The sequence below is a fragment of the Pseudomonas sp. P116 genome, from assembly GCF_020149425.1.
Classification (GTDB): Bacteria; Pseudomonadota; Gammaproteobacteria; order Pseudomonadales; family Pseudomonadaceae; genus Aquipseudomonas; species Aquipseudomonas anatoliensis.
Genome location: NZ_JACVHB010000003.1, coordinates 1 through 57,671 on the forward strand (window position 1 = coordinate 1; position 57,671 = coordinate 57,671).

The 57,671-nt window shown below is 59.0% G+C and carries 51 protein-coding genes and 1 pseudogene (1 of these 52 running past the window's edge); 27 read left to right on the plus strand and 25 right to left on the minus strand.

The features are described from left to right. Positions 1-160 precede the first annotated feature (160 nt). A complete protein-coding gene (tyrS, locus tag ICA15_RS10435; protein WP_210553561.1) occupies positions 161-1,360 on the minus strand; it encodes a tyrosine--tRNA ligase in 1,200 nt (399 codons plus the stop codon). A gap of 212 nt (positions 1,361-1,572) precedes the next feature. Between tyrS and ICA15_RS10440 the strand changes: the two genes are divergently transcribed. Together ICA15_RS10440 and ICA15_RS10445 are read left to right on the plus strand one after the other, a co-directional pair. Next, positions 1,573-2,997: a peptidoglycan DD-metalloendopeptidase family protein gene (locus tag ICA15_RS10440; protein WP_150617717.1), complete on the plus strand. Its 1,425-nt coding sequence runs from the start codon at positions 1,573-1,575 to the stop codon at positions 2,995-2,997. A 3-nt stretch (positions 2,998-3,000) separates the two neighbouring features. After that, the gene (locus ICA15_RS10445; protein WP_210553560.1) at positions 3,001-4,092 is read left to right on the plus strand and encodes an anhydro-N-acetylmuramic acid kinase; all 1,092 of its coding nucleotides are present in this window, start codon (positions 3,001-3,003) and stop codon (positions 4,090-4,092) included. A 75-nt stretch (positions 4,093-4,167) separates the two neighbouring features. Here the strand turns inward: ICA15_RS10445 and erpA are convergent, their stop codons facing one another. Next, entirely contained in the window at positions 4,168-4,518 is a 351-nt protein-coding gene (erpA, locus tag ICA15_RS10450) for an iron-sulfur cluster insertion protein ErpA (protein ID WP_042561358.1), read from the minus strand. Positions 4,519-4,686: 168 nt separating this feature from the next. Then, positions 4,687-5,721, minus strand: coding sequence for an N-acetyl-gamma-glutamyl-phosphate reductase (gene argC, locus ICA15_RS10455; RefSeq protein ID WP_042561359.1), 1,035 nt, complete (start codon positions 5,719-5,721; stop codon positions 4,687-4,689). 135 nt (positions 5,722-5,856) lie between these two features. Here argC and hemJ point away from each other — a divergent pair, with 135 nt between their 5' ends. The 6 genes from hemJ (at position 5,857) to coq7 (ending at position 10,383) form a co-directional block, all read left to right on the plus strand. Next, a complete protein-coding gene (hemJ, locus tag ICA15_RS10460; protein WP_150601813.1) occupies positions 5,857-6,285 on the plus strand; it encodes a protoporphyrinogen oxidase HemJ in 429 nt (142 codons plus the stop codon). A 33-nt stretch (positions 6,286-6,318) separates the two neighbouring features. Continuing rightward, a complete protein-coding gene (locus tag ICA15_RS10465) occupies positions 6,319-7,287 on the plus strand; it encodes an NAD(P)H-dependent flavin oxidoreductase (protein WP_210553559.1) in 969 nt (322 codons plus the stop codon). Positions 7,288-7,366: 79 nt separating this feature from the next. Then, on the plus strand, positions 7,367-8,317 hold the full coding sequence (locus ICA15_RS10470) for a DUF805 domain-containing protein (protein WP_210553558.1): 951 nt from the start codon (positions 7,367-7,369) through the stop codon (positions 8,315-8,317). A gap of 61 nt (positions 8,318-8,378) precedes the next feature. Continuing rightward, positions 8,379-9,167: an SDR family NAD(P)-dependent oxidoreductase gene (locus ICA15_RS10475; protein WP_210553557.1), complete on the plus strand. Its 789-nt coding sequence runs from the start codon at positions 8,379-8,381 to the stop codon at positions 9,165-9,167. An 80-nt stretch (positions 9,168-9,247) separates the two neighbouring features. Next, entirely contained in the window at positions 9,248-9,586 is a 339-nt protein-coding gene (locus tag ICA15_RS10480) for a histidine triad nucleotide-binding protein (RefSeq protein ID WP_122594836.1), read from the plus strand. Between the two features lie 149 nt (positions 9,587-9,735). Next, positions 9,736-10,383 (plus strand): 2-polyprenyl-3-methyl-6-methoxy-1,4-benzoquinone monooxygenase, encoded by a 648-nt coding sequence (gene coq7, locus ICA15_RS10485; protein ID WP_047303750.1) that lies wholly within the window; start codon positions 9,736-9,738, stop codon positions 10,381-10,383. A gap of 111 nt (positions 10,384-10,494) precedes the next feature. Here coq7 and speD read toward each other — a convergent pair. Then, positions 10,495-11,289, minus strand: a pseudogene (gene speD, locus ICA15_RS10490) (adenosylmethionine decarboxylase). 237 nt (positions 11,290-11,526) lie between these two features. Beyond that, complete coding sequence (locus ICA15_RS10495; protein ID WP_210553556.1) at positions 11,527-11,949, minus strand: OsmC family protein; 423 nt, start codon at positions 11,947-11,949, stop codon at positions 11,527-11,529. A gap of 236 nt (positions 11,950-12,185) precedes the next feature. On the opposite strand from ICA15_RS10495, the gene crp reads away from it, so the two are divergent. Then, the gene (gene crp, locus ICA15_RS10500; RefSeq protein WP_150601818.1) at positions 12,186-12,830 is read left to right on the plus strand and encodes a cAMP-activated global transcriptional regulator CRP; all 645 of its coding nucleotides are present in this window, start codon (positions 12,186-12,188) and stop codon (positions 12,828-12,830) included. 9 nt (positions 12,831-12,839) lie between these two features. Here the strand turns inward: crp and ICA15_RS10505 are convergent, their stop codons facing one another. From ICA15_RS10505 to ICA15_RS10520, 4 genes are all read right to left on the minus strand, one after another. Continuing rightward, the gene (locus ICA15_RS10505; RefSeq protein ID WP_411959653.1) at positions 12,840-13,538 is read right to left on the minus strand and encodes a biotin/lipoate A/B protein ligase family protein; all 699 of its coding nucleotides are present in this window, start codon (positions 13,536-13,538) and stop codon (positions 12,840-12,842) included. A gap of 136 nt (positions 13,539-13,674) precedes the next feature. Continuing rightward, positions 13,675-14,511 (minus strand): indole-3-glycerol phosphate synthase TrpC, encoded by an 837-nt coding sequence (trpC, locus tag ICA15_RS10510; RefSeq protein WP_150601820.1) that lies wholly within the window; start codon positions 14,509-14,511, stop codon positions 13,675-13,677. Beyond that, positions 14,508-15,557 (minus strand): anthranilate phosphoribosyltransferase, encoded by a 1,050-nt coding sequence (gene trpD, locus ICA15_RS10515; RefSeq protein WP_150601821.1) that lies wholly within the window; start codon positions 15,555-15,557, stop codon positions 14,508-14,510. Before trpD ends, trpC begins: the two co-directional genes overlap by 4 nt. Before the next feature lie 9 nt (positions 15,558-15,566). Further along, positions 15,567-16,160 carry an aminodeoxychorismate/anthranilate synthase component II gene (locus ICA15_RS10520; protein WP_150593733.1) on the minus strand — a complete coding sequence of 198 codons (594 nt, stop codon included), beginning with the start codon at positions 16,158-16,160 and terminating at the stop codon, positions 15,567-15,569. A gap of 408 nt (positions 16,161-16,568) precedes the next feature. On the opposite strand from ICA15_RS10520, the gene estP reads away from it, so the two are divergent. Beyond that, entirely contained in the window at positions 16,569-18,479 is a 1,911-nt protein-coding gene (estP, locus tag ICA15_RS10525) for an esterase EstP (RefSeq protein ID WP_210553554.1), read from the plus strand. Between the two features lie 171 nt (positions 18,480-18,650). Here estP and trpE read toward each other — a convergent pair whose 3' ends face one another. From trpE to ICA15_RS10575, 10 genes are all read right to left on the minus strand, one after another. Further along, positions 18,651-20,132, minus strand: a complete 1,482-nt coding sequence (gene trpE / locus ICA15_RS10530; RefSeq protein WP_150601823.1) for an anthranilate synthase component I — start codon at positions 20,130-20,132, stop codon at positions 18,651-18,653. A 70-nt stretch (positions 20,133-20,202) separates the two neighbouring features. Beyond that, positions 20,203-21,021 (minus strand): phosphoglycolate phosphatase, encoded by an 819-nt coding sequence (locus ICA15_RS10535; protein WP_042561370.1) that lies wholly within the window; start codon positions 21,019-21,021, stop codon positions 20,203-20,205. Next, positions 21,018-21,692 (minus strand): ribulose-phosphate 3-epimerase, encoded by a 675-nt coding sequence (rpe, locus tag ICA15_RS10540; RefSeq protein WP_150617725.1) that lies wholly within the window; start codon positions 21,690-21,692, stop codon positions 21,018-21,020. The genes ICA15_RS10535 and rpe overlap by 4 nt, the downstream gene beginning before the upstream one ends. Before the next feature lie 114 nt (positions 21,693-21,806). Then, a complete protein-coding gene (locus tag ICA15_RS10545) occupies positions 21,807-22,955 on the minus strand; it encodes an iron-containing alcohol dehydrogenase (RefSeq protein ID WP_042561372.1) in 1,149 nt (382 codons plus the stop codon). 235 nt (positions 22,956-23,190) lie between these two features. Continuing rightward, the gene (locus ICA15_RS10550) at positions 23,191-24,015 is read right to left on the minus strand and encodes an ABC transporter permease (protein WP_008084123.1); all 825 of its coding nucleotides are present in this window, start codon (positions 24,013-24,015) and stop codon (positions 23,191-23,193) included. A 12-nt stretch (positions 24,016-24,027) separates the two neighbouring features. Then, on the minus strand, positions 24,028-25,275 hold the full coding sequence (locus tag ICA15_RS10555; protein WP_210553553.1) for an ABC transporter permease: 1,248 nt from the start codon (positions 25,273-25,275) through the stop codon (positions 24,028-24,030). Between the two features lie 282 nt (positions 25,276-25,557). Then, the gene (locus tag ICA15_RS10560) at positions 25,558-26,601 is read right to left on the minus strand and encodes an ABC transporter substrate-binding protein (protein ID WP_210553552.1); all 1,044 of its coding nucleotides are present in this window, start codon (positions 26,599-26,601) and stop codon (positions 25,558-25,560) included. Between the two features lie 47 nt (positions 26,602-26,648). Then, positions 26,649-27,773: an ABC transporter ATP-binding protein gene (locus ICA15_RS10565; protein WP_210553551.1), complete on the minus strand. Its 1,125-nt coding sequence runs from the start codon at positions 27,771-27,773 to the stop codon at positions 26,649-26,651. Between the two features lie 329 nt (positions 27,774-28,102). Continuing rightward, positions 28,103-28,738, minus strand: a complete 636-nt coding sequence (locus ICA15_RS10570; RefSeq protein WP_191627718.1) for a response regulator transcription factor — start codon at positions 28,736-28,738, stop codon at positions 28,103-28,105. 80 nt (positions 28,739-28,818) lie between these two features. Further along, positions 28,819-31,212: a PAS domain S-box protein gene (locus ICA15_RS10575; RefSeq protein ID WP_210553550.1), complete on the minus strand. Its 2,394-nt coding sequence runs from the start codon at positions 31,210-31,212 to the stop codon at positions 28,819-28,821. 73 nt (positions 31,213-31,285) lie between these two features. On the opposite strand from ICA15_RS10575, the gene ICA15_RS10580 reads away from it, so the two are divergent. Then, positions 31,286-32,275: an alpha/beta hydrolase family protein gene (locus ICA15_RS10580; RefSeq protein ID WP_210553549.1), complete on the plus strand. Its 990-nt coding sequence runs from the start codon at positions 31,286-31,288 to the stop codon at positions 32,273-32,275. A gap of 111 nt (positions 32,276-32,386) precedes the next feature. On the opposite strand, the gene ICA15_RS10585 is transcribed toward ICA15_RS10580, so the two are convergent. Genes ICA15_RS10585 through ICA15_RS10595 form a run of 3 tightly spaced genes read right to left on the minus strand, consistent with a single transcriptional unit; the run spans position 32,387 to position 34,843 of the window. Continuing rightward, entirely contained in the window at positions 32,387-33,154 is a 768-nt protein-coding gene (locus tag ICA15_RS10585) for a TerB family tellurite resistance protein (RefSeq protein WP_210553548.1), read from the minus strand. 1 nt (position 33,155) lies between these two features. Continuing rightward, positions 33,156-33,827, minus strand: a complete 672-nt coding sequence (murU, locus tag ICA15_RS10590; protein WP_150617730.1) for an N-acetylmuramate alpha-1-phosphate uridylyltransferase MurU — start codon at positions 33,825-33,827, stop codon at positions 33,156-33,158. Further along, positions 33,824-34,843 (minus strand): aminoglycoside phosphotransferase family protein, encoded by a 1,020-nt coding sequence (locus ICA15_RS10595; protein WP_150601832.1) that lies wholly within the window; start codon positions 34,841-34,843, stop codon positions 33,824-33,826. The genes murU and ICA15_RS10595 overlap by 4 nt, the downstream gene beginning before the upstream one ends. Before the next feature lie 131 nt (positions 34,844-34,974). Here ICA15_RS10595 and ICA15_RS10600 point away from each other — a divergent pair, with 131 nt between their 5' ends. From ICA15_RS10600 to ICA15_RS10650, 11 genes are all read left to right on the plus strand, one after another. Continuing rightward, positions 34,975-37,773, plus strand: a complete 2,799-nt coding sequence (locus tag ICA15_RS10600; RefSeq protein ID WP_210553547.1) for an LPS-assembly protein LptD — start codon at positions 34,975-34,977, stop codon at positions 37,771-37,773. Continuing rightward, complete coding sequence (gene surA / locus ICA15_RS10605; protein ID WP_210553546.1) at positions 37,748-39,070, plus strand: peptidylprolyl isomerase SurA; 1,323 nt, start codon at positions 37,748-37,750, stop codon at positions 39,068-39,070. Before ICA15_RS10600 ends, surA begins: the two co-directional genes overlap by 26 nt. Next, on the plus strand, positions 39,067-40,056 hold the full coding sequence (gene pdxA, locus ICA15_RS10610; RefSeq protein WP_210553545.1) for a 4-hydroxythreonine-4-phosphate dehydrogenase PdxA: 990 nt from the start codon (positions 39,067-39,069) through the stop codon (positions 40,054-40,056). The genes surA and pdxA overlap by 4 nt, the downstream gene beginning before the upstream one ends. Continuing rightward, positions 40,053-40,871 (plus strand): 16S rRNA (adenine(1518)-N(6)/adenine(1519)-N(6))-dimethyltransferase RsmA, encoded by an 819-nt coding sequence (gene rsmA / locus ICA15_RS10615; RefSeq protein ID WP_150601836.1) that lies wholly within the window; start codon positions 40,053-40,055, stop codon positions 40,869-40,871. The genes pdxA and rsmA overlap by 4 nt, the downstream gene beginning before the upstream one ends. 113 nt (positions 40,872-40,984) lie before the next feature. Beyond that, positions 40,985-41,365 carry a Co2+/Mg2+ efflux protein ApaG gene (apaG, locus tag ICA15_RS10620; protein ID WP_042561385.1) on the plus strand — a complete coding sequence of 127 codons (381 nt, stop codon included), beginning with the start codon at positions 40,985-40,987 and terminating at the stop codon, positions 41,363-41,365. After that, positions 41,365-42,246, plus strand: coding sequence for a symmetrical bis(5'-nucleosyl)-tetraphosphatase (locus ICA15_RS10625; protein WP_150617735.1), 882 nt, complete (start codon positions 41,365-41,367; stop codon positions 42,244-42,246). The genes apaG and ICA15_RS10625 overlap by 1 nt, the downstream gene beginning before the upstream one ends. Positions 42,247-42,279: 33 nt before the next feature. Continuing rightward, positions 42,280-42,609, plus strand: a complete 330-nt coding sequence (gene glpE, locus ICA15_RS10630; protein ID WP_210553544.1) for a thiosulfate sulfurtransferase GlpE — start codon at positions 42,280-42,282, stop codon at positions 42,607-42,609. A gap of 294 nt (positions 42,610-42,903) precedes the next feature. After that, the gene (locus tag ICA15_RS10635; RefSeq protein ID WP_042561388.1) at positions 42,904-44,826 is read left to right on the plus strand and encodes a PrkA family serine protein kinase; all 1,923 of its coding nucleotides are present in this window, start codon (positions 42,904-42,906) and stop codon (positions 44,824-44,826) included. A gap of 121 nt (positions 44,827-44,947) precedes the next feature. Continuing rightward, positions 44,948-46,219 carry a YeaH/YhbH family protein gene (locus tag ICA15_RS10640; protein ID WP_150601838.1) on the plus strand — a complete coding sequence of 424 codons (1,272 nt, stop codon included), beginning with the start codon at positions 44,948-44,950 and terminating at the stop codon, positions 46,217-46,219. Continuing rightward, positions 46,216-47,778: a SpoVR family protein gene (locus ICA15_RS10645; RefSeq protein ID WP_150601839.1), complete on the plus strand. Its 1,563-nt coding sequence runs from the start codon at positions 46,216-46,218 to the stop codon at positions 47,776-47,778. Before ICA15_RS10640 ends, ICA15_RS10645 begins: the two co-directional genes overlap by 4 nt. 63 nt (positions 47,779-47,841) lie before the next feature. After that, positions 47,842-49,065, plus strand: a complete 1,224-nt coding sequence (locus tag ICA15_RS10650; protein WP_210553543.1) for a multifunctional CCA addition/repair protein — start codon at positions 47,842-47,844, stop codon at positions 49,063-49,065. A 90-nt stretch (positions 49,066-49,155) separates the two neighbouring features. On the opposite strand, the gene folK is transcribed toward ICA15_RS10650, so the two are convergent. Continuing rightward, positions 49,156-49,671 (minus strand): 2-amino-4-hydroxy-6-hydroxymethyldihydropteridine diphosphokinase, encoded by a 516-nt coding sequence (gene folK, locus ICA15_RS10655; protein WP_210553542.1) that lies wholly within the window; start codon positions 49,669-49,671, stop codon positions 49,156-49,158. After that, the gene (gene folB, locus ICA15_RS10660; protein ID WP_210553541.1) at positions 49,662-50,018 is read right to left on the minus strand and encodes a dihydroneopterin aldolase; all 357 of its coding nucleotides are present in this window, start codon (positions 50,016-50,018) and stop codon (positions 49,662-49,664) included. The genes folK and folB overlap by 10 nt, the downstream gene beginning before the upstream one ends. Positions 50,019-50,092: 74 nt before the next feature. Here folB and plsY point away from each other — a divergent pair, with 74 nt between their 5' ends. Further along, complete coding sequence (gene plsY / locus ICA15_RS10665; protein ID WP_042561394.1) at positions 50,093-50,662, plus strand: glycerol-3-phosphate 1-O-acyltransferase PlsY; 570 nt, start codon at positions 50,093-50,095, stop codon at positions 50,660-50,662. A 23-nt stretch (positions 50,663-50,685) separates the two neighbouring features. Here plsY and tsaD read toward each other — a convergent pair whose 3' ends face one another. Further along, positions 50,686-51,711, minus strand: coding sequence for a tRNA (adenosine(37)-N6)-threonylcarbamoyltransferase complex transferase subunit TsaD (gene tsaD, locus ICA15_RS10670; RefSeq protein ID WP_210553540.1), 1,026 nt, complete (start codon positions 51,709-51,711; stop codon positions 50,686-50,688). A 202-nt stretch (positions 51,712-51,913) separates the two neighbouring features. Between tsaD and rpsU the strand changes: the two genes are divergently transcribed. The 4 genes from rpsU to ICA15_RS10690 form a co-directional block, all read left to right on the plus strand. Next, positions 51,914-52,129: a 30S ribosomal protein S21 gene (gene rpsU, locus ICA15_RS10675; protein WP_002551877.1), complete on the plus strand. Its 216-nt coding sequence runs from the start codon at positions 51,914-51,916 to the stop codon at positions 52,127-52,129. Between the two features lie 483 nt (positions 52,130-52,612). Further along, positions 52,613-54,577 (plus strand): DNA primase, encoded by a 1,965-nt coding sequence (dnaG, locus tag ICA15_RS10680; RefSeq protein ID WP_150601843.1) that lies wholly within the window; start codon positions 52,613-52,615, stop codon positions 54,575-54,577. Between the two features lie 67 nt (positions 54,578-54,644). Beyond that, the gene (gene rpoD / locus ICA15_RS10685) at positions 54,645-56,492 is read left to right on the plus strand and encodes an RNA polymerase sigma factor RpoD (RefSeq protein WP_150601844.1); all 1,848 of its coding nucleotides are present in this window, start codon (positions 54,645-54,647) and stop codon (positions 56,490-56,492) included. A gap of 127 nt (positions 56,493-56,619) precedes the next feature. Then, positions 56,620-57,671 carry the 5' end (the start) of a bifunctional diguanylate cyclase/phosphodiesterase gene (locus ICA15_RS10690; protein WP_150617742.1) on the plus strand. It continues 2,695 nt past the right edge of the window, so 1,052 of the gene's 3,747 nt are visible here — the first part of the coding sequence; its start codon is at positions 56,620-56,622; its stop codon lies beyond the right edge, outside the window.

Genomic DNA, 57,671 nt, shown 5'->3' on the forward strand with positions numbered 1-57,671 from the left:
ACCGCTCTTTCAACTCCTTCCAGGCTTCGATGAACTGAAGCGACCCGCTCTCGAAACCTACTTAACTCATTGAATCTCAAGGAGTTTTCCGTTTCGACTGCGCCGGAAGTGGGGCGAATTATAGACGCCTGGAATCTGCCGTCAACCGCTATTTTCGATTTTATTCAGATTTCAGCGTGATACGTGCAAAAGCTTTCTTGCCAGCCTGGCAAACGTGGGTCGCACCCACTACATATATAAAGGAGCGATCAACGACCTCACCATCTATGCGTACACCGCCGGACGCCAGAAGATCACGCGCCGCCGCCGAGTTCTTCACCAGACCTGCCTTATTAAGGACGGCGGCAATCGGCATATCTTCAGCAGAAGCCAGTTCGATCTCCGGCAGATCATCCGGGAGCTCGCCATCCTTCATACGATTACCCGCCGCGCGGTGAGCGTTCGCTGCAGCCTCTTCACCATGGAAGCGCGCAACGATCTCTTCAGCCAGCTTGATTTTTACATCACGCGGATTGGCGCCTGCCGCTACATCAGCACGCAATGCATCGATTTCGTCCATCGAGCGGAAGCTGAGCAATTCGAAGTAACGCCACATCAGCGCATCCGGAATCGATACGAGCTTGCTGTACATGACGCCCGGCGCTTCCTGAATACCGACGTAGTTGCCCAGTGACTTGGACATCTTCTTCACGCCATCGAGGCCTTCGAGCAGAGGCATCGTCAGAATGCACTGAGCTTCCTGACCATAACCACGCTGCAGCTCACGCCCCATCAGCAAGTTGAACTTCTGATCGGTACCGCCCAACTCGACGTCCGCACGCAGAGCGACCGAGTCATACCCCTGAACCAGCGGGTAGAGAAACTCGTGAATAGCGATTGGCTGGTTGGTGGTGTAACGCTTGTCGAAGTCATCGCGCTCAAGCATGCGCGCGACGGTGTACTGCGAAGTCAGACGAATGAAGTCCGCCGGCCCCATCTGATCCATCCAGGTGGAGTTGAAAGCAACTTCGGTTTTCGCCGGATCGAGAATTTTGAACACCTGAGTTTTATAAGTCTCGGCGTTTTCCAGGACCTGCTCACGGGTCAACGGCGGACGAGTGGCGCTCTTGCCGCTCGGATCACCGATCATCCCGGTGAAGTCCCCTATAAGGAAGATCACCTGATGCCCCAGCTCCTGGAACTGACGCAGCTTATTAATAAGCACGGTATGACCCAAGTGCAGATCCGGAGCGGTTGGATCAAAACCAGCCTTGATACGCAGCGGTTGGCCGCGCTTGAGCTTCTCGATCAGCTCGGACTCGACCAACAGTTCTTCCGCACCACGTTTTATCAGCGCTAGCTGCTCTTCAACCGACTTCATAACAGACCCGCAAGGCTCAGATTCAAAGGGAACCAACCATACAAGATCGCGCACCAATTACAAGTTTTGCCCGGCGCACGGACACCAATCCACAGACGCGATGTCTGTAGACTTGCTTCAGAGATGATTTGGTTATATTTTATACAGTTATTTCATCTTCATCATGTCATTCATCTTTTCCAATTCATCACTTTTCAAAGTCAAAATTACCTATGACCACCGAACCGTCTAAAGCGCCGCCGCTTTACCCGAAGACCCACCTGCTCGCTGCAAGTGGAATCGCCGCCCTTCTCAGCCTGGCGCTCCTGGTATTTCCCTCCAGTGATGTAGAAGCCAAAAAGACAACCCTGAGCCTTGAACTGGAAAGTCCTGCTGAACAACTGACACAAGATCAAGACGCTGCAGACGCCGCTCAAGCCACAAATGAGCCTGTAGCCTCGCCGTTCGCCCAAATCGAAAACAGTGAAGAAAACACACCACAAACCGCTGAAGCCGCGCCCGCCCCGGCTCCGATCGCTGAAAAACCACAAGCCCCTGGCCATCGAGAAGTAGTTGTCGCAAAAGGCGATACGCTATCGACCCTGTTCGAAAAGGTCGGTTTGCCTGCAACCGCTGTGCATGACGTTCTGGCCAGCGACAAACAAGCCAAACAGTTCAGCCAGCTCAAGCGCGGCCAGAAACTCGAGTTCGAACTCAATCCTGAAGGTCAACTGACAAGCCTGCACAGCAAAGTCAACGACGTTGAAACCATCACCCTGACCAAGAATGACAAGGGCTTCACCTTCAACCGAATTACTACAAAACCTACCGTTCGCACCGCCTACGCTCACGGTGTAATCAACAGTTCGCTATCGCAATCCGCCGCTCGCGCCGGGCTTTCCCATAGCCTGACCATGGATATGGCCAGTGTCTTCGGCTACGACGTTGACTTCGCTCAGGACATTCGCCAGGGCGATGAATTCGATGTGATCTACGAACAGAAAGTGGTCAACGGTAAAGCTGTCGGCACCGGCCCCATCCTGTCAGCACGCTTCACCAACCGCGGCAAGACTTACACCGCTGTGCGTTACACCAACAAACAGGGTAATAGCAGCTACTACACTGCCGATGGCAACAGCATGCGCAAGGCGTTCATCCGCACTCCGGTGGACTTCGCCCGCATCAGTTCCAAGTTCTCCATGGGCCGCAAGCACCCAATCCTTAACAAGATCCGCGCCCACAAAGGCGTCGACTACGCAGCCCCGCGCGGCACGCCGATCAAGGCTGCCGGTGACGGCAAAGTGCTGCTGGCCGGCCGCCGCGGTGGCTACGGCAACACTGTAATCATTCAACACGGCAATACTTACCGTACGCTTTACGGCCACATGCAAGGCTTCGCCAAAGGTGTGAAGACCGGCGGCAGCGTCAAGCAGGGCCAAGTGATCGGCTATATCGGCACGACCGGCCTGTCGACCGGCCCGCACTTGCACTATGAGTTCCAGGTCAATGGCGTTCACGTCGACCCTCTGGGCCAGAAGCTGCCAATGGCCGATCCAATCGCCAAAGCCGAACGCGCCCGCTTCCTGGCGCAGAGCCAACCACTGATGGCGCGCATGAACCAAGAGAAGGCCACCATGCTGGCTTCAAGCAAGCGTTAAGCCATGGCTCTCTATATCGGTGTGATGTCCGGAACCAGTCTCGACGGGCTGGACATCGCCCTGATCGAGCAAACCACGGCGATCAAACTGATCGCCACGCACTACATTCCCATGCCTGAATCCCTGCGCGCCGAGCTGCTTGGCTTGTGCGCAAGCGGCCCCGACGAGATCGCTCGCTCGGCGATTGCCCAGCAAAAATGGGTAAGGCTCGCGGCACAGGGCATCCATGCCCTCCTCGGCCAGCAACAACTCAAACCTGAAGCTATCCGTGCGATCGGCAGCCATGGCCAGACTATTCGCCACGAGCCAGCGCGCGGTTTCACCGTACAGATTGGTAACCCTGCCCTGCTGACAGAACTGACGGGTATCACGGTGGTCAGTGACTTCCGCAGCCGCGACGTCGCTGCCGGCGGTCAAGGTGCGCCTCTGGTGCCAGCCTTCCATGAAGCTTTGTTCGAAGAGCGTACCGGCAATCAGGCTGTCTTGAATGTCGGCGGTTTCAGCAATCTGAGTCTGATTGAGCCGACCAAGCCTGTAGCCGGTTTCGACTGCGGGCCTGGGAATGTTCTGATGGACGCCTGGATTCAGCAGCAGCGTGGCGATAACTATGATCGCAACGGCCAGTGGGCAGCCTCCGGATCTGTTGAGCCAACCCTATTGAAAGCATTGCTCAGCGATCCGTTCTTCGTGACCAAAGGCCCGAAAAGTACTGGCCGGGAAGTGTTCAACCTGCCCTGGCTGGAACAACACCTTGCAAGCCTGCAGGCGTACCCAGCTGAAAACGTACAGGCAACGTTACTCGAACTGACTGCGCTGACCATTATTGAGTCGCTGAAAAGCGCTCAATCGGATACCCGCGAACTGCTGGTCTGCGGTGGCGGCGCACACAACGCGACACTGATGAATCGTCTTGCCGAGTTGCTGCCAAACGCGAAAGTCGCCAGCACCGCCACTCATGGCGTAGATCCTGACTGGGTAGAAGCCATGGCTTTCGCCTGGCTGGCTCATTGCTGCCTCGAAGGCATCGCCACCAACCGCCCGAGCGTCACCGGCGCCAAAGGCCTGCGTGTACTCGGTGCCATCTACCCCAACTGAGCAAAACGCCGGCAATAAAAAACGCCGCAGAACCGTAAGGCTCTGCGGCGTTTTATCGTGTGCAGCGAAGTGCGATCAGATCGAAAACGACGAGCCGCAACCACAAGTCGTGGAAGCATTCGGGTTCTTGATCACGAAGCGAGAACCTTCCAGACCTTCCTGGTAGTCCACCTCCGCACCGGCCAAGTACTGGAAGCTCATCGGATCAACCACCAGACTTACGCCTTCGCGCTCGACAATGGTGTCGTCCTCGGCAACATCTTCATCGAAGGTGAAACCGTATTGAAACCCTGAACAACCGCCGCCCGTAACGAATACGCGCAGCTTCAAGCGATCATTCCCCTCTTCATCGACCAGGCTCTTCACCTTGTGCGCAGCACCTTGGGTGAATTGCAAAGCCGTGGGGGTGAAGGATTCGACGCTCATGCTGACTATCTCCCGGCGTTACGCCGCCATAATGCGTGATGACGCGCATTATCCGCTTGTCCGAGAAAATCGGTCAACTATTGTTACGGTATATCAATAAAGCCGACGAGCTGTTCAGAATGCAAAAAGGCCCGTTCAACGGGCCTTTTTGCTGTGCGACTTAAAATGTTACGGCAGCATACCGGCGTGAGACAAGCCGAAACGCTCATCCAGCCCGAACAGGATGTTCATGTTCTGTACCGCCTGCCCCGAGGCGCCTTTGACCAGATTGTCGATCACCGACAACACCACCACCAGATCGCCATCCTGTGGACGGTGAACCGCGATGCGGCAGACGTTGGCGCCACGCACGCTGCGAGTCTCCGGATGGCTGCCAGCCGGCATGACATCGACGAACGGTTCGTTGGCATAACGCTTTTCAAACAGCGCCTGCAGATCAACCGAGCGATCAACCACTGTCGCGTAAAGCGTGGAGTGAATCCCACGGATCATCGGAGTCAGGTGCGGCACGAAGGTCAGACCAACATCCTTGCCCGCGGCACGACGCAAACCCTGGCGAATTTCCGGCAGATGACGGTGACCTTTCACCGCATAAGCCTTCATGCTTTCCGACGTCTCGGAGTACAAAGAACCTACAGCCGCGCCGCGACCGGCACCGCTGACACCGGATTTGCAGTCGGCAATCAAACGCGAGGTGTCGGCCAGACCTGCTTCAAGCAGCGGCAGAAAACCCAATTGCGTAGCCGTCGGATAGCACCCTGGCACTGCGATCAAACGGGCTTTCCTGATTTGCTCACGATTGACTTCCGGCAGACCGTAGACCGCCTCATCCAGCAACTCTGGTGCGCCGTGCGGCTGACCGTACCACTTGGCCCATTCCTCAGCGTCTTGCAGACGGAAGTCTGCCGACAGATCGATGACCTTCGTGCCTGCCGCCAGCAGCTCACCCGCCAGAGCGTGAGCGACACCGTGCGGCGTGGCGAAGAACACCACGTCGCAAGCGCCGAGGGTTTTGATGTCCGGCACGCTGAAGGCCAAGCCGTCGTAATGACCGCGCAGGTTCGGGTACATATCAGCCACGGCCAGACCGGCCTCGGATCGGGAAGTGATGACTGCCACTTCTGCCTGCGGATGCTGTGCCAACAGACGCAGCAGTTCGACACCGGTGTAACCCGTGCCGCCGACGATACCGACCTTGACCATAAACCTGCCCTCAACGAACCCACTGGAAAGCCGTCGATAATAGGGGCCGCGCGCGCCTGCGACAACCGTCAAGGTGACGTGCGGACGCTCAAGCCTCTACTATCCAGGCTACCGTGAACCTGGGAATAACTAAAAATGCTCTATCTGTGGATCAAAGCGTTTCATATCGTCAGCCTCGTGTGCTGGTTTGCCGGGCTGTTCTACCTGCCGCGGCTGTTCGTTTATCACGCACAGAGTGAAGACACGATCAGCAAAGAACGCTTCAGCGTCATGGAGCGCAAGCTCTATCGCGGCATCATGGGCCCGGCGATGATCGCCACGCTGATCTTCGGTGGCTGGCTGATCTACCTCAACCCGAGCATCTTCAGCATGGGTGGCTGGATTCACGCCAAGCTGACCCTTGTCGTCTTGCTCATCGGCTACCACCACATGTGCGGCGCGCAGGTAAAACGTTTTGCCCGTGGCGAGAACACCCGCAGCCATGTCTTTTATCGCTGGTTCAATGAAGTGCCGGTTCTGATATTGCTGGCTATCGTAATTCTGGTGGTGGTCAAGCCGTTCTAACTTCAACCAGTACAAATCTTTGGGGTGTTCCTAATGTCGCTGCCCGTTCTGCTCGAACAACGTCTGCGCTTGCCTGTAGTGGTGGCGCCGATGTTCCTGATTTCCAACCCGGAACTGGTACTGGCCTGCGGCCGTAATGGCGTGGTCGGCAGCTTCCCGGCGCTGAACCAGCGCGAAAGCAGCGGGTTCAAAGCCTGGCTGGAGCAGATCGAGGCGGGCCTGGCGACACTGGACAATCCGGCGCCGTATGCGGTGAACCTGATCGTTCACAACAGCAACCCGCGCTTGCAGGCGGACCTGGCTATTTGCGTCGAACATAAAGTGCCGATCGTCATCACCAGCCTCGGCGCGGTGAAAGAGTTAGTCGACGCGGTGCACAGTTATGGAGGCTTGGTCTTCCATGATGTAACCACTCGCCGCCATGCCGAGAAAGCCGCCGAGGCTGGCGTCGATGGTTTGATTGCCGTCGCAGCCGGCGCCGGGGGCCATGCAGGTACGTGGAGTCCATTTGCGCTGATCGCCGAGATCCGTCAGTTCTTCGACAAAACGCTATTGCTTGCAGGATGTTTGAACCATGGCCATGAGATTCTGGCCGCTCAATTGCTCGGTGCGGATTTGGCCTACTTCGGTACGCGATTTATCGGCACCACCGAAAGTCATGCGCCTGACGCCTACAAGGAGATGCTGCTGACAGCCAAAGCAGCCGACATCATTCATACTCCAGCGGTGTCGGGGGTGCCGGCCAGCTTCATGCGCCAAAGCCTCGAGGCTGCGGGTTTCGACCTGGCGGCGCTGCAAGGCAAAGGCGAAGTCAATTTCGGTGACAAGCTCAAGCCGATCAGCGATGAAGCCAAAGCCTGGAAGACTGTCTGGTCTGCCGGTCAGGGTGTCGGGCAGATTGATGATCTGCCCAGCGTGGATCAGTTGATCACCCGCCTCGACACTGAATACCGGCAGGCTCAGGAACGTGCCGCGCAGTTGCCGCAACGCTGGCCGCGCTAAGAAAAAATCAGGCCAGTCGCTAGCGGACTGGCTTTACACTGACGACCTTTCAATCTATCGCGACAAGGATGCCTCGGCCATGAGCGACCCCCGTTACAAGATCGTTTTCGATGGAGCTCTACAGCCCGGTGTCGATATCACCACCGCCAAGCTTAATCTCGCAGATCTATTCAAAAGCGAAGTGGCCAGCATTGAGCGGCTGTTCAACGGCAGCACCGTGGCACTCAAGCGCGATCTGTCTCACAGCGAAGCGCAGACCTATCTGCAAGCATTGAACAAAACCGGGATCGACGCCCGGATCGAAGCCGAAACAGCCATCGAGCTGAACCTCTCGGACGTACGCGAACAATCCGCTGCCGTGGCAGAGCCCATTTCGCCTTATGCGCCACCGCGGGCCAGCGTCGGTGAAACCTTCGCAGGGTTTGCACCGCTCAAACCGCTTGGTGTGGAAGGCCGGATCGGTCGTTTGCGCTTCTTGGCCTGGACGATGGTCGTGACATTGGTAAGCCTGCCGATCATCAGCATTTTCGCGCTGATTGCCGTGGGACTGGTCAGCACAGAATCCACCAGCGGACTGATCATCGGCGGCATCGTCGCGCTCTTTCTGGGTTTGGCGCTTATCGTCATCAGCATTTTCTTCACCGTGCAACGCCTGCACGATATCGGTTGGTCCGGCTGGCTGTGGTTGCTGACCCTGGTCCCATTCGTGGGCAGCATCTTTCCTTTTGTACTCATGGTCGTGCCGGGCAATACCGGTGCCAACCGATACGGGCCACCACCTCCGCCCAACAACACAGCAGTCAAGGTTTTGAGTGCACTGTGGATCGTCTTTATCGGGTTGTTTTTCTTGGGCGGGATACTCGGCGGGATTTCGGCCATCCAGCAGGAATACGAAACCAGCCTCGAAAGCAGCTACGACAGCGGCTCGATGACCACCGATGAAGTTGAAGTAGAGGTCGAACCGGCAGCGAATTCCAGCGACGAAGCAGCCGAAGCGGCGCAGGCCCCTGTAGACTCTGCGGAAGAATGAACAGCGCTCCCCGCCGTGACACCCGCGTCGCTGGCGCGGAGCTGTTGCGATGGAGAACTGCATGACCCGTTACGCTCTGATCACTGGCGCCTCCAGCGGCATCGGCCTGGCCATGGCCGAAGCGCTGGCCCGGCGCGGCCGCAGCCTGATTCTGGTGGCACGACAGCGTGATCAGCTGGAAAGTATTGCAATCGAACTGACCCAGCGCTTCGGCGTCGAGGTCCTGTTCCGTGCCTGCGATCTGGGCGAACCGCTGCGCCTGTCCGGCTTCTTGCTGGAGCTGGAAGAAGGTGACCGGCAAATCGACCTGTTGGTGAACTGCGCCGGCATCGGTACTTGCGGCCCTTTCCTGGCTCAGGACTGGATGACCGAGCAGGACCTGATCGAAGTAAACATCCTCGCCCTCACCCGCCTGTGCCATGCGATTGGCAACAGCATGGCGCTGCAGGGTGGCGGACAGATTCTCAACGTTGCCTCCGTGGCGGCGTTCAATCCTGGCCCGTGGATGAGCACCTATTACGCCAGCAAGGCTTATGTGCTGCACTTCTCCGAAGCATTGCGAGTTGAGCTCAAGCAAAGCGCGGTGAAAGTTTCGGTGCTCTGCCCAGGCCCGACCCGCACGGCTTTTTTCAGCACTGCGCAGTTGAACAGTGACAAACTCAAAGACAGCAAAATGCTGATGAGCCCCGAAGAAGTCGCGCTCTATACCGTTCGCGCGCTGGAGAAAAATCGCGCGATCATCATTCCGGGTCGGCGCAACCGCTGGGTCGCGTTTTTACCGCGACTGGGTTCGCGCTGGCTGAACCGCACCATCGTCGGCATGGTCAACAAGGCCTACTGCCCGCGCTGATCTGTCCTACGGCAAAACACTGGGCGGGTTCAGTCCCCATGAGTACACTCAGACCAGCCCAAACAACGGAGAAAACAGCAGTGGATACTCTGTTCACCAAGATCATCAACCGGGAAATCCCGGCCAACATCATCTACGAGGACGACCAGGTTCTGGCCTTCCACGATATCGCCCCTCAGGCACCGGTGCATTTTCTGGTGATCCCGAAAAAACCGGTGCGCACCCTCAATGACCTGACCGAAGACGACAAGGCACTGGCCGGGCATATCCTGTTTACCGCGCAACGTCTGGCACTGGAACTGGGCTGTGAAGAGGGTTTCCGGGTCGTCATGAACTGCAATGAAAAGGGTGGGCAGACCGTCTACCACATTCATATGCACGTACTCGGACAACGCCAGATGAACTGGCCGCCGGGCTGATCCAGCGCGACCTGTGTAGGAGCTGCCGATGGCTCGGGCCGCTCCTACATGAAGCGTCATCAAGCATGAACAGCCACAAATGACCCAGCGCAAACCTTCTCCGGCCGATTCGGTTAAACTGGCCGCCGAGATTCTTCCCGGAGGTCAGCATGACTACCCAACGTCACTACTCGCCGATTGACCGTCTTCTGCTGCAAGCCGATGCCGCGATGCGTACCTTGCTGCCCTTCAGCGGCCAGCCGTACCGTCCGTCACCGGCGATTCTGCAGCCGGAAACCCAGATGAGCGACGAAGACACCCGCCACGTCGCCGGGCTGATGCGCATCAACCACACCGGCGAAGTCTGTGCCCAGGCGCTGTATCAGGGACAGGCGCTGACCGCCAAGCTGCCACAAGTGCGCAAGGCCATGGAGCATGCGGCCGAAGAAGAGATTGACCATCTGGTCTGGTGCGAACAGCGTATTCACCAGTTGGGCAGTCATACCAGCGTGCTTAATCCGCTGTTCTATGGCATGTCGTTCGGGATTGGCGCTGTGGCCGGTCTGATCAGCGACAAGGTCAGCCTCGGGTTTGTTGCGGCGACCGAGCATCAGGTATGCAAGCACTTGAACGAGCACCTGGAGCAACTGCCAGTCGAGGACGAAAAATCCCGGGCGATCCTTGAACAGATGCGCATTGATGAAGAGCATCATGCCGAGAGTGCGCTGGATGCGGGTGGTTTCCGGTTTCCGGCACCGGTGAAGTTCGGGATGAGTCTGTTGGCCAAGGTGATGACCAAGAGTACTTATCGGATCTGAAGTTTGCATCGTCGGACAGGGACTTATCGCTGGCAAGCCGGCTCCCACAGGGTCCTGTAGCGAAACAAAAAAAAGGCGACCGAAAGGTCGCCTTTTTTGTGCCTGAAACTCTTACGTCGGCATGTTGCGCGCGTAGAAGATTTCCAGCATCTCGTGTTTCACACGATCAGTCACCTGGGCACGTTGCTCGGACGACAGATTGCTGGTGGCGTCGCCGAACAGGTAGTTGTCCAGTTCGAAGTTCTTCAGCAGCATTTTGGTGTGGAACAGGTTTTCCTGGTACACGTTCACGTCGGTCATCTGATACGCGTCGCGAGTGTCTTGGGAAAGGTAGTTCTGGATCGAATTGATCTCGTGGTCGATGAAGTGCTTGTTGCCCTCAACGTCACGGGTGAAGCCGCGCACACGGTAATCCACGGTCACGATGTCCTAATCGAACTGGTGAATGAGGAAATTGAGCGCTTTAAGCGGTGAAATGACACCACAGGTCGACACATCGATGTCTACACGGAAAGTCGCAATACCGGCATCCGGGTGTATTTCCGGATAGGTATGCACCGTGATGTGACTCTTGTCGAGGTGGGCCAGGATAATTTCGGGCAACGGACCTGGCGATTCTTCGATCTGGCTTTCAGTCGGGGTCACCGGCTCTTCCGAGATCAGAATTGTGACACTGGCACCCTGAGGCTCATAGTTCTGACTCGCAATGTTCAGAATGTTGGCACCAATGATTTCTACAACTTCCGTGAGGATCTGCGTCAGACGTTCGGCGTTGTACTCTTGATTGATGTACTCGACGTACGCCTGCTGGTCTTGCGGGGTTTCCGCGTAGCAGATGTCATAGATGTTGAAGCTCAAGGTCTTTGTCAGGTTATTGAACCCGTGGAGCTTGAGTTTGCTTTTCACCGTTAAAAACTCTCTATGTATGCGGCACAGCCGCGTGATCAAGCATGCCCGTCAAATGCGAACAACGCACCTGCGTAGGACCGTTAACACCTCTTCGCTATGGCGATTTTGGTTATCTGTTCAGGCGGATGACCTGTCGGCTGACCGGTCACTGCCCTGAAAAAAGTGGCGCATTATGCAGACGTCAGTGGGGGATCGCCAGAGTCTGCACTGCCTTTATGATAGTTGAATGTCGCTTCAACCGAGTTCGACGATTTCGTAATCGTGGGTGATCGCCACGCCAGCCGCGCCAAGCATGATCGAAGCCGAGCAATACTTCTCGGCAGACAGTTCGATGGCGCGTTTGACCTGGGCTTCTTTTAGCCCACGGCCCTTGACCACAAAGTGCATGTGGATCTTGGTGAACACCTTCGGGTCTTCGGTCGCACGCTCGGCTTCGAGGAAGGCTTCACAGCTTTCAACGGCCTGGCGGGACTTCTTCAGAATGCTGACCACGTCGAAGTTGCTGCAACCGCCGACACCCATCAGGAGCATCTCCATCGGGCGGACACCCAGATTACGACCACCGGCGTCCGGCGGGCCGTCCATGACCACGACATGACCGCTACCGGATTCGCCGAGGAACATGGCTTCGCCAGCCCATTGGATGCGTGCCTTCATCGCCCAGACTCCACTGTAAAAAAAGGGTCGCCAGCTTAGCACAGGGGATTGCCCTGACAGCGAGCAGCATTCCTAGGACGAATGCTCCAACTGTGTAGGTAATTTCTCGAATTTGCGACGAAGTGTCTGGTAAGCTGGCGCCAATTCGCTGGCGCCCATGCCAGCTGTGTAGCGACCGCCTTCAGCGCCTCATAAAAAAATCAAACATCACCGTGCAGTCTTTTCGGGATACAACCATGGTTGCTATTACCCCCACACCCAAAATCAAGAACCTCGACAAGCTGCTGATGCATTGTCAGCGTCGTCGTCATGCAGCCAAGAGCAACATCATCTGCGCCGGCGACCGTTCGGATACGTTGTACTTCATCATCAAGGGTTCGGTGACGATCCTGATCGAAGACGACGACGGTCGCGAGATGATCATCGCTTACCTCAACGCCGGGGACTTCTTCGGTGAATTGGGCCTGTTCGAACAGGCTGGCCAGGAACAGCAACGCAGCGCCTGGGTGCGGGCCAAGGTCGAATGCGAAGTTGCGGAAATCAGTTACGTGAAATTCCGTGAATTGTCGCAGCAGGATCCAGACATTCTTTACGTGCTCAGCGGACAAATCGCACAACGCTTGCGCAACACCACGCGCAAGGTCGGCGATCTGGCGTTCTTCGACGTGACCGGTCGTGTCGCCCGTTGCCTGCTGGAACTGTGCAAACAGCCGGACGCGATGACCCATCCCGACGGCATGCAGATCAAGGTGACGCGTCAGGAAATCGGGCGAATTGTCGGCTGCTCGCGAGAGATGGTCGGTCGCGTGCTCAAGGATCTTGAGGAACGCAACCTGGTCGACGTGAAAGGCAAGACCATGGTGGTCTTCGGTACGCGGTAAGCTCGAAACTCAGGCGCTGTACATCTGCGCCAGCATCAATCGAAACAGCTCATCAAGACGCGCCAATGCCTGTGGCGCGTTGAATTTTTCATGCAGGGCAATGTGGCTTTGCGCACGTACCCGCTGCTCGAGGCCACAAGCTTCGTTGAAGCGATTGACCGCCGCCACCATCGATTCGCGCTCGTCATCCATCAACATCGCACCGTGCACCAGACCCACCGGACGCTGCCCCCCCTGACTCTGACGCCAGCGTTGGGCGGTGCCGACCATTTTGCGGCCGTCGAGATTGACGTTGAAGCGACCATCGCAGAACGCCCCATCAATTTCACCCAGTGACGACGTACCGCCCAACTCATCCAGCAACTGACAAATCGGATCGCAAAGACGCCGGTAGCCCGTTTCGATGCGATTCAGATCGCCTTCGCTGCGCGGTGGTGCGTAGACCAGCGCGATGTTGATGGTCGAGGCTGATTGCGGGACAGGTTCACCGCCCGTCTCGCGAAGGAGTACTGGCCAGCCGGCGGCGGCGGAGACTTCGCAGGCGTGATCGAAACCGGGTAGACGATTGAGGCGGCGAGGCATGACCAGGGCGCGGTCATTGGGCTGCCAGAATAGAAGGCCGAACTCTGAGTCGCCGGCACAGACTGAGGCGAGCAAGTCTTGTTCGGCCTGGAGGCCCGCTTCGATGGTGAGGGAGGTTGGAGTCATCAAGTTATCCGCCAGACAGTTCAATCTGTAGAGTTTCTAATGACGGCATCGCGAGCAGGCTCACTCCTACAGGGGAACGCATTCCAAGTGTAGGAGTGAGCCTGCTCGCGATGCCGTCAACTCGGTCTAACGGTAGTCAGTCGAGGGTCGAACCGCTGATTGCGACACCGCGCTCTGGGAAGAACAGACGCTGCAATTCAGTGCCCGGGCTTTCCGCACGCATAAATGCCTCGCCCACCAGGAACGCATACACGTCGCTGATTTCCATCAACTCGACATCGGCACGATTGAGGATGCCGCTCTCGGTGATCACCAGACGATCGCGCGGAATACGCGGCAACAGATCGAGGGTGGTTTCCAGGCTGACGTCGAAGGTATGCAGGTTGCGGTTGTTGACGCCGACCAGTGGCGTGTCGAGTGTTTTCAACGCGCGCTCCAGTTCATCACCGTCGTGCACTTCCACCAGCACATCGAGACCGACGCCTTTGGCCACCGCAGCCAGTTCGGCCATTTTCACATCGTCCAGCGCGGAGACGATCAGCAGCACACAGTCGGCGCCCAGCGCACGGGCTTCGACGATCTGGTACGGATCGATCATGAAGTCCTTGCGGATTACCGGCAACTTGCACGCGGCGCGCGCCTGTTGCAGATAAGCGTCGGCGCCTTGGAAGTAATCGATGTCGGTCAGCACAGAAAGACAGGTCGCCCCGCCCTTCTCGTAGCTTTTGGCGATGTCGGCCGGAACGAAGTTCTCGCGGATCACGCCTTTGCTCGGCGAAGCCTTCTTGATTTCGGCAATGACCGCTGGTTGTTTCTTCTTGGCCTGCGCCAGCAATGCCTGGGCAAAACCGCGTGGTGCATCGGCCGCCTTGGCCAGACTTTCCAGCTCGCTCAGGCTCACGCGGGCGCTACGCTCGGCGACTTCCTGAACTTTGCGGGCCAGAATGTTTTCCAGAACCGTCGGTACACTCATCCTTCATTCTCCACTCTGAATACCGCGGTAAAGGCACCCAGCTCCTCGAGTTTCTCCCGAGCGAGGCCGGTATGCAGGGCGTCGTGCGCAAGCTCCACGCCCTGTTTCAAACTGCTGGCGACGTCGGCGGCGTAGAGCGCTGCACCGGCGTTGAGCACAATCATTTCAGCGGCTTTCTGGCCGTTTTCGGTTTTGCGTTTGCCCAGTGCATCGCGGATCAGCGCCAGCGACGCTTCCGGGCCGTCGACCGACAAGCCGTGCAGGCTCTGGCTCTTCATGCCCAGATCTTCCGGCTCGACCCAATATTCGGTGATTTCGTTGTTTTTCAGCTCGGCGACATAAGTCGGCGCGGCGAGACTGAACTCGTCCAGACCGTCCTTCGAATGCACCACCAGCACATGTTTACTGCCCAGACGCTGCAATACTTCGGCCAGAGGCCGGCACAAGGCCTGAGTGAACACGCCCACCACCTGATGTTTCACACCGGCCGGATTCGTAAGCGGGCCGAGCATGTTGAACAGCGTACGCAGGCCGAGATCGCGGCGCGGGCCGGCGGCGTACTTCATGGCTTTGTGATGGGTCTGGGCAAACATGAAACCGATGCCGACGTTGTCGATGCAACGGGCGACTTGAACCGGCGTCAGGTTGAGATAGATGCCGGCCGCTTCAAGCAAATCGGCGCTGCCGCTCTTGCCCGATACCGCGCGATTACCGTGCTTGGCTACGGTGCAACCGGCAGCGGCAACCACAAAGGAAGAAGCAGTGGATACGTTGAAAATGTTGGCGCCGTCACCACCGGTGCCAACCACGTCGACCACGCCGTCGAGTGTTTTCAGTTCGACTTGATCGGCCAGCTCACGCATGACCGACACGGCGCCAACGATTTCGTCGATGCTCTCGCTCTTCATGCGCATGGCCATCATGAACGCGCCGATCTGTGCGTCGCTGCATTGGCCGGTCATGATTTCGCGCATCACATCGCGCATTTCATCGGTGCTGAGGTCGAGGTGCTCGACGATACGGCTCAGGGCTGTCTTGATATTCATGGGAAGTCCTTAGCGCGTGCCGCCGGTTTGTTTGAGGAAGTTGGCAAACAGTTCATGGCCCTGTTCAGTCAGGATCGACTCGGGGTGAAACTGTACGCCCTCAATGTTCAGGGTCTTGTGACGCAGGCCCATGATTTCGTCGACTGAACCGTCATCGTGTTGCGTCCACGCGGTCAGTTCCAGGCAATCGGGCAAAGTATCGTGCTTGACGATCAGGGAGTGGTAGCGGGTGACTGTCAGCGGATGATTCAGACCGGCGAAAACGCCCTTGTCCTCGTGGAATACCGGACTAGTCTTACCGTGCATTACCTGACGGGCGCGCACCACGTCACCGCCGTAGGCCTGGCCGATGGACTGGTGGCCGAGGCAGACGCCAAGAATCGGCAGCTTGCCAGCGAAGTGCTTGATAGCCTCGATGGAAATACCGGCTTCGGTCGGCGTGCAAGGGCCGGGAGATACCACGATGCGCTCGGGGTTGAGCGCTTCGATTTCGGCGATGGTCAATTCGTCGTTGCGCACGACTTTGACTTCGGCACCCAGCTCGCCGAGGTACTGCACAACGTTGTAGGTAAAGGAGTCGTAGTTGTCGATCATCAGCAACATGGCGTTTCGAACCTCTTTGAATTCTGACTTGAAGACAGCCTTCAGATGACTTGCCCGCAGGGCGCTGCACGATGTCGGACGCACAAGGGGCGTCGGCAAAGCGGCAATTCAAACGAGCAAGGAAGGCAAAGCGATACAGATCCGGCCGGGCCGGCAGAAAAGATTCAGGCGCGCCAACGCCAACGGGCGTGTGCCTTGATGACTTGATCCAGAAGTTTGCTGGTGATCAACACGGGGAAGGTCTCGTTCATACGTTCGGGCACAGTAACTTAGCTGGGCGGAGCGTGCAATATGGCCGGGCCTTTGGTGGATAAATCCAGTTGAGGATTCGCGACCGATGGCAGAAGGCCGGAAGTTTTTGGTACTGTCGTTTTGTTCACCTACAACAATAAATAAACGGACTTGCTCATGATCAAACAGACGTTGTTTGTACCGCTGGCCAGCTGCTTGCTCGCACTGGCCTGTGCGCAGGCGAATGCCGCGCCCAATCCTTATTCGAATTTCATTGTTTTCGGCGACAGCCTCAATGACGCCGGCACCTTTAGCGACAGCGGCGGCCCGGACGGCGCCACGCAGCGCTACACCAACCGCACCGGCCCGGTTTATCTGGATGGCAACGGCGAATTGCGCTCGCTCAATGCGACGCAGATCCTCGGCGGCAAACTGGGGTTCTCGCCGGATCAGACGGCGTCCTCGTCATCGGCAGTACGCGCCGGCGATGGCCTGGCCGATGGTAACAACTGGGCGGTAGGCGGCTATCGTACCGACCAGATTCTTGATTCGATCACCACGCAATCCGCCACCGGCGAACGCACCCGCGCCGGTTACCTGCCGTCGAACGGTTTTCGCGCAGATCCGAATGCGTTGTATTACCTCTCGGGGGGCGGCAATGACTTCCTTCAGGGGCGTGTGACCAGTCTGCCACAGGCCAGCGCTGCGGCTGATCGCCTGGCGAGCAGCGCGCAAACCCTGCAACAAGCCGGCGCCCGTTACATCATGGTATGGCTGCTGCCGGACATCGGCTTCACCCCGGCCTTCAATGGCACTCCACTGCAAGCGTTAACGTCCCAGCTCAGCGCTCAGTTCAACACCGAGCTGGTCAGCCAGTTGCAGCGCGTCAACGCTAACGTGATTCCACTGAACATTCCGGTGCTGCTCAAAGAGTCGTTTGCCAACCCGGGCCAGTTCGGTCTGGCCACCGACCAGAACCTCAGCGCCACCTGCTTCAGCGGTAACGGCTGCACCGAGAATGCCCGGTACGGGATCAACAGTGCGACGCCAGACCCGACCAAGCTGATCTACAACGATGCAGTTCACCCCACCGAAGCCGGCCAGCGCCTGATCGCCGATTACGCTTACTCGCTGCTGGCTGCGCCGTGGGAAGCGACCCTGTTGCCAGAGATGGCGCAAGGCACCCTGCGCTCGCATCAGGATGAACTGCGTAACCAGTGGCTGGCGGACTGGCAAAACTGGCAAGGCGTTGGCCAATGGCGCGCGATTGTCGCCGGCGGCGGCCAACATCAGGACTTCGACAGCCAGGACAGCGGTGCCAGCGCCGACGGCAATGGCTACAACTTGAACATCGGTGGCAGCTACCGCCTCAACGACGCCTGGCGCGTTGGCCTGGCGGCCGGTTTCTACAACCAGAAACTCGAAGCAGGCGAACATGATTCCGACTACAAGCTGAACACCTACATGGGCACCGCTTTCGCCCAGTACCAGCAGAACCGCTGGTGGGGTGACGCGGCCGTGACCGCCGGGCACCTGGATTACGACAGCCTCAAGCGTAAATTCCAGTTGGGTACGAACGAGCGCGGCGAGAAAGGCGACACCGACGGTTATGTTTTGGCCTTCAGCGGACGCGTGGGTTACGACATCGCGCCAGAGGCGAGCAGCCCATGGCACCTGTCACCCTTCGTGAGTGCTGATTTCGCCAAGGTCGAAGTCGATGGCTATTCGGAGGACGGCGCCGACTCCACCGCGCTGACATTCGATGACCAGTCGCGCATCTCCCGGCGTCTCGGTCTGGGGATTCAAGGCAAATACCAGATCACTTCGCAAACCCAGGTGTTCGGCGAATTGGCTCACGAACGTGAGTACAACGATGACGCTCAGGATGTGACGATGAATCTCAACAGCCTGCCGGGCAACCAGTACACCCTGGAAGGCTACACCCCGCAGACCAACCTCAATCGCTTGAACCTGGGCGTGAGCCACAACCTCACCAAAGACCTGGCGCTACGTGCCAGCTACAACGTCCGCAAGGATGATGACTTTACCCAGCAAGGGATCAACGTCGGGGTGGTGTTGGATTTCTAAATCGCAGGCACAAAAAAGCGGCGCCCTCACAGGCGCCGCTTTTTTATTGGGCTACATACGACCAACTGTGGAGTGAGCCTGCTCGCGATGGCGGATTAACATTCAACAGATTTTGTTGACTGACCCACCGCTATCGCGAGCAGGCTCACTCCTACAGGGTTTTGTGTTGGCTCAGGCGTCCGGGGTTTGTTCAGCCAGGGCCACCGCGCGGAACATCGCGCGGCGCTTGTTCAGGGTTTCTTCCCATTCCAGCGCCGGCACCGAATCGGCGACGATGCCGCCACCGGCCTGCACGTGCAGCTCGCCGTTCTTGATCACGGCGGTGCGAATCGCAATCGCGGTGTCCATGTTGCCGTTCCACGCGAAGTAACCGACCGCGCCGCCATACACGCCACGCTTGACCGGCTCCAGCTCGTCGATGATTTCCATCGCACGAATCTTCGGCGCACCGGACAAGGTGCCCGCCGGCAGAATCGCTCGTAGCGCGTCCATCGCTGTCAGCCCGGCCTTCAACTGACCGGTAACGTTGGACACGATGTGCATCACGTTGGAATAACGCTCGATGACCATTTTTTCGGTGAGTTTCACCGAACCGATTTCCGAGACGCGCCCGGTATCGTTACGACCCAGATCGATCAGCATCAAGTGCTCGGCGATCTCTTTGTCATCCGACAGCAAGTCTTCTTCCAGCGCCAGATCAGCCTCTTCAGTAGCGCCGCGTGGGCGAGTACCGGCAATCGGGCGCACGGTGATCAGGTTGTCTTCGACCCGCACCAGCACTTCCGGCGAACTGCCGACGACATGGAAGTCGCCGAAGTTGAAGAAGTACATGTACGGCGTCGGGTTGAAGCAACGCAGTGCGCGATACAGGTCAATCGGCGCAGCCTTGAAGTCGATCGACATGCGCTGCGACGGCACGACCTGCATGCAGTCACCGGCAAGGATGTATTCCTTGATGGTGTCGACGGCTTTTTCGTAATCGTTCTGGGTGAAACTGGAGCGGAACACCGGGTCGGCCGACTGCTGCTTGCTGAAGTCCAGACCACGACGCGGCGTGATCGGCTGGCGCAGTTGCTCAAGCAATTGCTGCAAACGCGCCTGACCTTGTTCGTAGGCATCCGCCTGCGCTGGGTCAGCCAGCACGATCGCGTGCATCTTGCCGGCAAGGTTGTCGAACACGACGACCGCATCGGAGACCATCAGCAGAATATCCGGCACGCCCAGTGGATCCGGGTTCGGGCATTTGCCCAGACGTTTCTCGACATAACGCACGCAGTCGTAACCGAAATAACCCACCAGACCACCGTTGAAACGCGGCAGACCAGCGATGGTCGGCACGTTGTAACGGGCCTTGAAGGTTTCGACGAAGGCCAGTGGGTCTTCAACGTCGTGGCTTTCAGTCTCGACGCCATCGACGGTGATGCTGACGTGATGGTCATGCACCCGCAGCACGGTGCGGCACGGCAGGCCGATGATCGAGTAACGGCCCCATTTCTCGCCACCCTGCACCGATTCGAGCAGGTAGGAGTTGGGCTGGTCGGCCAGTTTCAGGTAGATCGACAGCGGTGTGTCGAAGTCGGCCAGGGTTTCGCAGGCCAACGGGATGCGGTTGTAGCCGTCAGCGGCCAAGCGCAGGAATTCTTCGCGGATCATAGGGTGCCTCGTGGTGTGAGGTTTTATCAGTCAGGTGTGCAAACGCGCCGGCAGGCCGGCCAGGAACAAGTCAGGCGCGCCAACGCCAACGGGCCAGGGCCTTGATGACTTTCATCCAGAGTTTGCGGGTGACCACCACGATGGCGTTTCCAGAAGGGGGTTGAACAGCGTCGGGCAACGTTATCCCACCGGCCAGATCCAGGCAACCGGGAATTAGCTTGCGCAGATCGTCGATCACCAGCGCCGGGGATTCCTCGGCAATCGGTCGGCCGTGGTTGTAGCCGTAGCTCAGCGCCACACACTTGACCCCCGCCGCTTTCGCCGCCAGCACGTCGCTGCGCGAGTCGCCGACGAACAGCGATTGCGAGGCAGGGATGTTGGCCATCTTCATCACGAAGAACAGTGCCGCCGGATCAGGCTTCTGCTGCGGCAAGGTATCGCCGCCGATGATCCACTTGAAGTAGCGGCCGATTTTCATCTGATCCAGCAACGGCGCGACGAAACGCTCCGGCTTGTTGGTGATCAACGCCATGGCCACGCCCTGCTTTTGCAGCCATTTGAGGGTGTCGCGTACGCCCGGATATACCACGGTCAGTTCATGGCTGGCGCCGTAGGCTTGCATGAAAACTTCCAGCGCGTGCTCGGCCTCGACGTCATCCACCGCCGAATGGTCGATGCCGCCGGCCAGCGCCCGACGCACCAATACCGGCGCGCCGTTGCCTACCCATTCGCGAACCGAATCGATGCCCGCTGGCTGGCGGCCAAGGCTGAGCAGCATAGTGTCCACCGCTGCCGCCAGGTCGGGAACCGAGTCGATCAACGTGCCATCCAGATCGAACATCACCAACCGTGGCAGTTTGCCCGGGAACAGCTGCTCAAAACCGCTCATGGGCGGCTCAGCGCCAGTTCGGAGCGCATCTTGTCGATGACTTCCTGATAGTTCGGCGCGTTGAAGATCGCCGAGCCAGCGACAAAGGTGTCGGCGCCAGCAGCAGCGATGTCACGGATGTTGTTGACGTTGACGCCGCCGTCGATTTCCAGACGGATATCACGGCCCGACGCATCGATGATCGCCCGCGCTTCGCGCAGTTTGTCGAGGGTGCCGGGAATGAACTTCTGCCCGCCGAAACCCGGGTTGACGCTCATCAGCAAGACCATATCGACTTTGTCGATCACGTACTTGAGCACGTCCAGCGGGGTCGCCGGGTTGAACACCAGACCGGATTTGCAGCCGCCTTCGCGGATCAGTTGCAGCGAGCGATCGACGTGCAGCGTGGCTTCCGGGTGGAAAGTGATGTAAGTCGCGCCGGCCTCGATGAAGTCGCCAACGATGCGATCCACCGGGCTGACCATCAAGTGCGCGTCGATTGGCGCGGTGACGCCGTACTTGCGCAGTGCCGCGCAGACCATCGGGCCGATGGTCAGGTTGGGCACGTAGTGGTTGTCCATGACATCGAAGTGGACGAAGTCGGCGCCAGCGGCCAGGACGTTGTCTACTTCTTCGCCGAGGCGGGCGAAGTCGGCAGAGAGAATCGACGGAGCAATTACGAAGGGCTGCATGACGCACCTTTTCTGAGCTAAATCACGATGGCGCGCATTGTATACCTCAAGTTTCCGCGCGCGCACCGTGACTGCGATGATTGGGTTGTGCCATGACCGGTAGTCGCCGACGGATCAGTACGCCGCGCGGTAGATCTTCTCGATATCCACGGCGCTGAGCTTGCGCGGGTTGTTGCGCATCAGCCGCTCGATGCCTGCGGCTTCCACGGCCATGGCCGGGATCGCGTCTTCCGGCACACCGAAACTGCGCAGCCCCGCGGGAATTTCCACCGCCGCGCACAAATCGGTCATGGCCTGCACGGCTTTGTCCGCTGCTTCAGTGGCGCTCAGATGCGCCGTTTTCACCCCCATGGCTTCAGCAATATCCTGCATCCGCTCGACGCAGGCCATTTTGTTCCAGGTCATGACATACGGCAGCAACAAGGCGTTACTGACGCCGTGGGCAATATTGAAACGCCCGCCCAGCGGATACGCCAGCGCATGCACCGCACCGACCCCGGCATTGCCGAACGCCATGCCAGCCATCAGGCTCGCGGTGGCCATGTCTTCGCGCGCTTGCAGATTGGCGCCGTTGGCGTAGGCCTTGGGCAAGGCGTTGGCGATCAGCTTGATTGCGCCAATGGCCAGGGAGTCGGTAATCGGCGAGGCATTCACCGACAGATAGGATTCGATGGCGTGCACCAGCGCATCGACGCCACTGGCAGCAGTGACACTGCGCGGACAGGTGAGGGTCATTTGCGGACTGACGAGCGCGACGTCCGGTAATAGATAGTCGCTGACGATGCCCTTCTTCAGTTGCGCGACCTTGTCCGAAAGAATGGCGACGTTGGTCACTTCAGAGCCGGTGCCGGCGGTGGTGGGGATGGCGATCAGCGGCGGGCCTTTACGCGGCACCTGGTCGACGCCGAACAGATCCTCCAGCGCGCCATGGTAACCGGCATACGCTGCCACACTTTTGGCGATGTCGATGGCACTGCCGCCGCCGAGGCCGATCAAGCCGTCGTGCCCGCCTTCGCGGTACACGCGCATGCAATCTTCGACGATGGCGATTTCCGGGTCCGGCAGTACCCGGTCGAAAATCTCGTACTCGCGCCCGCCCAATTGGCACAGCGCCAGCTCGACAGTGCCGGACTTGACCAGCGCGGCGTCGGTGACGATCAGCGGATTGTCGATATCGAGGCGAGTGAGCTCGGCCGCCAGTTGCTCGATGGCTCCGGCGCCGGTGATCAGTTTGTGAGCGATTTTGAACTGGGAAAGACTCATCGTGCGCAGCCTCTTATAGATGTGGGAGCTGGGCACAAGATTAGCTGGGGATTTGGGGTTGTCTGCTATTCACCTCATGAATAACCGCCAGAACACCGACCGGATGCGGAGACGATCACTCACGTGTAGGAGCTGCCGAAGGCTGCGATCTTTTGATCTTGAACTTAAAAAACAAGATCAAAAGATCGCAGCCTTCGGCAGCTCCTACAGGGGCGATTTCAATTCGGGACGTTCGTCAGACCTGAGCAGTACGCAATTTCTCGCTACGCCCACGCAGCCATTCCAATGTCAGTAACAGGATCACAGAGAACGCAATCAACAACGTCGCCGCAGCCGCAATCGTCGGGCTCAGGTTTTCGCGAATCCCGCTGAACATCTGCCGAGGCAAGGTCGCCTGTTCGGGCCCGGCGAGAAAAAGCGTCACCACCACCTCATCAAACGAAGTCGCAAAAGCAAACAGCGCCCCGGAAATCACCCCCGGCGCAATCAGCGGCAGGGTCACGCGACGGAATGCAGTCAACGGCGATGCCCCAAGGCTCGCGGCAGCACGCACCAGATTATGGTTAAACCCCTGCAACGTCGCCGACACCGTGATGATTACAAACGGCACACCCAACACCGCATGCACCACGATCAGAGAAAAGAAGCTGTTGCCCAGGCCCAGCGGCGCGAAGAACAGATAACTCGCCACGCCGATGATCACCACCGGCACGACCATCGGCGAAATCACCAGCGCCATCACCAGCGCCTTGCCGGGGAAGTCGCCACGGGTCAGGCCGATGGCCGCCAGCGTACCGAAGATCATCGCCAGCACGGTCGCTGCCGGGGCGACGATGATGCTGTTCTTCAGGGCGCGCATCCACTCGGCCGAAGCGAAAAAGTCGTGATACCACTGCAGCGAAAAGCCCTGCAGCGGGTACACCAGAAAACTGCCCGAGTTGAACGAGAGCGGAATAATCACCAGCACCGGCAGAATCAGAAACAGCAGAATCAAGCCGCAGAGAATCCGCAAGCTGTAGAACCACACCCGTTCGATGGGCGACATGTAAGGACTCAGCATTTCAAACTCCCCTTAGCTCAGGCGCAGGCGACTGGCGCCCACCAGCCAGCTGTAGATCAGATAAAGCACCACGGTCGCCAGCAGCAACAAGCCGCCCAGCGCAGTGGCCATGCCCCAGTTGATGCTGGTGTTGGTGTAGAAGGCGACGAAGTAGCTGACCATTTGATCGTTCGGGCTGCCGAGCAGCGCCGGGGTGATGTAGTAGCCGATGGCGAGGATGAACACCAACAGGCAGCCGGCGCCGACGCCTGCATAGGTCTGCGGGAAGTACACCCGCCAGAAACTCGCGAACGGGTGGCAGCCAAGGGAAATCGCGGCACGCATGTAGGTGGGCGAGATGCCTTTCATCACGCTGTAGATCGGCAAAATCATGAACGGCAGCAGGATGTGCACCATCGAGATGTACACGCCGGTGCGGTTGAACACCAGTTCCAGCGGCTTATCGATGATGCCCAGCGCCATCAGACCGCTGTTGATGAGGCCGCCCGATTGCAGCAACACAATCCACGCCGCCACTCGCACCAGAATCGAAGTCCAGAATGGCAGCAGCACCAGAATCATCAGCAGGTTGCTCTGACGCGACGGCAGGTTCGCCAGCAAGTACGCCAACGGATACGCCAGCACCAGGCAAATCACGGTAATGACCAGGCCCATCCAGAAGGTACGGGCGAAGATGTCGAGGTAGATCGCCTGGTCCGGGGTGGCCGGGGCGATTTCGCCGAGGTCGTCGATACGGTGATCGACCGACGCCAGCAAGTAATACGGGGTGATGCTACTGGTATTGCGCTTGACCGCTTGCCAGTAGGCCGGATCGCCCCAGCGTTCATCGAGGGCCTCCAGCGCTTCTTTATAAGAGGCCGGTTCGCTGGCGAATGGCAACGCCCGGGCCGTTTTGGTCAGCAGGCTGCGATAGCCGGCCAACTCCATGTTCAAGCGCTTGGACAAATCGCCCAGCGTCTGGTTTTTGCGCGCCTCGGCGAGGTCGTCGCTCGCCGCTTTGTAGACGGGTTCAGCGGGCAGGCCACGGCCGTCCCAACTGGCGATGGCCACCACGGTGCGCGGCAGGCCGCCGACCACTTCAGGGTTGCCGACGCTTTTGTAGAGCAGCGCCACGATCGGCACCAGAAACACCAGCAGCAGGAAAATCACCAGCGGCGCAATCAGCGCCTGCGCTTTCCAGCGATTAACCCGCTCGGCGCGCTTGAGCTTCTGCTTCAAGGTGGGGCTGGCGCCCTCGTTCAGGGGAACGGCGATGGCCATGACGTACTCCGCAAATCTCTGGATGGGCGGCATCACGCAATGTGATGCCGCATTACATCAACAATCAAAAATCACACCACCCCTGTAGGAGCTGTCGAGTGCAACGAGGCTGCGATCTGTTGATCTTGAAAGGCAAAATCAAAAGATCGCAGCCTTCGGCAGCTCCTACAGGTCATGCGCGCATCCTTGTAGGAGCTGTCGAGTGCAACGAGGCTGCGATCTGTTGGTCTTGAAAGCCAAATCAAAAGATCACAGCCTTCGGCAGCTCCTACAGACGAAGGATTACTTCGCCGCCCAGGAGTTGAAACGCTGCTCGAGCTGCTCGCCGTTGTCAGCCCAGAAGCTGACGTCGATCTGCACCTGGTTGGCGATGTTTTCCGGCGTGGTCGGCATGTCTTTCAGGACGTCCTTGGCCAGCAGCGGTACGGCTTGAGTGTTGGCCGGGCCGTAGGCGATGTTTTCCGAGTAGGTCTTCTGCTGCTGCGGCTGTACGGAGAAGGCGATGAATTTCTTCGCAGCTTCCGCACGCTTGGCGTCCAGACCTTTCGGGATAGCCCATGCGTCGAAGTCGTAGATGCCGCCGTTCCACACCACTTTCAGGTTGGATTCTTTCTGCACCGCAGCAATCCGACCGTTGTAGGCCGAGCTCATGACCACGTCACCGGAAGCCAGATACTGCGGCGGTTGCGCGCCCGCCTCCCACCACTGGATGCTTGGTTTCAGCTCATCGAGTTTCTTGAACGCGCGATCCTGACCGCCCTTGCTGGCCAGTTCTTTGTAGACGTCTTTCGGCGCCACACCATCGGCCATCAAAGCGAACTCAAGGGTGTACTTGGCACCTTTACGCAGGCCACGCTTGCCCGGGAATTTCTTGGTGTCCCAGAAATCGACCCAACTGGTTGGCGCGGTTTTCAGCTTGTCGGCGTTGTACGCGAGCACGGTCGACCAGACGAAGAAACCTACGCCGCACGGCTGGATCGCGCCTTTGACGTAGTCTTCGGTCTTGCCGAACAGCGCAGGATCCAGTGGCTCGAACATGTCTTCGTCACAGCCACGGGACAGTTCCGGCGACTCAACCTCCACCAGATCCCACGACACGCTCTTGGTGTCGACCATGGCTTTGACCTTGGCCATTTCACCGTTGTACTCGCCAGCAACGATCTTGCCGTTGCCCGCCGCTTCCCACGGTGCATAGAAGGCTTTGACTTGCGCCGCCTTGTTCGCCCCGCCAAACGACACCACGGTCAAATCCGGGCCAGCGGCCATGGCGCTTGCCGCACCCATCATGCCCAGGGTCAGGGCGGTGAACTTCAGGGATCTCAACATTTATTGTTCTCTCCACGTGCAGGGTTGGTGTTGGAACTACGGGGCGCTCAGTGCGCCTCTTGAAGAGGGTCAAGCGCGCGAACGTGCTCGACCTGCCAGCCAAGCGGAACCACGTCGCCGACGCTGAGCCCTGGATCGAGCTCGGCAATCGGTTGTTTCACGAAGAAGTCGGTCTTGCCGCAGACTTCCAGGCGCACCCGGACGTGGTCGCCCAGATAGATGAATTCCGCCACCCTCCCTGAGAAGCGGTTAACGCATTGATCACTCGAACCGTTAAGGCTGACGCGCTCCGGACGGATCGACAGGGTCACCGGTTCGCCGGTCTGGCCGACGTTGACCGCCAGCGCCTCGACCTTCTCGCCACGGCCCAATTCGACCACGCAGCGCTCGCCGTTCTGGCTGAGCAACCGGCCGTTGAGGCGGTTGTTCTCACCGATGAAGTTGGCAACGAAGGTGTTTTTCGGTTCTTCGTAGAGGCTGCGCGGCGGCGCGATCTGCTGGATTTCGCCCTGATGGAACACGGCCACGCGGTCGGACATGGTCAGTGCTTCGCCCTGATCGTGGGTCACGTAGACCACGGTCACGCCGAGGCGCTGGTGCAGGTGTTTGATTTCCATCTGCATGTGTTCACGCAGCTGTTTGTCGAGGGCGCCGAGGGGTTCGTCCATCAGCACCAGTTGCGGTTCGAACACCAACGCGCGGGCCAGCGCCACACGCTGCTGCTGACCACCGGACAATTGCGCCGGATAACGCTGGGCGAAGGCATCGAGCTGGACCATGCTCAGGACTTTTTTCACCTTGTCGCTGACGTCGCTTTTGTTCAGGCCACGCACGCTCAACGGGAACGCGAGGTTTTCGGCCACGGTCATGTGCGGGAACAGCGCGTAGTTCTGGAACACCATGCCGATGTCGCGCTTGTGCGGCGGTACGTTGTTGATCGAGCGACCGGCCAGCAGAATCTCACCGGCAGTCGGCGTTTCGAAACCGGCGAGCATCATCAGGCTGGTGGTCTTGCCGGAACCGGACGGCCCGAGCAGGGTGAGGAATTCGCCTTTGCGAATGTCCAGGTTGAGGTCTTTGACGATCAGGTTCTCGCCGTCGTAGCTCTTCTGCACTCCACGAAAGCTGACCAGCACATCACTGGCCACTGCGCTTGTATCGACCTGGCTCATACCCACACCTTTGTTGTTGATGACTGCTTGTGTATCAAGCCTAGTGGCTGGCGGCAGTCACGCAAATCGGGGCGCAGGAGAGAATGGCCTCAGCCGGATGGAAGGTTGGGGGTAGGGATTGCCCTACAAGGATGGCGCGCATTGACAAGCGAGATACGAGCGACAAGCTGCGAGCCGCAAGAACGGGCAAAAGCGCCTGTCGCTAACAGATATGCCCACACCCCCCTCTGTAGGAGCTGCCGAAGGCTGCGATCTTTTGATCTTGTTTTTTAAGATCTAGATCAAAAGATCACAGCCTTCGGCAGCTCCTACAGGGGATCGCGTTCAGGTCAGAGGAGTTTGTGCTCCATCGCGTACTTCACCAACTCGGCCAGCGAGGTGATGTTGAGCTTCTGCATCAGCCGCGCCTTGTGCGTGCTGATGGTTTTACTGCTCAGGGCCAGTTGCTGGGCGATGTCATTGACGTTGGCGCCTTGGGCCAGACGCTCGAACACCGAGAACTCGCGTTCGGACAACAGCGAATGCAACGGCCGCGAATCAGTCAGACCGACTTCGAAGACCATGCGGTCGGCCAGATCCGGATCGATATAGCGCCCGCCGGCCGCGACTTTACGAATGGCGGTGAGCAGCAGCGCCGGATCACTGTCCTTGGTCGCATAACCCGCGGCGCCGACCTTTAACGCACGCGCGGCCATTTGCGCTTCGTCGTGCATCGACAGCACCAGAATCGCTGGCGGATTATTCAGCGCGCGGATTCGCGGGATTGCTTCCAGCCCGTTGACCCCAGGCATGGAGATGTCGAGCAAGACCACTTCGCACGGCACATGGCGCAGGGTCTCGAGCAATTGTTCGCCATTGCTCGCCTCCCCCACCACCAGCAGATCCTTGGCCAGGCCGATCAATTGCTTGATGCCCTCGCGGACGATGGTGTGGTCTTCGGCTACCAGTACACGGATCACTTGCATGCTCCTCGATTGTTGTTTTGAAGGGCAAAAGATCGCATTGATCGCATTCCCCTGTAGGAGCTGCCGAAGGCTGCGATCTTTTAGCGATCCACCGGCACCCACACATTCAGACTGGTGCCCTCCCCCGGCTCACTTTCAAGCGCCAACCGCCCGCCCATGATCAGCACCCGCTCGCGCATGCCCACCAGACCAAACGAAGTAGGCCGACCCGCAGCGGCGACAAATCCTACGCCATCATCGCTGACCGTCAGACACAACTCGTCGCCTTCCAGCACCAGCGTCAGTTCCACAGTATGCGCCTGGGCATGACGCATCACATTGGTCAGCGCCTCTTGCAGAATCCGGAACAGACCAATTGCTTTGGCATCACTGAGCGCCGGCAGATTGTCCGGCACCTGCACCAGACACGGAATCTGCGTCCGCGCTTCAAATCTTCGCGCCTGCCACTCGATTGCCGAGGCAATCCCGGCATCGAGAATCGGCGGGCGCAACGCCGTCGCCACATCGCGCACCAGCTGAAACAACTGGGCGATCAGGCGTTTCATGCTGTTCAGCCGCTCGTGCAAACCGGGGTCGAGTTGCGCGTAGGCCAATTCGCACATCGATGTCTCCAGTTTCAGCACCGTGAGCATTTGCCCCAACTCGTCGTGAACCTCCCGGGCGATCCGCGCCTTCTCTTCCTCGCGCACGCTTTCAAGGTGCGCCGACAGTTCGCGCAGTTGCTCGCGCGATGACGCCAGCTCCAGCTCGATGCGCTTGCTCTCGGTGATGTCCCAGACAATGCCGTCCCAGACATAAGCGCCATCTTCAAGCTGTCGGGTGATCGCCTTGATTTCGGCCCAACGCTGCACCCCTTGGCGCGTGAGGATTCGCCCCTGCCACGACCAGTCGCTATCGGTGTCCAGCGCCTGATCCTGGGTCTGGTGATAACTGGCCTTGTCGTCCGGATGCACCAGACTGCGCAGGCCCATGTCGCGGTGAGCGATGGCCGCCGGGGAATAACCAACCAGACTTTCGCTGCCCTCGGATATATAGGCAAAGTCGATTTGCCCGGTGACCGGCGCCCGCTCAAGTCGAAACACCAGGCCCGGCACATTGGCGGCGATGCCTTGCAGTCGCGCCTCGCTTTCCTGCAACGCGGCCAGTGCACGACGGCGTTCGGTGACGTCGGTGAGGTAAACCACCAGATATTCGCTGTCACGAAAGCGCAAGAAACTCAGCGACACGTCCGCTGGCAAAACACTGCCATCCGCGCGCACGCAACTGGTTTCGAAACTCAACGGCCCTTCTTCACTGGCCCGCGCGCGTTTCCACAGGTTGAGCCAACGGTCCATGTGCAGGCCCGGTTCGAAGTCGATCAACGGCCGCTCGATCAGCCCACCCGACGGGTAACCGAGCATGTTTTCTGCCGCCCGATTGGCGTAGCGCACGTGGCTGTCCCAGTTGACCCAAAGGATGCCGACGGTGCTTTGATCGATGGAAAACTGCGTCAGCCGCAAGGCTTCTTCGCTGGCTGCGCGCAGGGCAATGTCTTCGCGTGCGGCGAGCAGACGCTGTTCGAGGCTGTGCTGCTGACGCCGCTGCCAAAACACAATCGCCATGCAACTGAGCAGCATGACGGCGAACAACAGGCTGAGGTTCTGCCAAAACCCCGGCGACTCCGACAGCCGCGGGTATTTCGGTTGCAGCCATTGATTGTGCAGGCGTTCCAGATCCTTGGCCGGAATCGCACGCAACGCGCTCTGGACGATACCGGCAAGCTGCGGCCAATCGCGGCGCGAAGCCACTCGCAGCAGTTGCGGCAGGCCGATGTCGCCAACCACCACCAGTTCGGCGAACTCGGGTTCCACTGACAGCCGACCGAGCTGCGCTTCATCGACCACCGCGTAAGACGCCTGCTGACTCAACAACAGCTGCAACGCCTGACGCTCCAGCGGCACACCTTGCAGGTTCAGATGCGGATAGTTGCCGCGCAAATAGTCGGCGGTGGTACTCGGCATACGCACGGCGACGCGGGTCTGGCTGTCGAGTTTTTCCAGATCCACCACGCCGCTGGCCTTCTGATCGCTGACCACCAGTTGCGGCACGCGCATGTACGGATCGGAAAACTGCCAAAGGCGCAGCGCACTGGGCGTCTGTGTCAGCCCCGGAGCGATATCGATTTCGCCATCGCGCACCGCCGCTTCCAATTGCGCCAGATCCTGAAAATTACGCCAGCTCAGCTCAACATTGAGTGCCTGGGCGAGCAACTTCATCAACTCGACGTTGGCCCCGGACAACCGCTGCAAGCGTCGGTCGTATTGCGCGTACGGTGCCTGCAACACCAGGCCGACGCGCAATTCGTTGTGCTGCGCGAGCCATTGCTGCTCACTCGCCGACAATTGCGCAACGTGCGCCGGTGGCGCAGGCGCCGCCCAGCCCATCAAGGGAAACCACAAACAGCCGATAACCCACAGGCAGCAAAATCGCTTCATTGAAGTCTCTTGAACTGACAAATTCTGACCAACCCATTAGGCTGCCGGGATACTTTCTGGCCTGGAATAACCGATGCCCTCTGTTTACCGCCTGGCAATGCCAGCATTGTGCCTGTCGCTGATCCTGCCTTGTGCGTTTTCCGTCAACGCCGCCGATCCGGCCCCGGCTGCCGCAGCGGAAAAACCCGCTGAAGAAAAACCGGCCGAACGTCAGCCACTGCTTGAGCGTAGTCAGGAAGAAGCCGCGGCACTTGAACGTAAAGTGCCGGCGCAAGAACAGCAACAGTTGCAGGCCGCCAGCGAGACCTTCCTGGCCCTGTGGAAACCGGCCAACACCGCCGATCCCAAGGGCGCGGTGATTATCGTCCCGGGCGCGGGCGAGACCGCTGACTGGCCTCAGGCAATCGGCCCTTTGCGGCAGAAGTTGCCGAACGCCGAGTGGAGCAGCCTGAGCATTACCCTGCCCGATCTGCAAAGCGATGCGATCGCGCCGCGCGTGGTCGAAGCCGCAGCGGCGCCGAAAGCGCCGGAAACTGGCAGTAAGGATGCCACCACGGCGCAACCGATCGAACAGGCCGCAGGCGGTGAGGCCGAAGTCGCCGATCAGGTGGTGGCCGAGACGACTGAAGAACAGTCCAAAGCCGATGCCGAACGGATCTTCGCGCGGATCGACGCAGCCATTGCCTACGCCGAACAGCAGAGCGCACGACGCATTGTTGTGCTCGGCCACGGCACCGGCGCCTATTGGGCAACGCGTTACCTGAGCGAGCGGCAGACAGCGCAGGTGGAGAAATTCGTCATGGTCGACGCGCAGACACCGGCCAAGGCCAAACCGCCACTGGCGGAACTGACGCCAACGCTGAAACTGCCGACGGCGGATATTTTCTACATGGACAAACCGCTGGATCGCCACGCGGCGCTGGAGCGTATGCAAGCGAGCAAGCGTTTGAAGACGCCGGCGTTCAGCCAGGTGGCGCTCAGGGCCCTGCCGGATAACAAGGCCGAGCAGGAACAATTGTTCCGTCGGGTGCGCGGCTGGTTGAATCCACAGAATCCGGACTGACCAAAGCAGAAGCAAAAGCAAAAGATCGCAGCCTTCGGCAGCTCCTACATGGGATTGAAGTACGCCCTGTAGGAGCTGCCGAAGGCTGCGATCTTTTGACCTTAAAAATGCCTAACGAAAATCCCGCCGCTCACGAATCAACGTATAGGCACTGTGCAGTTCCCGAGTCCTCTCAGTCGCTTCACGCACCTGCGCAGGTGTCGCGCCGCTGCCAGCGATCTTGTCCGGGTGATGACGACTGAGCAGTCGTCGATAAGCCCGCTTGATCTGCGCCGGCTCGCTGCTCGCCGACACACCGAGCAAACGCATCGCTTCCTGATAAGTCACCGCAGCACTGACGATAGGCCGCTTGCCCGGCTCGTAATCACTGGCCAGCGCTTGCACCTGCTGAGGCGTCCAGCCGAGCCACTTGCCCCACTGCGCCAACAACTCGCGCTCACTGACACCGGCCCGGCCGTCAGCCCAGACCATGCGCCAACAGGCACGCAACACACCTTCGGTAGCATGCGGTTGCGCACTCAGACGCCGCAGATATCCGCGCAGATTATCGCCACCCGACTTACCGCGATTGAACGCGGCGATCGCCCGACGCATTGCCGGCTCGCTCATTTCCAGCGCGCGCATCTCGTTACGCGCCTGCTGGATATGCCCGTCCTTGACTTGCCCGTCGCTCTTGGCCAGACGTCCGAGCAACACAAACAACAATTCGTCGTTGCGCAGCATCGGCCGACCGCCGAGTTTTTCCCTTAAATGCCCCCAGCTTTGCAAGTGCAGACGCCGATCCAGCGCCTGCCCCAACAACGCCCCAAGCATGGCCCCCGGAATGCTGGCGATTGCAAAACCCGCTCCGGCTCCAATCAGAGTCCCTGGCCACAACATATCAGCGACTCGCTTCTATCAAGGCTTCAGCTTCGGCCAGACGCTCATGCGTACCGACATCCACCCAATGACCTTTCAGACGCTCGCCCGTCACTTCACCGTCCGCCATGGCCTTGCGCAGTAGCGGCGCCAATTTGAAAGCCCCGTCCGCGCAGCCATCGAACAACTGCGGATGCAGCACGGCGATGCCGCTGTAGGTCAGCGTCGCCGCGTTCGGCTGGCCGTCGATGACCTGCCCCTCCAGCAACGAAAAATCGCCGGTCGGGTGATGCGCCGGGTTATCCGCCAGCACCAGATGCGCCAGACCGTTGATCGGCTGATGCAGCACGCTGAAGTCGTAATCGGTCCAGATATCACCGTTGACCACCAGGAACGCATCGTCGCCAAGCAGCGGCAGCGCGCGGAAAATCCCGCCACCGGTTTCCAGCGGCTCACCTTCCGGCGAGTATTGGATGCTCAAGCCAAACTGCGAACCGTCGCCCAGATAATCCTCGATCTGCTGCCCGAGCCAGGCGTGATTGATCACGATGTCGTTGAAGCCTGCCGCCGCGAGGGCGCGTAGATGGTATTCGATTAACGGAACGCCGCCGGCACGCACCAGCGGTTTCGGGGTGGTCAGGGTCAGCGGGCGCATGCGCTCGCCTTTGCCTGCCGCCAGAATCATGGCCTTCATGCCGTCGCTCCGCCACGCAGGCTGGTAAACAGCGCTTGCAGTTCTGCCAGTTCGGGACGCCGAGCGATCACTGCTTCTATATAGGAGAAGAAACGCGGCACATCGGCGAGGTAGCGTGGCTTGCCATCGCGATGGCAAATCCGCGCGAAGATGCCGATGACTTTCAGATGGCGCTGTACGCCCATCAGGTCGCTGGCGCGCAGGAAATCTTCGAAGTCCGGCTGCACCGGTATGTTCAGCGCCGAGGCCTGCTGCCAGTAGCTTTCCAGCCAGCCGCGTACGCGCTCTTCAGGCCAGCTGAGGAAGGCATCCTTGAACAGACAGGTCACGTCGTAGGTCACCGGGCCATAGACCGCGTCCTGAAAATCCAGTACGCCGGGGTTCGGCTCGCTGAGCATCAGGTTGCGCGGCATGTAGTCGCGGTGCACCAGCACTTTGGGCTGCGCCAGCGCACTGTCGATCAGCAGGTCGCTGATGTGCTGCCACTGTTGCTGTTGAGTCGAATCGAATTCGACGCCCAGCTCACGCTTCACGTACCACTCGGGGAACAGTTCCAGCTCGCGGCGCAGCAATGCAACGTCGTAACTCGGCAGCGGAGCGACCATCGGCAATTGCTGAAAAGCCAGCAGCGCTTGCAGGGCATCGCTGAACAATGCGTCGGCATTTTCGCTGTCGATCACGTCCAGAAAGGTCTTGTTGCCCAGGTCATTGAGCAAAAGAAACCCACGTTCGAGGTCTTCGGCATAAATTTTTGGCACATTTATTCCGGATTTCGCCAGCAAAAAGGCGATATCCACGAACGGTTTGCAGTTTTCCTGGGGGGGCGGCGCGTCCATCACGACGAAGCTGCGACCCGCGCCTTCCCAACGGAAGTAACGGCGGAAACTCGCGTCGCTACTGGCCGCGGTCAACGTGGCCGGGGGCACGGCGCCCCAGCCCTGATCTGCAAACAGAATTGCCAACTGCTCATCGAGCCAAACTTTCAGGTGTTGCAAGCGTACATCTTGGTCAGGCATTGCAAGGGTCTCCGACGGCGCTAGCCGTCAAGCGGGTCATGCTTTATTATCCAGCATCTTTTTCAGACCATCGAGAGGCGTGCGGCCCACCACCGCGGGCAGATGGCACGCAGGAAGCCCGGACTAATAAGATGGCATTGAAATCCCCCGCGTTTCGTAAAAAATTTCCATTGTTGGTAACCGGCAGTCTGCTGGCTATGCAACCTCTGGCCAGTCAATTCGTTGTTGCCGCCGAGCAGTATGACTGCTCCGTATCGGCTTCGGGTGGTTGGGACTGTGCGCCCAAGACGTCGGCGGCTGCATTGCCACCACGTCCAGTGCATGACGGCAGTGCCGTCAGCGCCACCGGCGATGCCCCGAGCGATAAAGGTTCGGTTGCCGACAATGGCGCCAAGCCAACGCTGGTCACCGAAGCCAAAGGCCGCGGTTTGAAATCCCGTAGCGAAGACTTCAGTCACCTCGACTGGGTTCCGCGCGAGAAGCTTACCGCCGCCCAACTGGCCGAAACCGGCCCGTACTGCTCGGGTGCCTACATCGAACCCACTCGTCCTGGCATGAATGACAAGACGAGCAAAAGCGATGCTCCGACCTTTATCGGCGCAAAAGCTTCGCGCTATAACACCGATGATCAAGTCGGCACGCTGGCCGGTGATGTTGTCCTGCGTCAGGGCAGCATGCAGGTCGAGTCCGACGAGGCCAGCCTGTATCAGGCCGAGAGCCGCGCCGAACTCAATGGCGATGTGCGCATCCGTGACAACGGCGCACTGATCGTCGGCGACCATGCCGACGTGCAGCTCGACACCGGTGAAGCCAAGGTCGACAACGCCGAGTACGTGATGCACAAATCGCGCATTCGCGGTAGCGCGCTGTACGCCAAGCGCGCCGAGAACGCGATCATCCGCTTGAAGGACGGCACGTACACCACGTGCGAACCGAACAGCAACGCCTGGCAGCTCAAGGGCAACAACATCACCTTGAACCCGGCCACCGGCTTCGGTACCGCGACCAACGTGACGCTGCGCGTAAAAGACATTCCGATCCTGTACACGCCGTACATCTACTTCCCGATCGATGATCGTCGCCAGTCGGGCTTCCTGCCGCCGACCATTGGCACCAGCACCGATACCGGTTTCACGCTGGTCACCCCGTACTACTTCAACCTGGCACCGAACTACGACGCCACGTTGTATCCACGTTACATGAGCAAGCGTGGCATGTTGGTGGAAGGCGAGTTCCGTTATCTGACCAAGTCGAGTGAAGGCCAGTTCGGCGCTGCTTACCTGAATGACGACGACACCGAGCGCAGCAAGCAGACCGATTACGAAAAAACCCGCTACATGTACAACTGGCAGCACAAGGGCGGTCTCGACTCCCGCGTGCTCACCCAGGTTGACTACACCAAGATCAGCGATCCGTATTACTTCCAGGATCTGGAAACCGATCAGATTGGCGTGAAGTCCAGCGACTTCGTGAATCAGCAGGGCTCGGTCACCTATCGTGGCGACAGCTACACCGCGCGGTTGAATGCTCAGCAGTACCAACTGGCCACTGTTTCGAACATTACACCGTATGGTCGTTTGCCGCAGATCACCTTCACTGGTCAGCTGCCGTATCATCCGGAGGGTTTGAATTTCGATTACGAGACCGAGATTGTGCGGTTTGATCGTGATTTGAAGACCGGCGACTTCATCGACGAAGATGGGAATGCGACGCCACGTCTGGATACCAACATTCGAGGCCTGGACCGTGCCAACGGCGATCGTCTGAATCTGAAGCCAGGTGTCAGCCTGCCGATGAACTGGACCTATGGCTTCCTGAAGCCATCGCTCAAGTACCAGTACACCCAGTATCAGCTTGATCTGGACGGTACCGGCAAATCGCAGATCGCGGCGATGACTCCAGAGCAACGCAAGCTCAACGGTTCTTTCGACAGCAACCAGAATCGCGGCGTACCTATTGCCAGCGTCGACAGCGGCCTGTACTTCGACCGCAACACCTCGTTCTTTGGCAAGAACTACCGCCAGACCCTGGAACCGCGCCTGTTCTACCTCTATGTACCTGAGGTCGACCAGGAAGACATTCCAGTATTCGACACCAGCGAAAACACCTTCAGCTACGCGTCGCTGTTCCGTGACAACCGCTTCTCCGGCTCCGACCGTGTCGGTGACGAGAACAAGCTGTCGCTGGGCGTGACCAGCCGCTGGATTGAAGACGACGGGTTCGAGCGTCAACGCGTCAGCGTTGGCCAGGCGTTGTACTTCAAGGACCGCAAGGTTCAACTGCCGGGCGTCGCGTTCAACGATCGCGACGACGCGAAATCCGACGTCTCGCCATATGCGCTGGAATACGAATACCGCTGGAACCGCGATTGGCGCACCACGGCCGACTACAACTGGGATCCGGACAGCCGCAGCCCGCGTTCGGGCAGCGCGATGTTCCACTACCAGCCTGAAGATAACCCGAACAAGGTCATCAACGTCGGCTATCGCTATCGCAATGACCAGGTTCGCTACGACCAGAACACCGGTAAATGGACCGTGGGTGGTGGCGACTACGGCACCCCTGGCACACCTGGCTACGTGAAGGACTACTACAAAATCCAGCAGCATGACTTCTCGGTCATCTGGCCGATCGTTCCACAGTGGAACGCAATCAGCCGCTGGCAGTACGACTACAACCGTAACCGTACCCTGGAAGCCTTCGGTGGTTTCGAGTACGACAACTGCTGCTGGAAATTGCGCCTGATCAACCGTTACTGGGTTTCCTACGACGAATTCAGTCAGGAAGCTCCGCAAAACGAAAAAGGCGACCATGGCGTCTTCCTCCAAATTGTTCTGAAGGGACTCGGCGGCCTCACTGGCGCCAAAGTAGAGAGCTTCCTCGACAAAGGCATCCAAGGTTATCGTGAACGTGAAGACCAAGCTTTCTGATTGTCTGCGCCCGCTGATGCTGGGCGCGCTGTTCCTGGGTACTGCGGCCAACGCCGCAGTACAGTCCATCGACAAAGTGGTAGCGATCGTCGACAACGACGTGGTCATGCAGAGCCAACTGGACCAACGCGTCCACGAAGTTCAGCAGACCATCGCCAAGCGTGGCGGCGGCTCGCCGCCACCGGGCGTTCTGGATCAGCAGGTACTCGAGCGCCTGATCGTCGAAAACCTGCAACTGCAGATCGGCGAACGTTCCGGCATTCGCATCACCGATGAAGAACTGAACCAGGCGGTTGGCACCATCGCCCAGCGCAACAACATGTCCGTGGACCAGTTCCGCTCGGCTCTGGCTCGCGACGGCCTGTCTTATGACGACGCCCGCGACCAGATCCGCCGCGAGATGGTCATCAGCCGCGTCCGTCAGCGCCGTGTAGCCGAACGCATTCAGGTGTCCGAGCAGGAAGTGAAAAACTTCCTCGCCTCCGACCTGGGCAAGATGCAACTGTCCGAAGAACTGCACCTGGCCAACATCCTGATTCCGACCCCGGAAAGCGCCAACTCTGAAGCTATTCAGAACGCCGCGCGCCAGGCCATGGAGGTTTACCAGCAGCTCAAGCAAGGCGCTGACTTCGGTCAGATGGCCGTGGCCAAGTCTGCCAGTGACAACGCACTGGAAGGCGGCGACATGGGCTGGCGTAAAGCCGCGCAATTGCCACCTCCGTTCGATCGCGAACTGAGCAGCATGTCCGTCGGTGACATCACTCAGCCTGCACGCACTCCGGGCGGTTTCATCATCCTGAAGCTGCTGGCCAAGCGTGGTGGCGAAGCACAAACTCGCGATGAGGTGCACGTGCGCCACATCCTGGTCAAGCCGAGCCCGATTCGCGACGAAGCGAAAACCAAGGCCTTGGTCGAGTCGCTTTACTCTCGTATCGAAGCTGGCGAAGACTTCGCCACACTGGCCAAGAGCTATTCCGAAGACCCGGGTTCTGCCCTCAACGGCGGCGACCTGAGCTGGATCGACCCGAACGCACTGGTTCCGGAATTCCGTCAAGTGATGGCCAATACCCCACAAGGTCAGCTGTCCAAGCCGTTCCAGACCCAATACGGCTGGCACGTTCTGGAAGTCCTTGGCCGTCGTGCCACTGACAGCACCGAACAGGCCCGCGAGCAGCAAGCAATGACCGTACTGCGTAACCGCAAATACGACGAAGAGCTGCAAACCTGGCTGCGTCAGATCCGTGACGAAGCGTACGTAGAGATCAAACTCCCTGGTGCAGACCAGGCAGCGCAGTGAAACCCAAGCGTTTCGCGCTGACACCCGGCGAACCAGCCGGCATCGGTCCCGACCTGTGCCTGCTGCTCGCCTCGCAAGTCCAGCCACACCCCCTGATTGCCATCACCAGCCGCGACCTGCTCCTTGAGCGGGCCGCGCAGCTGGGGCTGGCCGTCAATCTGCTGGAAGTCGGGCCGAATCACTGGCCCGACACCCCGGCACCGGCTAACAGTCTCTATGTCTGGGATACACCGCTCAGCGCCCCTGTGGTCGCCGGGCAACTGGACAAGGCCAATGCCGCTTTCGTCCTCGAGACCCTGACCCGCGCCGGCAACGGCTGCCTCAACGGCGACTTCGCCGGGATGATCACGGCGCCCGTCCACAAGGGCGTGATCAACGAGTCGGGGATCGCGTTTTCCGGACACACCGAATTTCTGGCTGACCTGACCCATACCTCCCAGGTCGTGATGATGCTTGCCACGCGCGGTTTGCGCGTGGCACTGGTCACCACTCACCTGCCCTTGCGCGAGATTGCCGACGCAATAACGCCGGAGCGACTGGAGCGGGTCACACGGATTCTGCACGCCGACCTGCAAGGAAAATTCGGCATTGCCCAGCCTCGCATTCTGGTCTGCGGCCTCAACCCGCACGCCGGTGAAGGCGGACATCTGGGCCATGAAGAAATCGACATCATCGAACCTACATTAGAGCGCCTGCGCGGCGAGGGCATGGACCTTCGTGGCCCGCTGCCAGCCGATACTCTGTTTACCCCCAAATATCTGGAGCACTGCGATGCAGTGCTGGCGATGTACCACGACCAGGGCCTGCCCGTGCTGAAGTACAAAGGCTTCGGCGCTGCGGTCAACGTGACCCTGGGCCTGCCGATCATCCGTACTTCGGTTGACCACGGCACCGCCCTCGATCTGGCCGGCAGCGGCAAGATCGACACCGGCAGCCTGCAAGTCGCCCTGGAAACCGCCTACCAGATGGCCGAGACCCGTTTATGACCGAGCAATACCAACACAAGGCGCGCAAACGCTTTGGCCAGAACTTCCTGCACGATGCCGGCGTCATCGACCGCATCCTGCGCTCCATCAGCGCCAAGCCCACAGATCGCCTGCTGGAGATCGGCCCGGGCCAGGGTGCATTGACCGCCGGTCTGCTGAATTCCGGTGGGCAACTGGACGTGGTGGAACTGGACAAGGATCTGATCCCGATCCTCAACCAGCAGTTTGCCGGCAAAAGCAATTTCAACCTGCATCAGGGCGACGCGCTGAAGTTCGACTTCAACACGCTCAACGCCGCACCGAACAGCCTGCGTGTGGTCGGCAACCTGCCGTACAACATCTCCACGCCGCTGATTTTCCACCTGTTGAACAACGCCGGCATCATTCGCGACATGCACTTCATGCTGCAGAAGGAAGTGGTCGAGCGCCTGGCCGCAGGCCCTGGTGGTGGTGACTGGGGTCGTCTGTCGATCATGGTTCAGTACCATTGCCGCGTCGAACACCTGTTCAACGTCGGCCCGGGCGCGTTCAACCCGCCGCCGAAGGTCGATTCGGCCATCGTTCGCCTGGTGCCGCACGCGGTACTGCCGCACCCGGCCAAGGATCATCGTTTGCTGGAACGCGTCGTGCGCGAAGCCTTCAACCAGCGCCGCAAGACTCTGCGTAACACGCTCAAGCAATTGATGAGCAACGCCGAGATCGAAGCCGCCGGCGTCGATGGCAGCCTGCGCCCGGAACAACTCGACCTGGCGGCCTTCGTGCGCCTGGCCGACAAGCTCAGCGAGCAAGTCCCTGAAGCTCCCGCCGCCGACTGACCGGCGATGAACGCTATCGGGCAGCACGCCACTCTGGTTTACTGCCCGATACTTGCCTAGACTGAATCCCCATCAGCTACGCCCCGCGTTCCGCTTCGTTTAAGGCCTCTTGCATGTCCGATTCCCGTTACCAGGTCGATGTCAGCGTCGTTACCCACTATCTGGCAGACCAATCGCAACCCGAGCACGACCGCTTCGCCTTCGCCTACACCATCACCGTGCAAAACAACGGCGAGATCCCTGCTCGATTGATTTCGCGGCACTGGGTGATCACCGACGGTGACGGCCATAAAGAAGAAGTTCGCGGCGCAGGCGTGGTCGGCCAGCAACCGTTGATCGACGTCGGCAAAAGCCATACCTACAGCAGTGGCACAGTGATGACGACCAGGGTCGGCACCATGCAGGGTACCTACGAAATGGTCGCCGACGACGGTAAACATTTCGATGCCGTCATCAAACCCTTCCGCCTCGCCGTGCCCGGAGCCTTGCACTGATGGCAACGTACGCGGTCGGTGACCTGCAAGGCTGCCTCGAACCGCTCAAATGTCTGCTCAGGCAAGTAGCGTTCGATCCCACGCTTGATCGGCTCTGGCTGGTCGGCGATCTGGTCAACCGCGGCCCGCAGTCGCTGGAAACCCTGCGTTTTCTATATGGCATGCGCGAATCGCTGGTCTGTGTCCTCGGCAACCATGACCTGCACCTGCTCGCCGCGGCAAAAAACATCGAACGCCTGAAGAAATCCGACACCCTGCGCGAAATTCTCGACGCCCCCGACTGTGACGAACTGCTTGATTGGGTTCGCCAGCAAAAACTCATGCACTACGACGAGACGCGTGACGTTGCCATGGTCCATGCCGGCATCCCGCCGCAATGGTCTGTGCGCCGCGCCTTGAAGTGTGCCAATGAAGTCGAAACGGCCCTGCGTGACGACAACCTGTTGCCCGCGTTCCTCGACGGCATGTACGGCAACGAGCCGGCAAAGTGGGACAACGACCTCAAAGGCGTCACCCGCCTGCGCGTGATCACCAACTATTTCACCCGCATGCGATTCTGCACTGTCGAGGGCAAACTCGATCTCAAGAGCAAGGAAGGTCTCGATACCGCCCCGCCCGGTTACAAACCTTGGTTCCAGCATAAAGAGCGCAAGACCAAGGGATTGCGGATCATCTTTGGACACTGGGCGGCACTGGAGGGCAATATCCATGAGCCAGGCATCTCGGCTCTGGACACGGGCTGCGTCTGGGGCGGCAGCCTCACCCTGATGAACGTCGACAGCGGCGAACGCCTTTCCTGCAAATGCGATGAACATGGCGGCGCGCTGTCCCCGCTCACACCACTTATCCCCGAAACTTCGCCAGTCAGCGCCCCGCGTTAGACTGCGCAATCAGCCGAGCAACAGGAACCCGCCATGAGCGAATTCAAACGCATCTCCCCGGAACAGGCCCAGGCCCTGCGCGAGCAAGGCGCGGTGATGGTCGATGTCCGTGATCCTGCTACCTTCGCCGCACTGCATATCAGCGGCTCGAAGCATCTGGACAACGTTTCCATCTCCGATTTCATCCGTGCCGCCGACCTTGATGCACCTACGGTAGTGGTCTGCTACCACGGCAACTCCAGCCAGAGCGCCGCCGCGTACCTGATCAGTCAGGGCTTCTCCGACGTCTATAGCATGGACGGCGGCTTCGAGCTCTGGCGCACGACCTACCCTTCGGAAACCTCGCAAGGCACCGCCGAATAATTTTTTTGTAGCGCGCAGGCCCCGGCTCCCGCGGGCCCGCGCGTGGCAGACGAACGGTCTGCCACAACTAATTACGTATCTCGCCTTTACCTCCCGAATTCCCAACTATCCTTAAGCCCAGGCCATCCAAAACAGGGGAGAGCCGGTACACCGGCGCACGGGTCATCGGGAGTGACTTTCAAGGTTGTCGACCGCGAAAGTGTTCTGGGGGGTAAACAAGTGGCCACCACGGCTGCTTGCCAGCATCGACTGAGTGATCCGGCGTCGGCTCCACGTATCGAGCGAGGTGACGTCATGAGTATCTTTAGCCACTTCCAACAACGCTTCGAGTCCACACGCCAGGAAGAACTCTCGCTGCAAGAGTACCTGGAGCTGTGCAAGCAAGACCGTAGCGCCTACGTTTCCGCCGCCGAGCGTCTATTGCTGGCCATCGGCGAACCGGAACTGCTCGACACCTCGACCAATTCGAGGCTGTCACGCATCTTCTCCAACAAGGTGATCCGTCGGTATCCGGCCTTTGAAGACTTCCACGGGATGGAAGAATGCATCGACCAGATCGTGTCGTATTTCCGCCATGCCGCCCAAGGCCTTGAAGAGAAGAAACAGATCCTCTATCTGCTCGGCCCTGTCGGTGGCGGTAAGTCGTCCCTGGCCGAGAAGCTGAAACAGCTGATCGAAAAAGTGCCCTTCTACGCGATCAAGGGTTCGCCGGTATTCGAGTCGCCGCTGGGTCTGTTCAACGCCACCGAAGATGGCGCGATCCTCGAGGAAGATTTCGGCATTCCCAAACGCTACCTCAACACAATAATGTCGCCTTGGGCGACCAAACGCCTGGCCGAATTCGGCGGCGACATCAGTCAGTTCCGCGTGGTCAAACTGTATCCGTCGATCCTCAACCAGATCGCCGTGGCCAAGACCGAACCGGGCGACGAGAACAACCAGGATATTTCGGCGCTGGTCGGTAAGGTCGACATCCGCAAACTCGAGGAATACCCACAGAACGACGCCGACGCCTACAGCTACTCCGGTGCGCTGTGCCGGGCCAACCAGGGCCTGATGGAATTCGTCGAAATGTTCAAGGCACCGATCAAGGTGCTGCACCCACTGCTGACTGCCACTCAGGAAGGCAATTACAACAGTACCGAAGGTTTAGGCGCGATTCCGTTCACCGGGATTCTGCTCGCCCACTCCAACGAATCGGAGTGGCACACCTTCCGCAACAACAAGAACAACGAAGCCTTCATCGACCGGATCTACATCGTGAAGGTGCCGTACTGCCTGCGCGTCAGCGATGAAGTAAAAATCTACGACAAACTGCTGTTCAACAGCTCTCTGGCCAAAGCGCATTGCGCACCCGACACCTTGAAGATGCTGGCGCAATTCACCGTGCTGTCGCGCCTCAAGGAGCCGGAAAACTCCAACATCTATTCGAAGATGCGCGTGTACGACGGCGAAAACCTCAAGGACACCGATCCGAAAGCCAAGTCGATTCAGGAATACCGCGACACGGCCGGCGTCGACGAGGGCATGAACGGTCTGTCGACTCGATTCGCGTTCAAGATCCTTTCCAAGGTCTTCAACTTCGATCCGCATGAAATTGCCGCCAACCCAGTGCATCTGCTGTACGTGCTGGAACAGCAGATCGAACAGGAACAGTTCCAGGCGGAAACGCGCGAGCGTTATCTGCGCTTCCTGAAGGAGTATCTGGCACCGCGTTACATCGAATTCATCGGCAAGGAGATCCAGACCGCTTACCTGGAGTCCTACAGCGAGTACGGCCAAAACATCTTCGACCGCTACGTGCTGTATGCAGATTTCTGGATTCAGGATCAGGAATACCGCGATCCGGAAACCGGCGAGATTCTCAACCGTGTCGCCCTCAACGAGGAACTGGAGAAAATCGAAAAACCGGCCGGCATCAGCAATCCGAAGGATTTCCGCAACGAGATCGTCAACTTCGTGTTGCGCGCCCGGGCCAACAACAACGGCAAGAACCCGACCTGGCTCAGCTACGAAAAACTGCGGGTGGTCATCGAGAAGAAAATGTTCTCGAACACCGAAGACCTGCTGCCAGTCATCAGCTTCAATGCCAAGGCCAGCAAAGAGGACCAGCAGAAACACAACGACTTCGTTACACGAATGGTCGAACGCGGCTACACCGACAAACAGGTACGGCTACTTTCCGAATGGTACCTACGGGTCCGGAAGTCGCAGTGAAGCAGTTGCAAGCTTCTAGCTCCAGGCTGCAAGAGAACAGCGGTTGAGTCCCGATCCCGGGTACTGACGCCGCATCGCTTGCAGCTTGAAGCTCACGACTTGAAGCTCCCCGGAGGGGCCTATGAGCTATGTGATCGACCGACGTCTCAATGGCAAGAACAAGAGCACGGTGAACCGCCAGCGTTTCCTGCGGCGTTACCGTGACCACATCAAAAAGGCTGTCGAAGAGGCGGTCAGCCGGCGTTCCATTACCGACATGGAGCACGGTGAACAGATCAGCATTCCCGGTCGCGACATCGACGAGCCGGTGCTTCACCACGGTCGCGGCGGCAAGCAGACTGTGGTTCATCCCGGCAACAAGGAATTCACTGCCGGCGAACACATCGCCCGACCTCCGGGAGGGGGTGGCGGACGCGGTCCGGGCAAGGCGGGTAATTCCGGCGAGGGCATGGACGAGTTCGTCTTCCAGATCACACAGGAAGAATTTCTCGAATTCATGTTCGAAGACCTCGAACTGCCGAACCTGGTCAAACGTAACCTGACCGGTACCGACACCTTCAAGACCGTGCGTGCAGGGATCAGTAACGAAGGCAACCCCTCACGCATCAACATCATTCGTACCCTGCGCTCAGCTCACGCGCGGCGCATTGCCCTGTCCGGCAGCAGCCGGGCAAAACTGCGCGAAGCCAAAGCAGAACTTGAGCGTTTGAGACGCGAAGAGCCCGACAACTTCGGCGATATTCAGACACTCGAAGCGGAAATTGAAAAACTCAGCGCGCGCATACATCGCGTGCCATTCCTTGATACTTTTGACCTCAAATACAACCTGCTGATCAAGCAACCCAATCCAAGCTCCAAGGCTGTCATGTTTTGCCTGATGGACGTTTCCGGGTCGATGACCCAGGCAACTAAGGACATCGCCAAGCGCTTTTTCATCCTTTTGTACCTGTTCCTGAAGCGCAACTACGACAAGATCGACGTCGTGTTCATCCGCCATCACACCAGCGCCCGGGAAGTGGACGAAGAGGAGTTTTTCTATTCACGGGAAACCGGCGGCACTATCGTCTCCAGCGCCTTGAAGCTGATGCAGGAGATCATGGCCGAGCGTTATCCGAGCAACGAATGGAACATCTACGCCGCGCAAGCTTCCGACGGTGACAACTGGAACGACGACTCGCCTATCTGCCGCGACATACTGATCAACCAGATCATGCCTTTTGTGCAGTACTACACTTACGTGGAGATCACCCCACGCGAACACCAGGCCCTCTGGTACGAGTACGAACGCATCGCCGAAGCCTTTTCCGACACGTTTGCCCAGCAACAACTGGTCTCGGCCGGGGATATCTATCCGGTCTTCCGTGAACTCTTCCAGCGCAGGTTAGTGACATGACCGCCAAAGAGCAGAAACGCCAACCCATTTCCACCGGCTCCGAATGGACGTTCGAGCTGATCCAGACCTACGACCGCGAAATCGCCCGTATCGCGGCCGGCTATGCGCTGGATACCTACCCCAACCAGATTGAAGTAATTACCGCAGAGCAGATGATGGACGCGTATGCCTCGGTCGGGATGCCGTTGGGCTACCACCACTGGTCCTACGGCAAACACTTCCTCAGCACCGAAAAATCCTACAGTCGCGGGCAGATGGGGCTGGCGTACGAGATCGTGATCAACTCGGATCCGTGCATCGCCTACCTGATGGAAGAGAACACAATCTGCATGCAGGCCCTCGTGGTGGCCCACGCCTGCTACGGGCACAACAGCTTCTTCAAAGGCAATTACCTGTTCCGTACCTGGACCGACGCCAGTTCAATCATCGATTACCTGGTGTTCGCCAAGCAGTACATCATGCAATGCGAGGAGCGCCATGGCATTGATGCCGTGGAAGACCTGCTCGATTCCTGCCATGCGCTGATGAACTACGGGGTCGATCGCTACAAACGCCCGTATCCGATTTCCGCCGAAGAGGAACGCCGTCGGCAGAAGGATCGCGAAGAACACATGCAGAAACAGATCAACGATCTGTGGCGCACCATTCCCAAAGGCGCGGACAAATACAGCGACAAGGACAACGCGCGTTTCCCGGCCGAGCCGCAGGAAAACATCCTCTACTTCATCGAGAAGCACGCGCCGTTACTGGAGCCCTGGCAGCGGGAAATCGTGCGGATCGTGCGCAAGATCGCTCAGTATTTCTATCCACAACGCCAGACTCAGGTAATGAACGAAGGTTGGGCGACGTTCTGGCACTACACGCTGATGAACGACCTGTATGACGAAGGGCTGGTCACCGACGGTTTCATGATGGAATTCCTGACGTCGCACACCAGCGTGGTGTTCCAGCCAGGTTTCGACAGCCCTTACTACAGCGGCATCAACCCCTACGCACTCGGCTTTGCCATGTATCGCGACATCCGGCGCATGTGCGAAGAGCCCACCGAAGAGGATCGCCACTGGTTCCCCGACATCGCCGGGACGGATTGGCTGTCGTCCATCAAATTCGCCATGAGCAGCTTCAAGGACGAAAGCTTCATCCTGCAATACCTGTCACCGAAAGTGATCCGCGATCTGAAACTGTTCAGCATCCTTGATGATGACCAGAAGGATGACCTGTTAGTACCCGCCATCCATGACGAAACGGGCTATCGGACCATCCGCGAAACCCTCGCAGCGCAGTACAACCTCGGCAATCGTGAACCGAACGTGCAGATATACAGCATTGATCGCCGCGGCGACCGCTCGCTAACCCTGCGCCATCAGCAACACGACCGCAAACCGCTGGGCGACTCCACCGACGAGGTGCTCAAACACCTGCATCGCTTGTGGGGTTTCGACATTCATCTGGAAACCCTGCAAGGCGACCAGATCATGAAAACCCATCACGTTCCGCCACGCAGTGAACACAGCGAAGGGGATTACGGTCGACTCGACCTCGCCGTCATTCACCTTTGATTCGGTTCTGGCCTCCGAAAGTCCGACGCAAGGGTTATCCTGTCGGGCTAACGGAGGTTTTTTATGCAGATTTTCAAGGTTGGCGGTGCGGTACGTGATCGCTTGCTGGGCAAACCGGTCACCGATATCGACTGGGTCGTGGTGGGCGCCACCACCGAAGAAATGCTCGCTCAGGGCTATCGTCCGGTCGGCGCGGATTTCCCGGTGTTTCTTCATCCGAAAAGCGGCGAGGAATATGCCCTCGCCCGTACCGAGCGTAAAAGCGGTCGCGGTTATGGCGGCTTCACCTTTCACGCCAGCCCTGAAGTCACGCTTGAAGAAGACCTGATCCGCCGTGATCTGACCATCAACGCCATGGCCGAGGACGACCAGCAAAATCTGACCGATCCTTATCACGGCCAGCGCGATCTCGAAGCTCGTATCCTGCGCCACGTTTCGCCGGCATTCGCCGAAGATCCGCTACGAGTACTGCGTGTTGCCCGCTTCGCCGCTCGCTATGCGGATTTGGGTTTTACCGTTGCGCCCGAGACACTGGAGCTGATGCGTCAGCTCAGTGAGTCCGGCGAACTCGAGGCACTGACAGCCGAACGCAGTTGGAAGGAAATCTCCCGGGCAATGATGGAAGATCAGCCGCAGGTGTTCATTCAGGTGCTGCGCGATTGCGGCGCACTGAAAGTGCTGATGCCGGAAGTCGATGCGCTGTTCGGCGTGCCGCAGCCAGAAATCCATCACCCGGAAATCGACAGCGGCATCCACACGCTCAGCGTGCTGGAGCAATCGGCGCGGTACAAACAGCCGCTCACCGTGCGCTGGGCCTGCCTGCTGCACGACCTCGGCAAAGGCCTCACGCCAGAAGAGGAATGGCCGCGACATATCGCCCACGAACACAAGGGGCTGAAGCTGATCAAAGCGGTCAACCAACGCTTCAAGGCGCCGAAGGACTGTCAGGAATTGGCGCTGCTGGTCGGCCAGTACCACACCCACGGCCACCGAGCCTTGGAGTTGAAGGCTTCAACGTTGCTGGAGCTGCTGCAAAGTTTTGATGTCTATCGCCGGCCGCAGCGGTTTGAAGAGTTTATCGCTGCGTGCGAGATGGATGCTCGAGGCCGTAAGGGACTAGAGGACAGGAGTTATCCACAGGCTGATTATTTGCGTGGCGCGGCAAACGTTGCGCGCGGGGTGGCGGTGCAGCCATTGCTGGAGAAAGGATTCAAAGGGCCGGAGCTGGGAGAGGCGCTTAAGCGTGAACGTCTGAAGGCTTTGAAGATTTACAAAGACAATCGCTGAAGCAAGATCAAAAGATCGCAGCCTCCGGCAGCTCCTACAGGGAAATGCGAATTCCCCTGTAGGAGCTGCCGGAGGCTGCGATCTTTTGATTTATAGATTTGGCGGTGTGAGCTGTTCGCCTCGCCATTCAAACGCCACCGGCGCCAACACTTGATCAATCTGCGCCTCGGCCCACAGTGCCGCGAAGCTTTTTCCCACACCCGGATGCACCCGATCTGGCGCAATCAGCGACAACGGCCACAACACGAAAGCATTTTTCAGTATCTCGGCGCGGGGCAGGACCAATCCGTCGTAATTGCCCACCAGATCGCCGTACAACAACACGTCGATATCCAGCGGCAACCCCTTACGGTCCGGCGCATACCGACCGTTATCCGCCTCGATGAATTTCAAACGGCGATCGAGCTCCATCAACGGCAGGTCGGTAAACGCCGACACCACAAAATTGAAGAACGGGCCGCTCTTGATTCCCACCGGCTGGCTCTCGAATACCGCCGAACAGCGGATATCCACCAAAAACGTGGCCAGCGCATCCAGACCGGCGCGCAAATGGGTTTCGCGCTCGATATTGCTACCGAGCCCGAGATAGACCTGAGTCAGCGACATCCGCGCTCGATCTCCACGCCCACGCCGCCCTTGGCGGCCGGCACGGCGCCGGGCTTGGTCAGCTTCAGGCGTACCCAGGTGATTTTGAATTCGTCCATCAGCACCGCGACCAGGCGTTCGGCAAAGGTCTCGACCAGCTGGAACTGCGCCTGTTCGGCAAACGCCTGAATACGCGTGGAAACGCTGGCATAGTCGAGCGCCAAGGTCAGGTCGTCACCGTCCGCGGCCGGGCGATTGTCCCAGGCGAAGCTCAGATCAAGACGCAGGCACTGTCGGATGCCGCGCTCCCAGTCGTAGGCACCGATCACGGTGTCGACTTCCAGGCCCTCGATAAACACTCTGTCCACGCACTTTTCTCCGCTGCACGACAAGGGCGCAATGCGCCGTTAGAATCAGGGCGTCCTCGCCCGGAATAGTTAGCATGTTTTGGTTACTGGCGACTCTCGCCTACCTGCTCGGCTCTCTGTCCTTCGCCATTTTGCTCAGCCGCTTGACCGGAAATCCGGACCCGCGAATGAGTGGCTCGGGTAATGCCGGCGCCACCAATATGCTGCGCCTGGCCGGTCGCAAACTCGCGATCCTGACCCTGCTGGGTGATCTGTGCAAAGGCCTGCTGCCGGTGCTGCTCGCTGCGGCTATCGGCCTTTCGCTGCAGGATCAGGCCTGGATTGGCGTGTGCGCCGTGATCGGTCACCTGTTCCCGCTGTATTTCCGTTTTCGCGGCGGCAAGGGCGTCGCCACCGCTGCCGGCATGCTCCTGGCCCTGTATCCGCCTGCTGCGCTGCTGGCGGTGTGTGCCTGGCTGCTGACGTTCTACCTGACCCGCACCAGCTCTCTGGCAGCGCTGATCGCCACACCGCTGACCCTGCCGCTACTGGCCTGGCAAGAACCGGAGGCACTGCTGCCGATGAGCGCATTGACGCTGCTGATTGTCTGGCGCCACCGCGGCAATCTACGCGACCTGTTTGCCGGGCGCGAACGGCATTTCTGAATACCGTCCACGAGCACTTCTCATCAGAGCGCCGACAATTGCTCCATCGGCCAGCGCGCCTGCACGCTGATCGCCAGACTTTCCTGCTGTCCGGCCTGCAATCGCTGGCAACCGGCGAACGCGATCATCGCGCCATTGTCGGTGCAAAATTCAGGACGGGCGTAAAACACATCGCCCTGCATGTCGCCGAGCATTTTCTCCAGCGACACACGCAGCGCCTTGTTGGCACTGACGCCGCCAGCAATCACCAGACGCTTCATGCCTGCCTGCTTCAGGGCGCGCTTGCACTTGATGGTCAAAGTCTCCACCACGGCCTGCTGGAACGCCAGCGCGATGTCGCAACGGGCTTGCTCGTTGTCGTCCCCGGCGCTGATGCGTTGCTGCCATGTGTTGAGCGCCGAGGTCTTCAGACCGCTGAAGCTGAATTCCAGCCCCGGGCGATCACACATCGGACGCGGGAAAGTGAAACGTCCTGCGACGCCCTTCTCCGCCAGCTTGGCGATTTCCGGCCCGCCGGGATAATTGAGGCCCATCATCTTCGCGGTCTTGTCGAAGGCTTCACCGGCCGCGTCGTCGAGGGTCTCGCCGAGCAACGCGTATTGACCGATGCCATCAACCTGAACCAGCTGCGTATGACCGCCGGAGACCAACAAAGCGACGAACGGGAATTGCGGCGGTTTGGGCTCCAGCATCGGCGCCAGCAAATGACCTTCCATGTGATGCACGCCGAGCGCCGGAATGCCCCAGGCAAACGCCAATGCCTGGGCGCAGGAAGCACCCACCAGCAGCGCCCCAACCAGGCCAGGACCCGCGGTGTAGGCGATCGCGTCGATCTCGGTCGGCACGCAGTCAGCCTCGGCCAACACCTGACGAATCAAGGGCAGCATGCGTTTGACGTGGTCACGCGAGGCCAGCTCCGGCACCACACCGCCATAGGCGCGATGCAGGTCAATCTGACTGAACAGTGCATCGGCCAGCAGACCCCGCTCACTGTCATATAATGCGACGCCGGTTTCGTCGCAGGAGGTTTCTAATCCCAGTACTAGCATGGGTTTGCGCCTTGTTTAGGCTGAATTCGAAGGCGCGCATAATAGTCCCCGCGTGATGCCCCGACCAGCGGTTTTCGATCAGAGGCTTTGCATTCCGAGCGATGAGGGGTTAACATCCGCAACCCTTAAAAACCGACGACCTCAGCCGCGAATTTTTTGCGACGAGAACGTTGATCCCGGTAATGAAAGAAGGTAGCTCTGGATGCCAGCCGTCAAAGTTAAAGAGAACGAACCCTTCGACGTAGCTCTGCGTCGTTTCAAGCGCTCCTGCGAAAAAGCCGGTGTACTGGCTGAAGTTCGTAGCCGCGAATTTTACGAGAAGCCAACTTCTGAGCGTAAGCGTAAAGCAGCAGCCGCTGTTAAGCGTCACGCCAAGAAAGTTCAGCGCGAACAGCGCCGCGCCGTTCGTCTGTACTAATACACAGACGTTCGTAGCAAGCTTCTGCCAAGCCCGGCCCTCAGCCGGGCTATTGGCATTTGCGGATATCGCTTGATGCTTCATCGTCGACGCCGCACACGCGACCGAGACAAATCTGCTTCACACGTCAGACCTGGCTCTTTTGCCAGCGGTGCACGTCTTTTCTGACGAGCCTTTCAAGGCTACTGACGAGCACACCCACTGATTCCTCTTACGACGATCAGCCCAAGGCACCTGCATGCGTGCCCGCTTTATTGAGCTATCCGAGGTCTTTAACCGGCCGTCAGCGGACTCAGCGCAACACTTTCAAATAGTCGAAGGCTGATTGGTACTAACGTCAGTGGATTTTCGGCAGATACACTTCCCGACAGCGATAACGCAGACGACACCGGTCGAGCCGCACATTTTGCGCGCTTCAAACAACGACCCGCGTCCGGCCGCCCTTCGCATCGGACTTATTACAGCGCAGACGACGAGCACGCCATGGCCGGGCTGATTCCCCAGAGCTTCATTGACGACCTGCTGAACCGCACCGACATCGTCGACGTGGTCAGCTCGCGCGTGCAATTGAAGAAGGCTGGCAAGAACTACACCGCCTGCTGCCCGTTTCACAAAGAAAAAACCCCGTCGTTCAGCGTCAGCCCCGACAAGCAGTTCTATTACTGCTTCGGTTGCGGTGCCGGTGGCAACGCGCTCGGCTTCCTCATGGATCACGACAACCTGGATTTCCCCCAGGCGGTTGAAGACCTGGCGAAAGCCGCCGGCATGGAAATACCCCGCGAAGAAAGCGGCCGCCCGCACAAGCCGCGCCAGCCGACCGATTCGCCGCTGTATCCGCTGCTCACCGCTGCCGCTGACTTTTATCGGCAGGCGCTCAAGAGCCACCCAGCGCGCAAAGCCGCCGTGGATTACCTCAAGGGCCGCGGCCTGACAGGTGAGATTGCCCGAGACTTCGGTCTCGGCTTTGCTCCGCCGGGCTGGGACAATCTGTTCAAACACTTGAGCAGCGACACACTTCAGCAAAAAGCCATGATCGACGCCGGCCTGCTGATCGAGAACGCCGAAACCGGCAAACGCTATGACCGCTTCCGCGATCGCGTGATGTTCCCGATCCGCGACAGCCGCGGGCGAATCATCGCTTTCGGCGGGCGCGTGCTGGGCGACGACAAGCCGAAATACCTGAACTCACCGGAAACCCCGGTTTTCCATAAAGGCCAGGAACTCTACGGCCTCTATGAAGCGCGCAAGAACAACCGCAACCTTGACGAAATAATCGTCGTCGAAGGTTATATGGACGTCATCGCCCTCGCCCAACAAGGCCTGCGCAATGCTGTCGCAACGCTGGGCACCGCGACCAGCGAAGAACACCTGAAACGCCTGTTCCGCGTCGTGCCCAACGTCTTGTTCTGTTTCGACGGCGACCAGGCTGGCCGTAACGCCGCGTGGCGCGCACTGGAAGCAACGCTTTCTAGCCTGCAGGACGGACGCCGTGCGCGATTCCTGTTTCTACCCGAAGGCGAAGACCCGGATACGCTGATTCGCGCCGAAGGCACTGACGCCTTCAAGGCCCGGATCAATCAGCATGCGCAGCCGCTGGCAGATTATTTCTTCCAGCAATTGACCGAAGAGTCCGACCCGCGCTCGCTCGAAGGCAAGGCCCACATGGCCACCCTCGCTGCACCGTTGATCGACAAAGTGCCAGGTGCAAATCTGCGCATTCTGATGCGTCAGCGCCTGACCGAAATCACCGGCCTGAGCAGCGAAACCGTCAGTCAGCTCGCGCAAAACGCACCGCAGGAAGCGCCGCCCGCCTACGATCCGGGTTTCGATTACGACGCAATGCCCGACTACAGCGACTACCATCAGCCGCAGGCGCAGGACATGTACGCGCCGCAGCAGGAGTGGACGCCGAAGAAGCCCGGCGCGGGCGGCAAGAAATGGGACAAAAAACCCTGGGACAAAAACGGCAAGCGTGGTGGCGATCGCGATCAGCAACGCCCACGGACGCCAATCGGCGTCGAGTCGCCGACCCTGACCGCCCTGCGCACACTGCTTCATCACCCGCAATTGGCCGAGCGCGTCGAAGATGCCGGGCACATTGCGGACGAAAATCAGACCAACGCCCAGCTGCTGGTGGCGTTGCTCGAAGCCGTACAGAAGAATCCCAAGCTAAACTCATTTCAGTTGATCGCGCGATGGCACGGCACTGAACAGGGTCGATTGCTCAAGGCGCTGGCAGAAAAGGAATGGCTGATTGACGGAGATAACCTTGAACAACAGTTTTTCGACACCATTACTAGCTTGTCAGCCCGCCAACGCGAGCGAAATCTGGAACAGTTACTCAGGAAAGCGCGTCAAAGCGAACTGAGTATCGAAGAGAAAAATCAACTGCGCGACCTTTTAAGTCGCAATGTTTCCGCATCAAGCCCGACCTCAACTGGCGCGTGAGGTCATAGCTCAGGTATAATCCTCGGCTTGTTTTTTGCCCGCCAAGACCTTCAGTGGATAGGGTGTTATGTCCGGAAAAGCGCAACAGCAGTCTCGTATTATTGAGTTGATCAAACTGGGTCGTGAGCAGAAGTATCTGACTTACGCCGAGGTCAACGACCACCTGCCCGAGGATATTTCAGATCCTGAGCAGGTGGAAGACATCATCCGCATGATTAACGACATGGGGATCCCCGTACACGAGAGTGCTCCGGATGCGGACGCCCTTATGTTGGCCGACGCCGATACCGACGAGGCGGCTGCGGAAGAAGCAGCCGCCGCGTTGGCAGCGGTGGAGACCGATATCGGTCGCACGACTGACCCTGTGCGCATGTATATGCGTGAAATGGGTACCGTTGAGCTTCTGACTCGTGAAGGCGAAATCGAAATCGCCAAGCGTATCGAAGAGGGCATCCGTGAAGTGATGGGCGCAATCGCGCACTTCCCTGGCACGGTTGACCACATTCTCTCCGAGTACACCCGCGTCACCACCGAAGGTGGTCGCCTGTCTGACGTCCTGAGCGGTTATATCGACCCGGACGACGGCATTGCGCCGCCTGCGGCAGAAGTGCCGCCGCCGGTCGATCCGAAAGCCGTCAAGGCTGACGACGAAACCGACGACGATGAAGCCGACTCTTCCGATGACGAAGAAGAAGCCGAAAGCGGTCCAGATCCGGTCATCGCTGCCCAGCGTTTTGGCGCTGTGTCCGATCAGATGGAAATCACCCGCAAGGCGCTGAAGAAGCACGGTCGCAGCAACAAGGCAGCGATTGCCGAACTGCTGCTACTGGCCGAGCTGTTCATGCCGATCAAACTGGTGCCGAAGCAATTCGAAGCCCTGGTCGAGCGTGTTCGCGGTGCCCTGGATCGTCTGCGTCAGCAAGAGCGCGCGATCATGCAACTGTGTGTACGTGATGCACGTATGCCACGCGCCGATTTCCTGCGTCAGTTCCCGAGCAACGAAGTCGACGAAAGCTGGTCCGACGCCCTGGCCAAAGGCAAGAGCAAGTACGCCGAAGCCATCGGCCGTGTTCAGCCGGACATCATCCGTTGCCAGCAGAAACTGATTGCGCTGGAAACCGAAACCGGTTTGACCATTGCTGAAATCAAGGACATCAACCGTCGCATGTCGATCGGTGAGGCCAAGGCCCGCCGCGCGAAGAAAGAGATGGTTGAAGCGAACTTGCGTCTGGTGATCTCGATCGCCAAGAAGTACACCAACCGCGGCCTGCAATTCCTCGATCTGATCCAGGAAGGCAACATCGGTCTGATGAAAGCGGTGGACAAGTTCGAATACCGTCGTGGTTACAAGTTCTCGACTTATGCCACCTGGTGGATCCGTCAGGCGATCACTCGCTCGATCGCCGACCAGGCCCGCACCATCCGTATTCCGGTGCACATGATCGAGACGATCAACAAGCTCAACCGCATTTCCCGGCAGATGTTGCAGGAAATGGGTCGCGAACCGACCCCGGAAGAGCTGGGCGAACGCATGGAAATGCCTGAGGACAAGATCCGCAAGGTATTGAAGATCGCTAAAGAGCCGATCTCCATGGAAACCCCGATCGGTGATGACGAAGACTCCCATCTGGGTGACTTCATCGAAGACTCGACCATGCAGTCGCCAATCGATGTTGCCACTGTTGAGAGCCTGAAAGAAGCGACCCGCGAAGTGCTGTCCGGCCTCACTGCACGTGAAGCCAAAGTACTGCGCATGCGTTTCGGTATCGACATGAACACCGACCATACGCTCGAAGAAGTGGGCAAACAGTTTGACGTGACCCGTGAGCGGATCCGTCAGATCGAAGCCAAGGCGCTGCGCAAGCTGCGCCACCCGACGAGAAGCGAGCATCTGCGCTCCTTCCTCGACGAGTGATACCAGAACCCCCGGCCCAGGCCGGGGGTTTTGTTTATGTGGCAGATTAAATTCCCCGCACCCCCCCCTCCCCCGCATACCCCGTCTACACTCGAAATATTCACCCCCGAGCCATAACGAGAGCGTTATGCCCAGACTGGCGTCCGTGCTAACTCTGCTGTCACTGATGATCTGGACCGCAACGGCTGACGCGCTGACTCTGACCGATGAAGAACGTAGCTGGCTGACGGCTCACCCGGACTTGCGCCTGGGTGTCGACGCGTCGTGGCCGCCCTTTGAGTTTCGTGACGATCAGGCCCGCTATCAGGGCCTTGCAGCTGATTACATAGACGTCATACGCCAGCGTCTGGCGATCAAACTCACGCCAGTAGAGCCGGTGAGCTGGACGGTGGTGCTTGAGCAGGTCAAGCAGGGCAAAATCGATCTGCTGCCGGGGATCATGTCGACACCGGAGCGTCAGGAATATCTGTCGTTTACACGTCCTTACCTCGACTTCCCGATCGTCATCCTCGCCCACGTTGGCGGTTCACAACCGCGCAAGCTTGACGATCTGTATGGCCTGAAGATCGCCGTGGTGGAAAACTATGCGCCCCATGAACTCCTGCGCACCCACCATCCCGACCTTAATCTGGTCGCCATGCCCAATGTCAGCTCGGCCTTGCAAGCGCTCGCGACCGATGAAGTAGACGCCGTAGTGGGTGATCTCGCGTCCAGTGTCTGGAGCCTGCGTCAGCTGAAACTCGACGGCCTGTATGTCAGTGGCGAAACGCCGTACCGCTATCAACTGGCGATGGGCGTACCCCGTGACAACAAGATGCTGGTGGGCATTCTGGACAAAGTCCTGGCGGACATGTCCCCGGCTGAAATCAGCGCTATTCAAGAGCACTGGGTTGGAAACGTCCTTGATCATCGGACATTCTGGTCGGATCTACTGATGTACGGCCTGCCTGGCCTGCTGATCCTGATCATCGTGCTGGCGGTGGTGATCCGCATCAACCGCCGTCTGAGCTCGGAGATCGCCCGACGCATCGACCTCGAACAGGAATTGCGCAGCAGCGAGTATCACTATCGCGGCTTGGTAGAGAGCTTGTCGGCCATCGCCTGGGAAGCGCGCATGAGCGACTTCACCTACAGCTATGTGTCACCCCACGCCGAAGACTTGCTCGGTTATCCGCTGTC

Coding starts and splice junctions, on each gene's coding strand:
- tyrS (WP_210553561.1), bottom strand. CDS start 1,360: ATGAAGTCGGTTGAAGAGCAGCTAGCGCTGATAAAACGTGGTGCGGAA.
- ICA15_RS10440 (WP_150617717.1), top strand. CDS start 1,573: ATGACCACCGAACCGTCTAAAGCGCCGCCGCTTTACCCGAAGACCCAC.
- ICA15_RS10445 (WP_210553560.1), top strand. CDS start 3,001: ATGGCTCTCTATATCGGTGTGATGTCCGGAACCAGTCTCGACGGGCTG.
- erpA (WP_042561358.1), bottom strand. CDS start 4,518: ATGAGCGTCGAATCCTTCACCCCCACGGCTTTGCAATTCACCCAAGGT.
- argC (WP_042561359.1), bottom strand. CDS start 5,721: ATGGTCAAGGTCGGTATCGTCGGCGGCACGGGTTACACCGGTGTCGAA.
- hemJ (WP_150601813.1), top strand. CDS start 5,857: ATGCTCTATCTGTGGATCAAAGCGTTTCATATCGTCAGCCTCGTGTGC.
- ICA15_RS10465 (WP_210553559.1), top strand. CDS start 6,319: ATGTCGCTGCCCGTTCTGCTCGAACAACGTCTGCGCTTGCCTGTAGTG.
- ICA15_RS10470 (WP_210553558.1), top strand. CDS start 7,367: ATGAGCGACCCCCGTTACAAGATCGTTTTCGATGGAGCTCTACAGCCC.
- ICA15_RS10475 (WP_210553557.1), top strand. CDS start 8,379: ATGACCCGTTACGCTCTGATCACTGGCGCCTCCAGCGGCATCGGCCTG.
- coq7 (WP_047303750.1), top strand. CDS start 9,736: ATGACTACCCAACGTCACTACTCGCCGATTGACCGTCTTCTGCTGCAA.
- ICA15_RS10495 (WP_210553556.1), bottom strand. CDS start 11,949: ATGAAGGCACGCATCCAATGGGCTGGCGAAGCCATGTTCCTCGGCGAA.
- crp (WP_150601818.1), top strand. CDS start 12,186: ATGGTTGCTATTACCCCCACACCCAAAATCAAGAACCTCGACAAGCTG.
- ICA15_RS10505 (WP_411959653.1), bottom strand. CDS start 13,538: ATGACTCCAACCTCCCTCACCATCGAAGCGGGCCTCCAGGCCGAACAA.
- trpC (WP_150601820.1), bottom strand. CDS start 14,511: ATGAGTGTACCGACGGTTCTGGAAAACATTCTGGCCCGCAAAGTTCAG.
- trpD (WP_150601821.1), bottom strand. CDS start 15,557: ATGAATATCAAGACAGCCCTGAGCCGTATCGTCGAGCACCTCGACCTC.
- ICA15_RS10520 (WP_150593733.1), bottom strand. CDS start 16,160: ATGTTGCTGATGATCGACAACTACGACTCCTTTACCTACAACGTTGTG.
- estP (WP_210553554.1), top strand. CDS start 16,569: ATGATCAAACAGACGTTGTTTGTACCGCTGGCCAGCTGCTTGCTCGCA.
- trpE (WP_150601823.1), bottom strand. CDS start 20,132: ATGATCCGCGAAGAATTCCTGCGCTTGGCCGCTGACGGCTACAACCGC.
- ICA15_RS10535 (WP_042561370.1), bottom strand. CDS start 21,021: ATGAGCGGTTTTGAGCAGCTGTTCCCGGGCAAACTGCCACGGTTGGTG.
- rpe (WP_150617725.1), bottom strand. CDS start 21,692: ATGCAGCCCTTCGTAATTGCTCCGTCGATTCTCTCTGCCGACTTCGCC.
- ICA15_RS10545 (WP_042561372.1), bottom strand. CDS start 22,955: ATGAGTCTTTCCCAGTTCAAAATCGCTCACAAACTGATCACCGGCGCC.
- ICA15_RS10550 (WP_008084123.1), bottom strand. CDS start 24,015: ATGCTGAGTCCTTACATGTCGCCCATCGAACGGGTGTGGTTCTACAGC.
- ICA15_RS10555 (WP_210553553.1), bottom strand. CDS start 25,275: ATGGCCATCGCCGTTCCCCTGAACGAGGGCGCCAGCCCCACCTTGAAG.
- ICA15_RS10560 (WP_210553552.1), bottom strand. CDS start 26,601: ATGTTGAGATCCCTGAAGTTCACCGCCCTGACCCTGGGCATGATGGGT.
- ICA15_RS10565 (WP_210553551.1), bottom strand. CDS start 27,773: ATGAGCCAGGTCGATACAAGCGCAGTGGCCAGTGATGTGCTGGTCAGC.
- ICA15_RS10570 (WP_191627718.1), bottom strand. CDS start 28,738: ATGCAAGTGATCCGTGTACTGGTAGCCGAAGACCACACCATCGTCCGC.
- ICA15_RS10575 (WP_210553550.1), bottom strand. CDS start 31,212: ATGAAGCGATTTTGCTGCCTGTGGGTTATCGGCTGTTTGTGGTTTCCC.
- ICA15_RS10580 (WP_210553549.1), top strand. CDS start 31,286: ATGCCCTCTGTTTACCGCCTGGCAATGCCAGCATTGTGCCTGTCGCTG.
- ICA15_RS10585 (WP_210553548.1), bottom strand. CDS start 33,154: ATGTTGTGGCCAGGGACTCTGATTGGAGCCGGAGCGGGTTTTGCAATC.
- murU (WP_150617730.1), bottom strand. CDS start 33,827: ATGAAGGCCATGATTCTGGCGGCAGGCAAAGGCGAGCGCATGCGCCCG.
- ICA15_RS10595 (WP_150601832.1), bottom strand. CDS start 34,843: ATGCCTGACCAAGATGTACGCTTGCAACACCTGAAAGTTTGGCTCGAT.
- ICA15_RS10600 (WP_210553547.1), top strand. CDS start 34,975: ATGGCATTGAAATCCCCCGCGTTTCGTAAAAAATTTCCATTGTTGGTA.
- rsmA (WP_150601836.1), top strand. CDS start 40,053: ATGACCGAGCAATACCAACACAAGGCGCGCAAACGCTTTGGCCAGAAC.
- apaG (WP_042561385.1), top strand. CDS start 40,985: ATGTCCGATTCCCGTTACCAGGTCGATGTCAGCGTCGTTACCCACTAT.
- ICA15_RS10625 (WP_150617735.1), top strand. CDS start 41,365: ATGGCAACGTACGCGGTCGGTGACCTGCAAGGCTGCCTCGAACCGCTC.
- glpE (WP_210553544.1), top strand. CDS start 42,280: ATGAGCGAATTCAAACGCATCTCCCCGGAACAGGCCCAGGCCCTGCGC.
- ICA15_RS10635 (WP_042561388.1), top strand. CDS start 42,904: ATGAGTATCTTTAGCCACTTCCAACAACGCTTCGAGTCCACACGCCAG.
- ICA15_RS10640 (WP_150601838.1), top strand. CDS start 44,948: ATGAGCTATGTGATCGACCGACGTCTCAATGGCAAGAACAAGAGCACG.
- ICA15_RS10645 (WP_150601839.1), top strand. CDS start 46,216: ATGACCGCCAAAGAGCAGAAACGCCAACCCATTTCCACCGGCTCCGAA.
- ICA15_RS10650 (WP_210553543.1), top strand. CDS start 47,842: ATGCAGATTTTCAAGGTTGGCGGTGCGGTACGTGATCGCTTGCTGGGC.
- folK (WP_210553542.1), bottom strand. CDS start 49,671: ATGTCGCTGACTCAGGTCTATCTCGGGCTCGGTAGCAATATCGAGCGC.
- plsY (WP_042561394.1), top strand. CDS start 50,093: ATGTTTTGGTTACTGGCGACTCTCGCCTACCTGCTCGGCTCTCTGTCC.
- tsaD (WP_210553540.1), bottom strand. CDS start 51,711: ATGCTAGTACTGGGATTAGAAACCTCCTGCGACGAAACCGGCGTCGCA.
- rpsU (WP_002551877.1), top strand. CDS start 51,914: ATGCCAGCCGTCAAAGTTAAAGAGAACGAACCCTTCGACGTAGCTCTG.
- dnaG (WP_150601843.1), top strand. CDS start 52,613: ATGGCCGGGCTGATTCCCCAGAGCTTCATTGACGACCTGCTGAACCGC.
- rpoD (WP_150601844.1), top strand. CDS start 54,645: ATGTCCGGAAAAGCGCAACAGCAGTCTCGTATTATTGAGTTGATCAAA.